The organism is Variovorax sp. JS1663 (assembly GCF_002157355.1).
In the GTDB taxonomy this organism is placed as follows: Bacteria; Pseudomonadota; Gammaproteobacteria; order Burkholderiales; family Burkholderiaceae_C; genus Variovorax.
Map to the genome: position 1 here is coordinate 1 of NZ_LYMK01000007.1, position 56506 is coordinate 56506.

At 68.9% G+C, this 56506-nt stretch carries 51 protein-coding genes (1 of these 51 cut by a window edge); 27 read left to right on the forward strand and 24 right to left on the reverse strand.

Annotation, left to right across the window (positions count from 1 at the left end; all coding sequences use genetic code 11):
- On the reverse strand, positions 1-1771 hold a 1771-nt coding region (locus tag A8M77_RS08090; protein WP_337590012.1), incomplete at its 3' end, for an AAA family ATPase.
- A 124-nt stretch (positions 1772-1895) separates the two neighbouring features.
- Here A8M77_RS08090 and A8M77_RS08095 point away from each other — a divergent pair.
- The gene (locus A8M77_RS08095) at positions 1896-2912 is read left to right on the forward strand and encodes a Bug family tripartite tricarboxylate transporter substrate binding protein (protein ID WP_086921193.1); all 1017 of its coding nucleotides are present in this window, start codon (positions 1896-1898) and stop codon (positions 2910-2912) included.
- 16 nt (positions 2913-2928) lie between these two features.
- Here A8M77_RS08095 and A8M77_RS08100 read toward each other — a convergent pair whose 3' ends face one another.
- The 7 genes from A8M77_RS08100 to A8M77_RS08130 all read right to left on the reverse strand — a co-directional run bounded on the left by A8M77_RS08100 (position 2929) and on the right by A8M77_RS08130 (position 11597).
- Entirely contained in the window at positions 2929-3456 is a 528-nt protein-coding gene (locus tag A8M77_RS08100; protein WP_143694562.1) for a LuxR family transcriptional regulator, read from the reverse strand.
- A gap of 73 nt (positions 3457-3529) precedes the next feature.
- Positions 3530-5092: a phospholipase D family protein gene (locus A8M77_RS08105; protein WP_086921049.1), complete on the reverse strand. Its 1563-nt coding sequence runs from the start codon at positions 5090-5092 to the stop codon at positions 3530-3532.
- Between the two features lie 31 nt (positions 5093-5123).
- On the reverse strand, positions 5124-5768 hold the full coding sequence (locus A8M77_RS08110; protein WP_086921050.1) for a CDP-alcohol phosphatidyltransferase family protein: 645 nt from the start codon (positions 5766-5768) through the stop codon (positions 5124-5126).
- Between the two features lie 87 nt (positions 5769-5855).
- The gene (locus A8M77_RS08115) at positions 5856-6608 is read right to left on the reverse strand and encodes a glutamine amidotransferase (protein WP_086921051.1); all 753 of its coding nucleotides are present in this window, start codon (positions 6606-6608) and stop codon (positions 5856-5858) included.
- A gap of 7 nt (positions 6609-6615) precedes the next feature.
- On the reverse strand, positions 6616-8055 hold the full coding sequence (locus A8M77_RS08120; protein WP_192871564.1) for a GTPase/DUF3482 domain-containing protein: 1440 nt from the start codon (positions 8053-8055) through the stop codon (positions 6616-6618).
- Complete coding sequence (locus A8M77_RS08125) at positions 8052-9431, reverse strand: DUF2868 domain-containing protein (protein WP_238136750.1); 1380 nt, start codon at positions 9429-9431, stop codon at positions 8052-8054. The genes A8M77_RS08120 and A8M77_RS08125 overlap by 4 nt, the downstream gene beginning before the upstream one ends.
- A gap of 291 nt (positions 9432-9722) precedes the next feature.
- A complete protein-coding gene (locus tag A8M77_RS08130; protein ID WP_086921053.1) occupies positions 9723-11597 on the reverse strand; it encodes an ABC transporter ATP-binding protein in 1875 nt (624 codons plus the stop codon).
- 119 nt (positions 11598-11716) lie between these two features.
- On the opposite strand from A8M77_RS08130, the gene A8M77_RS08135 reads away from it, so the two are divergent.
- Together A8M77_RS08135 and A8M77_RS08140 are read left to right on the forward strand one after the other, a co-directional pair.
- Complete coding sequence (locus A8M77_RS08135) at positions 11717-12550, forward strand: DODA-type extradiol aromatic ring-opening family dioxygenase (protein WP_192871566.1); 834 nt, start codon at positions 11717-11719, stop codon at positions 12548-12550.
- Between the two features lie 19 nt (positions 12551-12569).
- Positions 12570-13454 (forward strand): alpha/beta fold hydrolase, encoded by an 885-nt coding sequence (locus A8M77_RS08140; RefSeq protein ID WP_238136751.1) that lies wholly within the window; start codon positions 12570-12572, stop codon positions 13452-13454.
- A gap of 119 nt (positions 13455-13573) precedes the next feature.
- On the opposite strand, the gene A8M77_RS08145 is transcribed toward A8M77_RS08140, so the two are convergent.
- The 4 genes from A8M77_RS08145 to A8M77_RS08160 form a co-directional block, all read right to left on the reverse strand.
- Positions 13574-14401, reverse strand: coding sequence for an aldo/keto reductase (locus A8M77_RS08145; protein WP_086921196.1), 828 nt, complete (start codon positions 14399-14401; stop codon positions 13574-13576).
- Positions 14402-14467: 66 nt separating this feature from the next.
- Complete coding sequence (locus A8M77_RS08150) at positions 14468-15367, reverse strand: transglutaminase family protein (protein ID WP_086921055.1); 900 nt, start codon at positions 15365-15367, stop codon at positions 14468-14470.
- 45 nt (positions 15368-15412) lie between these two features.
- A complete protein-coding gene (gene mnmC / locus A8M77_RS08155) occupies positions 15413-17290 on the reverse strand; it encodes an FAD-dependent 5-carboxymethylaminomethyl-2-thiouridine(34) oxidoreductase MnmC (protein ID WP_086921056.1) in 1878 nt (625 codons plus the stop codon).
- Between the two features lie 18 nt (positions 17291-17308).
- The gene (locus A8M77_RS08160) at positions 17309-17581 is read right to left on the reverse strand and encodes an oxidative damage protection protein (RefSeq protein ID WP_076997871.1); all 273 of its coding nucleotides are present in this window, start codon (positions 17579-17581) and stop codon (positions 17309-17311) included.
- Between the two features lie 135 nt (positions 17582-17716).
- Here A8M77_RS08160 and A8M77_RS08165 point away from each other — a divergent pair, with 135 nt between their 5' ends.
- The 9 genes from A8M77_RS08165 to A8M77_RS08205 all read left to right on the forward strand — a co-directional run bounded on the left by A8M77_RS08165 (position 17717) and on the right by A8M77_RS08205 (position 25207).
- The gene (locus A8M77_RS08165; protein WP_086921197.1) at positions 17717-18739 is read left to right on the forward strand and encodes a sulfate ABC transporter substrate-binding protein; all 1023 of its coding nucleotides are present in this window, start codon (positions 17717-17719) and stop codon (positions 18737-18739) included.
- Between the two features lie 174 nt (positions 18740-18913).
- Entirely contained in the window at positions 18914-19939 is a 1026-nt protein-coding gene (locus tag A8M77_RS08170; protein WP_086921057.1) for a sulfonate ABC transporter substrate-binding protein, read from the forward strand.
- A gap of 24 nt (positions 19940-19963) precedes the next feature.
- A complete protein-coding gene (locus A8M77_RS08175) occupies positions 19964-20440 on the forward strand; it encodes a hypothetical protein (RefSeq protein ID WP_086921058.1) in 477 nt (158 codons plus the stop codon).
- Positions 20441-20453: 13 nt separating this feature from the next.
- Positions 20454-21623: an FMNH2-dependent alkanesulfonate monooxygenase gene (gene ssuD / locus A8M77_RS08180; RefSeq protein WP_086921059.1), complete on the forward strand. Its 1170-nt coding sequence runs from the start codon at positions 20454-20456 to the stop codon at positions 21621-21623.
- A 28-nt stretch (positions 21624-21651) separates the two neighbouring features.
- Entirely contained in the window at positions 21652-22485 is an 834-nt protein-coding gene (gene ssuC / locus A8M77_RS08185) for an aliphatic sulfonate ABC transporter permease SsuC (protein ID WP_086921060.1), read from the forward strand.
- A gap of 14 nt (positions 22486-22499) precedes the next feature.
- Positions 22500-23336, forward strand: a complete 837-nt coding sequence (locus tag A8M77_RS08190) for an ATP-binding cassette domain-containing protein (RefSeq protein WP_086921061.1) — start codon at positions 22500-22502, stop codon at positions 23334-23336.
- Between the two features lie 43 nt (positions 23337-23379).
- Positions 23380-23595 (forward strand): TOBE domain-containing protein, encoded by a 216-nt coding sequence (locus A8M77_RS08195; RefSeq protein WP_007829250.1) that lies wholly within the window; start codon positions 23380-23382, stop codon positions 23593-23595.
- Between the two features lie 68 nt (positions 23596-23663).
- A complete protein-coding gene (gene epsC, locus A8M77_RS08200; RefSeq protein ID WP_086921062.1) occupies positions 23664-24569 on the forward strand; it encodes a serine O-acetyltransferase EpsC in 906 nt (301 codons plus the stop codon).
- Positions 24570-24655: 86 nt separating this feature from the next.
- Complete coding sequence (locus A8M77_RS08205) at positions 24656-25207, forward strand: NADPH-dependent FMN reductase (protein ID WP_086921063.1); 552 nt, start codon at positions 24656-24658, stop codon at positions 25205-25207.
- A 44-nt stretch (positions 25208-25251) separates the two neighbouring features.
- Here A8M77_RS08205 and A8M77_RS08210 read toward each other — a convergent pair whose 3' ends face one another.
- Positions 25252-25899, reverse strand: coding sequence for an FMN-dependent NADH-azoreductase (locus A8M77_RS08210; protein WP_086921198.1), 648 nt, complete (start codon positions 25897-25899; stop codon positions 25252-25254).
- 134 nt (positions 25900-26033) lie between these two features.
- Here A8M77_RS08210 and A8M77_RS08215 point away from each other — a divergent pair, with 134 nt between their 5' ends.
- The 8 genes from A8M77_RS08215 (at position 26034) to A8M77_RS08250 (ending at position 32725) form a co-directional block, all read left to right on the forward strand.
- Positions 26034-26948: a LysR family transcriptional regulator gene (locus A8M77_RS08215; RefSeq protein ID WP_086921064.1), complete on the forward strand. Its 915-nt coding sequence runs from the start codon at positions 26034-26036 to the stop codon at positions 26946-26948.
- A gap of 118 nt (positions 26949-27066) precedes the next feature.
- Positions 27067-27708 carry a peroxiredoxin gene (locus A8M77_RS08220; protein WP_086921065.1) on the forward strand — a complete coding sequence of 214 codons (642 nt, stop codon included), beginning with the start codon at positions 27067-27069 and terminating at the stop codon, positions 27706-27708.
- Positions 27709-27722: 14 nt separating this feature from the next.
- Complete coding sequence (locus tag A8M77_RS08225) at positions 27723-28301, forward strand: RBBP9/YdeN family alpha/beta hydrolase (protein ID WP_086921066.1); 579 nt, start codon at positions 27723-27725, stop codon at positions 28299-28301.
- Positions 28298-29299: a sulfate ABC transporter substrate-binding protein gene (locus A8M77_RS08230; RefSeq protein ID WP_086921067.1), complete on the forward strand. Its 1002-nt coding sequence runs from the start codon at positions 28298-28300 to the stop codon at positions 29297-29299. Before A8M77_RS08225 ends, A8M77_RS08230 begins: the two co-directional genes overlap by 4 nt.
- A gap of 3 nt (positions 29300-29302) precedes the next feature.
- Positions 29303-30193, forward strand: coding sequence for a sulfate ABC transporter permease subunit CysT (gene cysT, locus A8M77_RS08235; protein WP_086921068.1), 891 nt, complete (start codon positions 29303-29305; stop codon positions 30191-30193).
- Complete coding sequence (cysW, locus tag A8M77_RS08240) at positions 30193-31089, forward strand: sulfate ABC transporter permease subunit CysW (RefSeq protein ID WP_086921069.1); 897 nt, start codon at positions 30193-30195, stop codon at positions 31087-31089. The genes cysT and cysW overlap by 1 nt, the downstream gene beginning before the upstream one ends.
- A gap of 12 nt (positions 31090-31101) precedes the next feature.
- The gene (locus A8M77_RS08245) at positions 31102-32187 is read left to right on the forward strand and encodes a sulfate/molybdate ABC transporter ATP-binding protein (protein WP_086921070.1); all 1086 of its coding nucleotides are present in this window, start codon (positions 31102-31104) and stop codon (positions 32185-32187) included.
- A gap of 1 nt (position 32188) precedes the next feature.
- A complete protein-coding gene (locus tag A8M77_RS08250; protein WP_086921071.1) occupies positions 32189-32725 on the forward strand; it encodes a disulfide bond formation protein B in 537 nt (178 codons plus the stop codon).
- Here A8M77_RS08250 and A8M77_RS08255 read toward each other — a convergent pair.
- The gene (locus tag A8M77_RS08255; protein WP_086921072.1) at positions 32695-33387 is read right to left on the reverse strand and encodes a mobilization protein; all 693 of its coding nucleotides are present in this window, start codon (positions 33385-33387) and stop codon (positions 32695-32697) included. The genes A8M77_RS08250 and A8M77_RS08255 overlap by 31 nt on opposite strands.
- Positions 33388-33465: 78 nt before the next feature.
- The gene (locus A8M77_RS08260) at positions 33466-34215 is read right to left on the reverse strand and encodes a hypothetical protein (protein ID WP_086921073.1); all 750 of its coding nucleotides are present in this window, start codon (positions 34213-34215) and stop codon (positions 33466-33468) included.
- A 111-nt stretch (positions 34216-34326) separates the two neighbouring features.
- Between A8M77_RS08260 and smc the strand changes: the two genes are divergently transcribed.
- The 5 genes from smc (at position 34327) to def (ending at position 42294) form a co-directional block, all read left to right on the forward strand.
- Positions 34327-37842 carry a chromosome segregation protein SMC gene (gene smc, locus A8M77_RS08265; RefSeq protein ID WP_086921074.1) on the forward strand — a complete coding sequence of 1172 codons (3516 nt, stop codon included), beginning with the start codon at positions 34327-34329 and terminating at the stop codon, positions 37840-37842.
- A 9-nt stretch (positions 37843-37851) separates the two neighbouring features.
- Positions 37852-38952 (forward strand): cell division protein ZipA C-terminal FtsZ-binding domain-containing protein, encoded by a 1101-nt coding sequence (locus A8M77_RS08270; RefSeq protein WP_086921075.1) that lies wholly within the window; start codon positions 37852-37854, stop codon positions 38950-38952.
- Between the two features lie 134 nt (positions 38953-39086).
- Complete coding sequence (gene ligA, locus A8M77_RS08275; protein WP_086921076.1) at positions 39087-41174, forward strand: NAD-dependent DNA ligase LigA; 2088 nt, start codon at positions 39087-39089, stop codon at positions 41172-41174.
- Positions 41175-41294: 120 nt separating this feature from the next.
- Positions 41295-41717 (forward strand): hypothetical protein, encoded by a 423-nt coding sequence (locus A8M77_RS37205; protein ID WP_086921077.1) that lies wholly within the window; start codon positions 41295-41297, stop codon positions 41715-41717.
- A gap of 37 nt (positions 41718-41754) precedes the next feature.
- Positions 41755-42294 (forward strand): peptide deformylase, encoded by a 540-nt coding sequence (gene def, locus A8M77_RS08285; RefSeq protein ID WP_086921078.1) that lies wholly within the window; start codon positions 41755-41757, stop codon positions 42292-42294.
- A gap of 15 nt (positions 42295-42309) precedes the next feature.
- Here the strand turns inward: def and A8M77_RS08290 are convergent, their stop codons facing one another.
- The 3 genes from A8M77_RS08290 to map form a co-directional block, all read right to left on the reverse strand.
- Complete coding sequence (locus tag A8M77_RS08290) at positions 42310-42714, reverse strand: DoxX family protein (protein WP_086921079.1); 405 nt, start codon at positions 42712-42714, stop codon at positions 42310-42312.
- A gap of 178 nt (positions 42715-42892) precedes the next feature.
- Positions 42893-45481, reverse strand: a complete 2589-nt coding sequence (locus A8M77_RS08295) for a [protein-PII] uridylyltransferase (RefSeq protein WP_086921080.1) — start codon at positions 45479-45481, stop codon at positions 42893-42895.
- A gap of 29 nt (positions 45482-45510) precedes the next feature.
- Positions 45511-46335 (reverse strand): type I methionyl aminopeptidase, encoded by an 825-nt coding sequence (gene map, locus A8M77_RS08300; RefSeq protein ID WP_086921081.1) that lies wholly within the window; start codon positions 46333-46335, stop codon positions 45511-45513.
- Between the two features lie 120 nt (positions 46336-46455).
- On the opposite strand from map, the gene purL reads away from it, so the two are divergent.
- On the forward strand, positions 46456-50484 hold the full coding sequence (gene purL / locus A8M77_RS08305) for a phosphoribosylformylglycinamidine synthase (RefSeq protein WP_238136752.1): 4029 nt from the start codon (positions 46456-46458) through the stop codon (positions 50482-50484).
- 59 nt (positions 50485-50543) lie between these two features.
- On the opposite strand, the gene A8M77_RS08310 is transcribed toward purL, so the two are convergent.
- The 5 genes from A8M77_RS08310 to A8M77_RS08330 are packed head-to-tail and all read right to left on the reverse strand — an operon-like array spanning position 50544 to position 54071.
- A complete protein-coding gene (locus A8M77_RS08310) occupies positions 50544-51323 on the reverse strand; it encodes a peptidylprolyl isomerase (RefSeq protein WP_086921083.1) in 780 nt (259 codons plus the stop codon).
- A 48-nt stretch (positions 51324-51371) separates the two neighbouring features.
- Positions 51372-51635 (reverse strand): BolA family protein, encoded by a 264-nt coding sequence (locus A8M77_RS08315; protein WP_086921084.1) that lies wholly within the window; start codon positions 51633-51635, stop codon positions 51372-51374.
- The gene (locus A8M77_RS08320) at positions 51632-52171 is read right to left on the reverse strand and encodes a septation protein A (RefSeq protein WP_086921085.1); all 540 of its coding nucleotides are present in this window, start codon (positions 52169-52171) and stop codon (positions 51632-51634) included. Before A8M77_RS08320 ends, A8M77_RS08315 begins: the two co-directional genes overlap by 4 nt.
- Positions 52172-52173: 2 nt before the next feature.
- The gene (gene msrB, locus A8M77_RS08325; RefSeq protein ID WP_086921086.1) at positions 52174-52584 is read right to left on the reverse strand and encodes a peptide-methionine (R)-S-oxide reductase MsrB; all 411 of its coding nucleotides are present in this window, start codon (positions 52582-52584) and stop codon (positions 52174-52176) included.
- Entirely contained in the window at positions 52581-54071 is a 1491-nt protein-coding gene (locus A8M77_RS08330; protein WP_086921087.1) for a protein adenylyltransferase SelO, read from the reverse strand. The genes msrB and A8M77_RS08330 overlap by 4 nt, the downstream gene beginning before the upstream one ends.
- Before the next feature lie 164 nt (positions 54072-54235).
- On the opposite strand from A8M77_RS08330, the gene A8M77_RS08335 reads away from it, so the two are divergent.
- Positions 54236-55537, forward strand: a complete 1302-nt coding sequence (locus A8M77_RS08335) for a UDP-N-acetylglucosamine 1-carboxyvinyltransferase (protein WP_086921088.1) — start codon at positions 54236-54238, stop codon at positions 55535-55537.
- A 34-nt stretch (positions 55538-55571) separates the two neighbouring features.
- Here A8M77_RS08335 and A8M77_RS08340 read toward each other — a convergent pair whose 3' ends face one another.
- A protein-coding gene (locus tag A8M77_RS08340; RefSeq protein WP_192871567.1) for an AraC family transcriptional regulator crosses the window boundary here: on the reverse strand, positions 55572-56506 show its 3' portion. The gene runs 49 nt beyond the window's last position; the window shows 935 of its 984 coding nt (coding positions 50-984); the start codon falls outside the window, past its right edge; it ends in the stop codon at positions 55572-55574.

A 56506-nucleotide genomic window follows, 5' to 3' on the forward strand; every position in this document is an offset into this window, starting at 1 on the left:
CGGCGTCCCTGTCATCACAGATCACGTGATACAGGACCTTCGTTGACAACTGGCGAATGCGCAAGCCGGCGGGCTGGCCCAGCCAGCGGGCATCATCTTCGATCCTCTGAAACAGGGTCTCCAGATCGGCGAGCCTGCCCTGCCAGAGGAGCAACCAGGCCTCCATCAGGTTCGCATTGGCTTGCAGGGACCAGTGACCCTCGCTCAGGGTGGCCCTGGCGCCGTCGACCAGGCGCTGAATCTGTGTGCTCACCCCGGGGCGGCTGATGAACATGTTGACGTGGGGCATGCAGCGGAACCACAGTTCGGCATTACCTCCCTGCATGAGCAGATCGACGACCTTGGCAAGGTGCTTGCCGGGTCCGTCGACCGGGCCGTGGTAGCCCTCGTACCAGAAGTCGAGCAGTTCGCTGATCGTCTCGGTTTCGAGATCCATGGGCCGGGCTCGAACTGCCTGGCTCAAACGCCGGGCCTCTTCCCACTGATCACAGAAGCACATGGTCAGCGCCTGCATCGCCCGGGCGCGCTGCGCCTCGTCGTGTCGCCCGATGGCGTCGAAGCTGGCTGCGGCAGGCGCCATGGTGGAGCGAATCGCACTGTATTGGTAGTGCGGCCAGGCGCACAGGCCGCGGGCATAGGCCAGCCAGGGCGATCGGGCCTGGAGGTCGGCAGGAAACTGCTCGATCATGCGGATCACCTGGGCGCCTTCGTCGCAGGCCAGCATGTCCGGTGTCGCATCGGCCAGGTCCTGCTGGGCTTGGCGCAGGCGCTGCTCCAGGAAGTCGCGAAAGAGATCGTGCAGGCGCAGCGTCAGTTCCTCGCTTTCCAGCACCGAGGTGAACAGCCGGCGACGCTCGATGTGCTCCATCAACTGGGCCGCGCGCGGATTGCCGCTGATCTGTTCGCAGCGAGCCACCGTGAGCTCGGGCAGCAGGGAGCAGCGCAGGAGAAACTCCTGCAGTTCGTTCGGCAAATCTTCGAAGACTTCGCTGGCCAGGTATTCGAACAGGTGACGGCGGCTTTGCCAGGCATCTTTCGGCGCGGCCACGGCCGATCGCTTCGATGCTTCGAGGCTCAGGCAAAGGCCGGCGGCCCAGCCCTGGGTCCGGTCGAACAGGTGCTGTGCCTGCTCGGGGTCGTCCCGGCCGGTGGCGTGGCGCCACAGGTCCTGCACTTCCTTTCTGGAAAAGCCCAGGATCGTCTCGTCGAACTCGGCCACTTCGCGCCGGGCACGCCAGCGCCCCAGAGCCAGTGGCGGCTCCACGCGTGTTGCGATGACAAGGGTCCAGCGCTGCGGCAAGCCCTCGATCAGGTGCCCCAGGAACTCGAACATGCGGGCATCCGCAACCGTGTGCAGGTCATCCAGCACGATCACGCCGCCGGCCGGCGCGTCGGTGGCTTCGAGCGTAGCGGCCAATGCGGACGCCGCCTCGCGCAGCCTCCCGTGGGCCCCCAGTTCGAACAGGGCCTCGGGCGCCAGGCGCCACGGCGGATCCAGGGGTTCCAGCGCTTCGATCAGGTGGAAGAGGAGCCGTTGAAGATCGTCCTCTTCGTCCGCGGTCAGCCACGCGATGGCGCAGGCTGGCGGAAGTTGCTGCAACTGGCGCGACAGCGCAGCCGTCTTGCCGTAGCCAGCGGGCGCCACGAGAAGGACCAGGCGCCGGCTCGCCAGTGCGTTGCCCAGTTGCCGTTCGAGCTCGCCGCGTTCGATCAGCCCCCGGCGGAAGCGGGGCGTCTGGATCTTGGCTCTGGTGAGGGTGCCGGTTTGCATGCTCGAAATAGGACGAGGTCTACTGACTCCGGACTATAGTGATGCAAACGAAAGGTTGGATGATGGCGCCGTGGGCGGCAGCAGTCACTTGATCGCGCCGGCACCAGAGTACCCGCACGCGAGCATGAGATTTCCTTCCTTTGTCTCTCGCCGCACGGCCCTGGTCGTGGCTGCTGCCGGCTCGCTGCTGTTGCCCGCAAGTCCCGCCGGCTCGCAGGGCACCTGGCCGAACAAGCCTGTGCGCATCGTCGTTCCCTTCCCGGCTGGCGGCACCACCGACGTTCTTGCGCGCACGCTGGTGCCGGAATTGTCCAAGGCCTTCGGCAGGCCGTTCATCGTCGACAACCACACCGGCGCCGCCGGCAACGTAGGCACGGAAATCGTCGCCAGATCGCCCAACGATGGCTACACGCTGCTGATGGGCACCCTGGGCACGAACAGCATCAACCGCTCGCTCTACCGCAAGCTGTCCTACGATCCGATCAAGGACTTCACGCCGATCACGCTGGTGGCCGTGGTGCCGAATGTGGTGGTCATGAATGCCGAGAAGGCGAAGGCGCTCGACATCGACAGCGTGGCGGACTTGGTGAAGTACGCCAAGGCCCACCCCGGCAAGCTCAACATGGCCTCGGGGGGCAGCGGGACCTCGCACCACCTGACTGGCGAGCTGTTCAAGACCATGACGGGCAGCTTCATGACGCACATCCCGTATCGCGGAGCGGCGCCTGCGCTGATGGACGTGGTGGGCGGCAATGCCGACCTGATGTTCGACAACCTGCCCTCATCGATACAGCAGATCAGGGCCGGCAAGCTCAAGGCGCTGGCCGTGACCAGCGCGCAGCGATCGCCGGCTCTGTCCGACGTGCCGACGGTCGGGGAGGCCGGCGGCCCGGCGCTCAAGGGCTACGAGGCGAATTCTTGGTTCGGCCTGCTGGCGCCCGCCGGCACGCCGCCGGAGATCGTCAAGCGCATCCAGCAGGAGGTCGCCAAGGCGCTGGGCACCACGGCCATCAGGGAGAAGATGATGGCCCAGGGCGCCGTCCCGGGCGGCGGCACGCCGGCCGAGTTCGCCAAGCTGATCGACAGCGAACAGGTCAAGTGGGCGAAGGTAGTGAAGGCTTCGGGCGCGAGCGTGGACTAAGGGCCTGATAGCGGCCTCAGTGGGTCGCGTACGTGCGGTACCAACCGGCCGCCTGCATGCGCGAGGCCAGGTCGAGCCGATCGAGGATGCGTGCGACGCGGCGCTTGACGGTGTGTGGGCTCAGGTCCAGGGCCCGTGCGATCAGCTTGTTGCCGGCGCCACCAGCAGGACCAGGCGCGACGCCGGTCTGCATATTGAAGAGCGCGCCCTGGATATGCGAATAGGTGCCGATGCCGTAGTTGCCGATGCTGTACTTGCCGGGGTTGGCTCTCACCATCGCGACGAAGCTCTTCAGATCTCCAGCAGGCGAGTCCAGTGGCACGGCCAGCATGTTCAGACTGCGCGCGATCATCGTGACGGGCGCCAGGTCCTTCAACGGATCGTAGGGCAGCTTGTCCATGAGCGACGGCTGCAGTATCAATGACGTGATGCCGATGAGCACGGTATACCCGTCAGCCGGCGCCTTGACGACGAAAGCGTTGCCGATGGTGCCGCCCGCGCCAGGACGGTTCTCGACCAGTACGGTTTGCGGAACACGGAACAACCCCAATCTAGGCTTGGCCGCCCGAAGGCGCTCGCACTTTAGCCAAGGGTTAATTCAAAGGTTCTCAAGCTGGCTACAGCAGCCACTCGATCGGCAGCAACGACAGGAAGTCGACCCACAGGCGCCGCAACACGCCGGCGCCGGGCTCGGTGGCGAAGCGCGTCTCGCCCTGTGTGTCGCGCTCGATCCATTCCATGCGCCCGCCCGCGGGGGTCAGGCGCACCTCGTAGGCCTGGGTCGGCACCACCTTGTCGATCTCCTCGGCCAGGCGCCGTGCCAGCACGGGGCTGTCGATCACCACGCCCATCTCGGTGTTCAGCCGCACCGAGCGCGGGTCGAGGTTGAGCGAGCCGACGAAGATGCGGTCGCGGTCCACCGCGAAGGTCTTGGCATGCAGGCTCGCGGCGGAACTGCCGCCCGGATTTCTGTGCCGCTCCTCCGCCGGCCGCGGCGGCGGCGCGGCGCCGGGCTTGAGCTCGTAGAGCACCGCGCCGGCCTCGAGCAGTTCCTTCCGGTAGCGCGCGTAGCCGGCGTGGACCGCGCTCACATCGGTGGCGGCCAGCGAATTGGTCAGCACCCGCACTTTCACACCGCCGCGGGCCAGCGCTGCCAGGTCGCGCGTCCCGTCCTGGCCGGGCACGAAGTAGGGGGACACCAGGTCGAGTTCGCGGCGCGGGTCGCCCATGGCCTCCCTCAGGAGCGGGAACATGAGGCGCGTCTCCCCGTCGGAAGCCGGCTTCGCCTTCGAGGGCTGGTCGCTGACGATGCGCGCGTCGGCCCATTCGAAGCGCACCCGGTGCTCATTGACCTCGCGGATCAGCGGAGTCTGGCGCACGGCTTCCAGGTAGCGCTGCGTTTCGGGCAGTTGCTTCAGCTGGGCCCACTGTGCCTGCAGCGCGGCCGCGGCGCCTGGTGGCGGGCGGGGCAACAGGCTGGCGACGGGGTAGGCGGCCTCGCTGTTCCAGTACACGTCGAACTCGCGCGAGACCTCGCGCACCACCGGCCCGACCGCGGCCACGTCCAGATCCTGGAAGCCCAGCTGCGAGTTCGCGCCGTAGTACTCGTCGCCTACGTTGCGGCCGCCGACGATGGTGACCTGGTTGTCCGCGGTGAAGGACTTGTTGTGCATGCGGCGGTTGACGCGCGAGAAGTCGAACGCGAAGTCCCCCATGCGGAAGCCGCGGTTGGCGAAGGGGTTGAACAGCCGAACTTCGATGCGTGGGTGCGCGTCGAGCACCGCCAGCGCGCCGTCCAGGCCGGCAGTGTTGTTGTCGTCGACCAGGATGCGCACCCGCACGTCGCGCTCGGCGGCGTTCCAGGCGGCTTCGAACAGCAGTTGGCCGGTGGTGTCGTCGCGCCAGATGTAGTACTGCAGGTCGAGGCTGCGCTCGGCCGCCTGCGCCAGCGCGACCCGCGCGGCGAATGCTTCCTCGGCCTCGATCAGCGGCAGGATGCCGGAGCGGCCCGGATGGGCTGCCAGTTCGGGCGCCAGCTCGCGGCCGAGCTGCGTGTCGTCCGTGCTGGTGAAGGCGAAGGAGGGGGGGCGCTCGACAACCGCGGGCAGCACCGCGCAGCCCGAGAGCCACAGGCCCAGCGCAAGGGCGAGAAGAACGCGCAACCGGAGCAGTGATGGCATGGCCCGGGAGCGTACCCGAGCGCGAGCCTTCTCAGAGTTTCGGGATGCGCAGGGTCTTGCTGATCATCAGCGTGCCTGAAAGCGCGAACAGCAAGGTCAGCGGATGCAGGACCCAGGGCCCGAGCATCCATTCACCGCCCCAGACCGCATTGCCGATGCGGCCCTGCCAGGCGGCCCAGGCCAGCACGGCGACGAGCACGACGCTGGTGGGGATCGGCGTGCCTTCGAAGTACTTGACCTTGTCGCCGCCGGCCGAGAGCGACTCGGCCGTGACGTTGAAGCGCGCCAGCCGGCTCACGCCGCAGCAGACGAAGTAGACCAGGATCACGCAGTCCCAGCCGCCGTCGAGCCCAGCCGCGAAGCCGAGCGCGGCGGGGGCCACGCCGAAGGAAATCACGTCGGCCAGCGAGTCGAGCTCGCGCCCGAGCGCCGATTGGGTCTGCCGCCAGCGCGCGATGCGGCCGTCGAACACGTCGAACACGAAGGCGGCCGGCGCGAGTGCCGCGGCCCAGAGGAAGTGCGCGAGCGACTGGCTGGCGATGAAGGCCATCGAGAGGAACACGACGCCGACGCCGCAGGCCGCATTGCCCAGGGTGAACATGTCGGCCAGGTGGAAGCCGCGGATCATCGAGAAATGCTTGCGGGCCAGCGCAGCGACCGGGGCAGGGGTGGGCATGGTCGTTCTTCAGTGGATGGGATGTGGTGCACCTTAGCGCACCCACGGCACCGGCCGTGTAGTCGCAGACCGATGCCGCCCGTTGCTTCAGGCCGGCACTGCGGCGGCCTCGTGGAGCTCTGCGATCTCGGCGAAGCGCCGCAGCAGGCTCGCCGCCGCGGTGGTGGCCGCCACGCGACCGCGCAGCGCGGCCGGATCGAGGCCGCGAGTGCGCAGCTCCCCGGCCGTGCGGTCGATGTAGTCGCGCATCACCTCGTCGTCGAACTCGGGGTGGAACTGCAGGCCCCAGGCGCGCGGGCCCACGCGAAAGGCCTGGTGCGGCTCGAAGGCGTTGCCCGCCAGGCGCACCGCGCCCGGGGGCAGCCGCAGCGCACTCTGCCAGTGCACCACCTGCGCCTGGAAATGCGCTGGCAGGGCCTTCAGCAGCGGATCGTCCACCGCCTCGGCTGTCAACTCGACACCGACGGTGCCGATCTCCGGTCCGCCGGGATGGTCGCCGGCCTCGCCGCCGAGCGCGTGCGCGAGCAGTTGGTGGCCGAAACAGATGCCCAGCAGCGGCGTGCCGTGCGCGACCAGTTGCGCGAGCCAGGCGCCGGTGGCCTCGCTCCAGGCCTCGCGGTGCGAGACCATGGCATGCGAGCCGGTCACGATGGCGCCGGAAATCTGTTGCGGCGGCGGCAGGGTGTCGCCGCGGCGCGGGTCGAGCACCACGATGGGCAGGCCGATGGGGCCCAGCCCCTCGCTCACCCAGTGCTCGAAATCGCCGCGCGTCTCGCGCAGCGCGTTGAAGGTCTCGCCGGCCTTGATGATGGCGAGCGGACGGGGGCTTGAATCTTCCATGGCCCGATCATGCCGCAGGCCGGAAAGCCTCGATGGCCGCCGGCACCCGTTGCGCCACGCGCAGCACGAGCGCGCGGCGCTGCGGTGCCTCGCGCCAGCGCGCGCGGGCCTCGCGAGCCCCGGTTTCCCAATCCGGATGGCTGCGCGCCGGCTGGGCGGCGCGCACCAGCTCGGCCAGCGGGCGCCGTGCGGCGTCCAGGTCCTGCGCCGCGCCGCCGGCGGCGATGCGCTCGACCGCCGCGTGGCCGCGCAGTTCGAGGGCGCGCAGCAGCTTCAGCTGCCAGGCAGCGAGGACCAGCAGCACGCTGTCCTCGACGGTGAGCTCGCGCAGGTCGCGCAGCCGGTTGGCGAGCTTGCGGCCCAGCGGCCCGAAGCCCTGCGACAGCGCGCCACCGATGGCGCCCCCCAGGGCTGCGCCGGCGCCCAGGGAGAGCCCGGCCAGCGCGAGGTCGGCCACCACGCCGACGGCGGCGCCCACGGCCACGCCCTTGCCCAGCAGCACACCGGCGTCCTTCAACGCCTCGGGGTGGAAGAAGTCCATGGTCCAGCGGCCCTCCACCAGCGGCAGCGGCGCCTCGTCGGCATCGTTCTCGCGGAAGCCGTAGAGCGCCAGCAGGTCGGAGGCGCAGCGCTGGGCCTTGTCGAACACGGATTTCTGCAGCGCGGCGACCAGGCGCGTGCGGCTGCTCTCGATCTCGAACTCCACGGCCGACGCGGTGCGGCGCGTGGCCGCCGCATCGACCAGCAGTTCTGCGATGCGCTCGCCCGCGGCCTGGCGGCGGCGCGCGGACTCCTCGTCGAGGAAGGCGGCGATGCGGTCCAACTGCGCACGGCGCTCGCGCAGCAGCGTGGAGAGATCGCGGTAGAGCTCACGCTCGGCGCCGACGAAGGGCGCGGCGGCGTCGAATCGCACCACCACGTGCAGGCCGTAGGCGGAGAGCAGCTCTTTCCAGGCCCCCTCGCGGCCGCCGGCCTCGCCCAGGAAGTTCAGCACCGGCAGCAGCGGGCGGGCGCAGGCACCGAGCAGCTCGATCTCGGCGCGGAACTTGGGCAGCACCGGCTCGCGCGCGTCGATGACCAGAAAGGCGGCATCCACCTCGAGCAGGGCGCGCAGCACCTTGGCCTCCTGCTCGAACACGCCGTGCGCCTCGGGGCCGGCGAGGAAGCGGCGGATGCGCTCCGGCGGGGTGAGCTCGCCGCGCGCGTCGACGGCCGCGTCGATGTGCTCGCGCAGCGCGACGGCGTCTTCCAGGCCGGGCGTGTCGAGGAAGCGCACGGCGGCGCGGTCGTCCACCTGCAGCTCGATGGCTTCGACGTGGCGCGTGGTGCCGGGTTGATGCGACACCTCGCCGAAGTCGATCCGGCGCGTCAGCGTGCGCAGCAGCGAGGTCTTGCCGGCGTTGGTGTGGCCGACGACCGCGATGCGGATGGGGGTGGCGTCGTTCATGCCCATCCGCGCAGTGCGTTTGCGGCCTCGTCGCTGGCCTCGAAGCGGTCGAGGCCGGTCTCGGCCAGCCAGGCATGCCAGCGGTCGCGGGCCTCCTGCGATGCGCCGCTGCCGAGCAGCCACAACCGGCATTCGCTGCTGAGCGAGGCCAGCTCGCGGAGAAAGCGTTCCGTGCCGCGGTCCGGGCTCGTGGCAGCGTTGCAGCCCACCAGCAGCCGGCGCGGGCGAAGCTGCGCCAGCAGATCCAGCGCCTCGCGCCGTGCACCGGCGCTGCCGTCGACGCGCAGCGTCCGGGCGCCGGCCGCGTCAAGCGCCGCCGGCGGCCAGGGCAGTTCTTCGGGGAGCTCGAAGCCGATGGCCAGCAGCATGTCTCGGGTCTCGCCGGCAGCCGGGCCGGCCGGTGCACCGTGCCGGGGGCTGCCCGGGTCGGCATCGACGATCTGCCGCGGCGCCAGGGCCTCGAAGCGCGCAAGCAGGCGGCGGTGGTAGGGCTGCGAGAGCTCGGGGCCCAGCGCCTGACGGCGCACCTTCCAGACCAGCGCGCAGAGCAGCGCGAAGAACAGCCGAGGCAGCAGGCCATAGGCCACGATGCAGCCGGTGAGCCACAAGGCCCAGTCGCGCTGGCCGGCCGAGGCGACGCGTGGCGCGAGCACGGTCTGCGCGTCCGGCACCGGAAAACCCAGCCAGGCCGGCACGCGGCCGAGCAACTCGACCAGGCGCACGAAGAAGGCGGGATCGAGGATGGTGGTTTCCCAGCTCAGCGTGTAGCTGCGGAAGGCCAGCGCGAAGAGGAGGGCGGCCAGCACCACCGCGAAGGACAGCGACCAGATCGCATGGCTGGCGAAGCCGAGCACCCAGGGCAGCAGCCGGGCGCGCGCCAGCAGCTGCGTGGCCGCACCCAGCAGAAGAGGGGCCTGCCCGTGCCGCCCGCCGGCGACACGCGCCGTCAGCGCCAGCCACAGCCAGCCGAGGGAGAGGTTGAGCGAGCCCAGCGGCAGCACCACGCCGAGCAGCCACAGCAGCAGGGTCAGCAGATGCAGGCCCAGCAGGCCGGTCAGCGCGACCACCACGTTGATGCTGCGGCTCTCGCCCGCCACGTTGCCGGCCAGGCCCAGGCCGAGCAGGACGATCAGGGCCACCAGGGCCAGCAGGATCCAGGGAGAGGCGGCGCGGGCGCGGGCCCATTCATCCTGCAATCCGATGCGCTGCCCGAGCCGGCGGGCGCGCTCGAGGATGCGGCCGGCGCCGTCGCTTCGAAGCGCTATCGCTTCGCGCATCGCCTGTGCGTCGTCGAGCGGGCCGGTCTCCTCGACCTGCTGTACCGCCTCGGCGATCACCGCATCTTGGAATGAGAAATGGGGCGCTCCGGAATTCAACGGCTTCCTTCAACGGGAGCGCGAAATTATGCCCGGCAGGCCCGTGGCGCCGTCCCATGAAAAAGCGGGGCCACTGAGGGCCCCGCGATCCGGACGGGTGGTGTGGTCAGCGCAGGCCGAAGAACGAGAGCACGGCCACGACGACCACAACCAGACCGACGATGTAGATGATGGAATTCACGGTGCAAGCTCCTCTGCGATGTCCAGGCCTCCAGTGTGCCGGCCCGGCGGTCCCGGGTTGTAGTCGCCGGGCGCCGGGGGCTGTAGGACGCCCGGGCGAGCCGGGGCAAGTCAGGCGGCATGGGAGGCCGTGCTTTCCTCCTCCAGCTCGCCGCCATCGTCCTCGCCCAGGAAGCCGCCGCTCTGGTGCGCCCACAGGCGCGCATAGAGCCCGCCGCGGGCCAGCAGCGTGCGGTGGTCGCCCTGCTCGACGACGCGGCCCTGGTCCAGCACCACCAGCCGGTCCATGGCGGCGATGGTGGAGAGCCGGTGCGCGATCGCGATCACGGTCTTGCCTTCCATCAGCCGGTAGAGGCTGGCCTGGATCGCGGCCTCGACTTCCGAGTCGAGCGCACTGGTGGCCTCGTCCAGCAGCAGGATCGGCGCGTCCTTGAGCATCACGCGCGCGATGGCGATGCGCTGGCGCTGGCCGCCCGAGAGCTTGACGCCGCGCTCGCCCACGTGGGCCTCGTACCCGCGGCGGCCGTTCGGGTCGCCGAGCGATTCGACGAAGTCGTGGGCCTCGGCGCGCTCGGCGGCCGCGCGGATCTGCTCGGCGCTGGCCTCGGGCTTGCCGTAGGCAATGTTGTCGGCCACCGAGCGGTGCAGCAGGGAGGTGTCCTGCGTGACCATGCCGATGTGGGCGCGCAGCGAATCCTGTGTGACCTTGGCGATGTCCTGCCCGTCGACCAGGATGCGGCCGCTCTCCAGGTCATGGAAGCGCAGCAGCAGGTTGACCAGCGTGGACTTGCCCGCGCCCGAGCGGCCGACCAGGCCGATCTTCTCGCCGGGCGCAACGGTCAGCGTGAGGTCGTCGATCACGCGCCGGCCGCCGTCGGCATAGCGGAAGCTCGCATGCTCGAAGCGCACCTCGCCGCGGGGCACGGTAAGTGGGCCGGCGTGCGGCGCGTCGAGCACGGTGCGCGGGCGCGAGAGGGTCTTCATGCCGTCCTGCACGGTGCCGATGTTCTCGAAGAGGCTGGTCATCTCCCACATGATCCAGTGCGACATGCCCTGCAGCCGCAGCGCCATGGCGGTCGCAGCCGCGACGGCACCCACGCCCACCGCGCCCTGCGACCACAGCCACAGGCCCATGCCTGCCATGCCGGCGGTCAGGCCCATGCTCAGCGTGTGGTTGGTGATTTCGAAGGCGCTCACCAGGCGCATCTGGCCATAGCCGGTGGCCATGAAGTCCTGCATCGCCGCGCGGGCGAAACCGGCCTCGCGGTGGGCATGGGAGAACAGCTTGACGGTGGCGATGTTGGTGTAGGCGTCGGTAACGCGGCCGGTCATCAGCGCACGCGCGTCGGCCTGCGCCTTGCCGACTTTGCCCAGGCGCGGCACGAAGAAGAACAGGGTGCCGATGTAGAGCAGCAGCCAGACCACGAAGGGCAGCATCAGCTGGCGGTCGAGCACCGCGGCCAGCACGATCATGGTGGCGACGTAGACGCCCATGGCCACCAGCACGTCGGCCAGCACGAAGACGGTCTCGCGCACGGCCAGCGCGGTCTGCATCACCTTGGCAGTGATGCGGCCGGCGAACTCGTCCTGGTAGAAGGCCATGCTCTGGCCCAGCATCAGGCGGTGGAAATTCCAGCGCAGGCGCATCGGCAGGTTCACCGCCAGCGTCTGGTGCTTGACGATGGTCTGCAGCGCCACCACGGCGATGCTGGCGGCCAGGGCGATGCCCAGCCACGTCAGCGTGGTGCCGCGCTCTTCCCACAGCCGGGCCGGCGCCTGGTGGCCGAGCCAGTCGACCACACGCCCGAGCATGGCGAACAGCAGCGCCTCGAAGGCCGCCATGACGGCGGTGAACAGCGCCATCGTGAGGATCTTGCCGCGCAGGCCCTCGGTGCAGGCCCAGAGAAAGGCGAAGAAGCCTTGCGGCGGCAGGGTGGGTTCGGCGGAGGGATAGGGGTGGAGTAGTTTTTCGAAGTAACTGAACAAGGAGGGGTCTCCGGCAAGGGCGTCACTGTAGCTGTGGTGCATATGCTTATGCCTCGGAAGGGTTTGAGCGTGTGTCCCGTGCAGGGCGCGCCTGGCCAAAAATCCCTAGACTGCCGCTCATGAACACGCCGAACGCGCCAAGAACACTGCCCACTTATTTCATCTCCCACGGCGGCGGCCCCTGGCCGTGGATGCAGGAGGAGATGGGCCAGGCCTATGCCGGGCTCGCGGCCGCGCTGGCCGACATGCCGCGCCAGATCGGCCGCACGCCCGACGCCATCCTCATGGTCTCGGCGCACTGGGAAGCGCCGGCCTTCACCGTGATGGGCAACCCCAAGCCGCCCATGATCTACGACTACGGCGGCTTTCCCGAGCACACCTACCACGTGCGCTACGACGCACCCGGCTCGCCTGCGCTCGCGCGCCGCGTGCAGGGCCTGATCGAGACGGCGGGCCTGCCGGCCGCCTTCGATGCCGAGCGCGGTTTCGACCACGGCATGTTTTCGCCGATGGCCGTGATGTACCCGAAGGCCGAGGTGCCGACGGTCCAGCTGTCGCTGCGCCAGGGACTGGATCCCGCCGAGCATGTCGCGCTCGGCCGCGCGCTGGCGCCGCTGCGCGACGAGAACGTGCTGATCGTCGGCAGCGGCCTGAGCTACCACAACCTGCGCCATTTCGGACCGCAGGCGCGCGACGTGTCCAAGGCCTTCGACGACTGGTTGGGCGACACAGTCGATGCGCCATCGGCACAGCGTGTCGAGCGCCTGCTGGCGTGGTCGCAGGCCCCCGCCGCGCGCATCGCGCATCCGCGCGAGGAACACCTGATCCCGCTGATGGTCGCCATCGGCGCGGCCGGGGAGGAAAGGGGCGTGCGCGTCTACCACGAAGACGCGTTCAGGGGCGGCGTCTCGGTGTCCAGCTACCGCTTCGGCGCGGCTGCCGGCGATGCCTGATGCGCTGCACAATGGGCCGGTGACCGACGCATCCTCTCTTTTCGACCCCGCGGCCGATGCGAATGCGCAGCGGCTGATCGCGCGCCTCGACGCGCTGTCCACCCATCACGACGCCGTGCACGACGGCCGGCGCGTGCGCTGGCGGCGCTTCGGCCAGGCCAGTGACCAGCGGCCGCCGCTGGTGCTGCTGCACGGCGGCCACGGCAGCTGGATGCACTGGCTGCGCAACATCGAGGCGCTGAGCGCCGCGCGCACGCTGTGGCTGCCCGACATGCCGGGTTTCCACGACTCCGACGAGCCGATGCCGGCAGCCGCCGGCCAATCGCTGCTGGAGCCGGCGCTCGATGCGCTCGTCGGATCGCTGGCCGGCCTGGTCGGTGCGCAGACCCCGATCGACCTGGCGGGCTTTTCCTTCGGCGGACTGGTCGCTTCGAAGTTCGCGCTACGGCGCGGCCACGTGCGGCGGCTGGCCCTGCTGGGCAGCGCGGGCCACGGCACCAAGCGCCGCATGAGCGTGCAGATGATCAACTGGCGCGAGGCGCGGGACCGGCTGGAGGAGCGCTCGGCGCTGCTGCACAACCTGCGCGCGCTGATGCTGCACGAGCCGGCCGCCATCGATGCGCTGGCCTTCACGATCCACGACCTGTCCTGCCACGGCACGCGCTTCCGCAGCAAGGAGATCTCGATGGCGGGCGGGCTGCAGGCCGCGCTCGATGCCTTCGCCGGCCCGGTGCTGCTGCTGTGGGGCGAGCATGACGTGACGGCCGATGCGCGGCCGCTGGTGGCGCAGCTGGCCGCCGGGCGGGGGCAGCGGGAGGGCGCCGTGATCGACGGCGCCGGCCACTGGGTGCAGTACGAGCGGGCGGTGGAGGTGAACGCGCTCCTGCTGCGCTTCTTCGCCTAGGAATACGTTCTCCCCCAGGCTCCCCGCTTCGTGTGGTCCGCCAACCCCCTCTCCGGGGGCAACACCAGCGGCCCGGCAAAGCCGGTTCCGCGGTGTTCGCTGGCTGGGCGGCTCCGAACTCAAAGATCGATGGTGCGTATGTGCTGCGCCCAGAACGCGGCATCCGGAAAGCCGCCGGCGGCAGCCGCCATGTTGTCCGCCATGTGTTCCGGCCGGCTGGTGCCGGGGATGGTGCAGGTCACGGCCGGATGGCTCAGCACGAACTTCAGCAGCAGCTGCGGCCAGCTGGTACAGCCGATGTCCCCGGCCCAGGCGGGCACGGGCAGGCGGGACAGCCGGCGCAGCAGTCCGCCACCGCCCAGGGGCATGTTGACGATCACCGCCAGCCCGCGTTCGGCGGCCAGCGGCAGCAGGCGCTCCTCGGCCTGGCGCGCGTTGATCGAATAGTTGATCTGCAGGAAGTCCAGCGGCTCGGCCGCGAGCACCGCCTCCACCTCGGCATAGGCCGAGGCGGTGTAGTGCGTGATGCCGATGTAGCGCACGCGGCCCTGCGCCTTCCAATCGCGCAGGGTGGGCAGGTGGGTGCGCCAGTCGACCAGGTTGTGCACCTGCATCAGGTCGATGCAGGACGTGCGCAGGCGCTGGGACGACTGTTCCATCTGCGCGATGCCGGCCTCGCGGCCGGAGGTCCAGACCTTGGTGGCGAGGAAGGCCTGCTTGCGCTGCTCGCCCGCGGCCAGCAGCTCGCCGACCACGGCCTCGGCGCGGCCGTACATCGGGGAGCTGTCGATCAGCCGGCCGCCGGCGGCGAACAGTGCATCGAGCACGCCGGGCAGGCGCCGGCGCTCGGGGGTGCCGGGACTGGCGTCGAAGCCGAGCCAGGTACCGCAGCCGATCAAGGGCAGGGTTTCGCCGGTGGAGGGAATGGGGCGGGTGGGGATTGGCAGGTCCACGCGCAATTTATCCCATAAACGGAACGGGGAGGGGTGGACCCGGGCGCTTCTCCTCTGGCTTCAAGACGTAACGCGGCGCACCACCACCGTCGCTTCCAGCCCCTCGTAGGCTTCGGCCTCTCCGAACCAGCTGCCGCTGATGGGCGCGACCAGCGACGGGTCGCGCGCCACGCCGACCCGGATCAGCCGGCCGCTGCCCATGGTCAGGTTGTTGGTCGGATCGAAGGCGACCCAGCCAGCGCCGGGCAGGTAGGCATGCAGCCAGGCATGCGTGCTGCCCGCTCCGACCACCGCCTCGCCCGTCGCGCCGTCGCCGGCGTCCAGCGCTGCGTCGTACAGGTAGCCCGAGACGAAGCGCGTCGCCACGCCGAGGCGGCGCGAGGCTTCCATCATCAGCAGCGCATAGTCGCGGCAGCTGCCGCTGCCCAGCTCCAGCGTTTCCAGCGGGGTCTGGGTGCCTTCCTCGTCGCGCGCGGCATAGCGCAGGCTCTGGCCGATGTGCGCGTTCATGCGCGTGAGCACGTCCAGCGTGCCGTTGGGCTGATCGGTATGGAGAAACTGGTGGGCCCAGCGGATCAGCGTGCCTTCCGGGTCGTCGTGGTACGGGCGCAGGTAGTGCTCGAGGTCCAGGCGGTCCTGTACCGAATAGGCGAAAGGCAGGAATTCGGCCGCGGGCTCGAGGGTGAGCAGGTCGGGCGGTTCGGCGACGTGCTCGATGGTGAAGGAGCAGATGATGCGCAGTTCGGTCGCCTCGCCCACGGGCTGCACCAGCGCGATGGAGTTGGAGTAGGGGTCCTGGATCATCCGCACATGGGCCTCGGGGCTGATCTGCAGATCGGTCGCGAGCACGCGCAGGTCGTGGCTGTCGCGCGGCCTGAACATCACGCGGTGCAGGCCGAAGCGCACCGGCACCTTGTAGCGATAGACCGTCGTGTGGGTGATGTCGTAGCGGATGGGCATGGGCGGATTGTCCCGCTTCGGGATGACGTCTGGAGGACGCCGCGCTCAGGTGCCGGAGGGCACCGGATGCGTGCGCAAGCCATGGACGCGCTGCGTGTCGAGCGCCCGCGCCAGCGCGGCCGACAGGGGCCAGGGCTCGCCATGCCATCGCGCGGCCAGCAGCTCGGCGCACATGGCGGCGAAGCTGAGCCCGCGGGAGCCCATCGCGGTGCAGAGCCAGGGGCCCTGCGGCGCTTCCGGGTCGCGCGGGCCGACCAGCGGGCGGCGATCCGCGGAGGCGCAGCGCACGCCGGCCCAGGCCTGCGCATCGCCGCGCTCGAACAGTGCGTCGAGCGCCTGGGCGGCAGCGGGATGCAGGCGCTCGAGGCGATCACGGTTCGCAACAACGTCCTCGGCCAGCAGCACCGGCTGGTCGCGCTCGCGATCGAAGGTGGCGCCGGTGAGCCAGAGCGGCCCGCCATCGTCGGGCACATGGGCGATCAGGTGGCCGTCGCCGTTGATGGGCATGCGGGGAAGTGCCATGCCCGCGTCCATGCGGCCCCAGGCGAGTTGCCCGCGCACCCCTTGCAGCGGTGCCATCGGTGCGAGCTCGCGGCTTTGGTGGCCGGCCGCGATCACGACCCGATCGGCCTCGGCCAGGACCGCGCCATCGGCATCGCGCAGCACCCAGAAGGCGCCGGCGGCATCGATCCGCGCCACGCGGCAGTGCGTGCGCAACTGGATGCCGGGCTGGTCCAGCCAGGCTTCTATCAACCGCGCGGGCCGCACCCAGCCGGCGCGCGCGTGCCAGATCCCATGGGCCTCCGGCGGCAGGCCGGCCTCGCGCAGCTGGACCGGTGACGCATGCCAGGATTCGTTCGGCCCCTCTTCATGCCATCCCTCGGGCAGGCGGGTGCGGTCGCCGTTGCGGCGCTCGAGCACGCCGCCGGCCTGCCAGTCACGGCTTTCGGCGAGCAGGGCGCGCGCCTGCTCCCAGGTGGCCCGCCCGCCCGCGCGGGTCAGGCGCGAGAGCAGGGCGTCATCGGGCGAGACGTGCGGCGCGAGCACGCCGGCCGGCAGTCCCGAGGCGCCGGCCGCGGGATGCGGGCCGGCCTCCAGCACCCGCACGTCCCAGCCACGCCGCGCCAGGCTGGCCGCGACGGCGGCACCGGCCAGGCCGGCGCCGACCACCGCGCAGCGGCCGGGTGCCGGCGCGGCGCCCGGCGCCGCCCCGGCCTGCCGAAGCGGCCACGCCGGGTCGAACACGCCCTGCAGGCAATCGCGCTTGGGCGGCAGGCCGGGCGCCTTGCGCAGCTGGAAGCCGCAGGCGGCGAGCGCGTCGCGCACCGGCCGGGCCACGCTCCAGGTCGACAGCCGCGTGCCGCGCCGCGCGAAACGCGCGACGGTCTTGAGCGTCTCGGCCGACCACATCTGCGGATTGCGCTCAGGGCTGAAGCCGTCCAGGAAGAGGCTGTCCGCGTCGAAGCGGTGCAAGGCGCGCAGCATGGCCTGAACGTCGCCGATGCAGAGGGTCAGCAGCACCCGGCCGCCGTCGAGCACCAGGCGATGGATGCCTGGGAGCAGGCCCCACCACTGCGCGGCCAGTTCCCCGGCCAGGGGCGCGAGTTCAGGGTGCGCGGCAGCGGCGCGCAGCAGGTCGTCGCGCGCGACCGGGTAGGCCTCGATCGATACGAAATGCAGCAGCCGCGGCCGCTGCGGATCGGCCCGCCAGGCCTGCCAGGCTGTCAGAAAGGAAAGGCCCAGCCCGAACCCTGTTTCGAGAATCCGCCATTGCGGCTGGCCGGCCCAGGCCTCGGGCAGGCCGCAGCCCGCGAGGAAGACATGCCGGGCCTGGGCCACGGCACCGCTCTGGGAGTGATAGATGTCGCCGAAGCGCGCGCTGTGCGGCACGCCGTCGGCATGCCAGTCGACCGGCTCGGCCATGGGACGAGCAGGCGCAAATCAGTTCGCGGGCGGAACGTAACCTTGCGCGACGTCGGCGCCTTCGCCGAAGAAATGCTTTTCCATCTGGCGGGCCAGGTACTGGCGGGCGCGCGCATCGGCCAGGTTCAGCCGGTTCTCGTTGACCAGCATGGTCTGCTGCTTGAGCCAGGCCGCCCAGGCCTCCTTGCTGACGTTTTCCCAGATGCGTTTGCCGAGTTCGCCGGGGTAGGGCGGGAAATCGAGCCCCTCGGCCTCTTTGCCGAGCTTGATGCACTGGACCATGCGTGCCATTTGGATTGCCTCTGCGGGGTGGGGGTTGCTTAGTTGATTTAGCTATTTGGAACTGAGAACTCGGTCGTTCCCCTTTCCTTATGCGCTATTCAGAATTCGAAGCTTCACTGTTATGCCTTCTTGAAGCACAAGACCATGAGCTACCGTCGCGACTTTATCAAGCTTTCCCTGGGTGCCGCCGCCGCGGCCGGTATCGCCATGACGGCCCTGCCGTCGTTCGCCCAGGGCGTGACGCTGCTCAACGTGTCCTATGACCCGACCCGCGAGCTCTACGTCGACTACAACAAGGCCTTCGCTGCCTACTGGAAGGGCAAGACCGGCCAGGAAGTGACGATCAAGCAGTCGCACGGCGGCTCGGGCAAGCAGGCACGCTCCATCATCGACGGCATCGAGGCCGACGTGGCCACGCTGGCGCTGGCCGGCGACACCGATGCGCTGGTCTCCCACGGCAACCTGGTCAAGGTGGATTGGCAGAAGCGCCTGCCGCACAACTCGGCGCCCTACACCTCGACCATCGTGTTCCTGGTGAAGAAGGGCAATCCCAAGCAGCTCAAGGACTGGGACGACCTGGCCAAGCCCGGCGTGCAGGTGATCACGCCCAACCCCAAGACCTCCGGTGGCGCGCGCTGGAATTACCTGGCCGCCTGGGAATTCGGCAAGCGCAAGTACGGCGGCGACGCCCAGGCCAAGGACTTCGTGGCCAAGCTCTACAAGAACGTACCGGTGCTCGACACGGGTGCGCGCGGCTCCACCATCACCTTCGTGCAGCGCGGCGTGGGCGACGTGCTGCTGGCCTGGGAGAACGAGGCCTTCCTCGCGCTGAAGGAATTCGGCCCCGAGAAGTTCGAGATCGTCGTGCCCTCCGTCAGCATCCTGGCCGAGCCCACCGTGACGGTGGTCGACAAGGTGGTGGACAAGAAGGGCACGCGCGCCGTGGCCGAGGAATACCTGAAGTACCTGTACTCCGACGAGGGCCAGGACATCGCCGGCCGCAACTACTACCGCCCGACCTCCGACAAGGCGAAGGCGAAGTACGAGAAGCAGTTCCCCAAGCTCACGCTGTTCACCATCGACCAGGCTTTCGGCGGCTGGGCCAAGGCGGACAAGGCGCACTTCGCGGACGGCGGCTCCTTCGACCAGATCTACTCCCCGAAGTGAGCTCGCCCCAGGCTGCACCCACCAACGGCTTCGAGCCGGCGCCGTTGTCGCGCGTGCGATGTAGCGTCTGAAGGCCGGGCCTCGCGGCCGGCCGTCTTCTCCCCATCCCCCTTTTCCCTTGTCTTTCGCCGCAGCCCTGCGGCGCGGGACGACTTGCGCCCGAAAGCGATCGCCATGCATCCTGTCCATACCGAAGACAACCCGTTCGACGCGCCGCGGCGCCCCTGGTGGCGTGCGCTGCGCGACCTCGCGATCAGCGTCGCCGTGATCGGCGCCATCGCGCTCATCGCCGGCTTTCTCGGCGCGACTTCCGCCCATGCGCAGGGCCGCAGCGAGCTGCGCATCGGCTACCAGAAGTCGGCCAGCCTCTTCGTGCTGCAGAAGGCGCAGGGCACGCTGGAGAAGCGGCTCGCACCCCTGGGCTTCGGCGTGAAATGGGTCGAGTTCCCGGCCGGGCCGCAGCTGCTCGAAGGACTGAACGTGGGCGCGGTCGACGTGGGCTACGTCGGCGAGGCCCCGCCCATCTTCGCGCAGGCCGCCGGCGCGAAGTTCGTCTACATCGGCCATGACCCGGCAGCGCCGGCCGCCGAGGCGATCCTGGTGCGCAAGGATTCACCGATCCGCTCGGTGGCCGAACTCAAAGGCAAGAAGGTGGCGCTCAACAAGGGCAGCAACGTGCACTACCTGCTGGTCAAGCAACTGGAGAAGCATGGTCTCCAGTTCGCTGACGTCCAGCCGATCTATCTCGCGCCGGCCGATGGCCGCGCCGCCTTCGAGAGCGGAAACGTCGACGCGTGGGTGATCTGGGATCCGTTCCAGGCGGCCACCGAGAAAGCGACCGGTGCGCGCGTGCTGGCTGACGGACGCGGCACGGCCGTCAACAACTACCAGTTCTACCTGGGCGAGCGCGGCTTCGTCGCGAAGAACCCGAAGGTGGTGCAGGCGCTGTTCGACGACTCGGTCGAGCGCGGCATCTGGCTCAAGAAGAACCTGCACGACGCGGCCGAGCTGATCGCGCCCCTGCAGGGCCTGCCGGTGGACGTGGTGGAGCAGAGCCTGCGCCGCTACGAGTTCAACGTGAAGCCGATCACCCCGGCGGTCGCGGCCGATCAGCAGAAGATCGCCGACACCTTCTTCCAGCTCAAGCTCATTCCGAAGGCCATCAAGGTCCAGGAAGCCGTCGTGCTCGCGCAGCCCTGAACGGCGCCCATCGAGGACACCCCCATGCCGACCCTGCATTCATCGACGCGCCGCGCCCTGGTCCGCGGCGCCGCGGCGGCGATCGCGCTGCCATCGCTCACCGCCTTCGCCCAGGCGCCGGCGCGCCAGCTGCGCATCGGCCACCAGAAGGGCTACCTGAGCCTGCTCAAGGGCCGCGGCACGCTGGAGAAGCGCCTGGCGCCCCTGAACGTCTCGCTCAAATGGACCGAGTTCACGGCCGGGCCGGTGCAGCTCGAGGCGCTCAACGTCGGCTCGATCGGCGCCGCGCACAGGGACGCGCTCGCCGGCGAGCTGGCCCAGTTGTGGGGCCTGCCCAAGCCGGTGGTCGACATCTCGATCGGTCGCACACGCTTCGGCACCGGGCCGGTCACGCGGGCCATCCTGGCGGAGCAGCAGAAGATCGCCGACACCTTCTTCTCGCTGGGCCTGATTCCGAAACAGATCAAGGTGCTCGAAGCCGCGGCACCCGGCATTGCCTGAGGCGAATCACACCATGCAAGTCTTCTGGTTTCTTCCCACCCACGGCGACAGCCGCTACCTCGGCAGCAGCGAGGGCGCGCGCCCGGTCGACCTGGCCTACCTGCAACAGGTCGCCGGCGCGGCCGACCAGCTCGGCTACGAAGGCGTTCTGATCCCCACCGGCCGCTCCTGCGAGGACCCGTGGGTCGTGGCCTCGAGCCTGATCGGCGTGACGCGCCGCCTGCGCTTCCTGGTCGCGGTGCGGCCCGGCCTGCACCAGCCCAGCCTGGCCGCGCGCATGGCGGCGACCTTCGACCGTCTCTCCGGCGGGCGCGTGCTGGTGAACCTCGTGACCGGCGGCGACCAGGCCGAGCTCGAGGGCGACGGCGTGTACCTCGACCATGCCGCGCGCTACGAGCAGTCGGCCGAGTTCATCCGCATCTGGCGCGAGATCATCGCGCGCAGCCATGAAGGGGAGGCCTTCGATTTCGAAGGGAAGCACCTGAGCGTGAAGGGCGCCAGGCTGCTCTATCCGCCGACGCAGAAGCCGTATCCTCCGGTGTGGTTCGGCGGCTCTTCCGCGGCGGCGCATGAGCTCGCGGCCGAGCAGGTCGACACGTATCTGACCTGGGGCGAGCCGCCCGCCGACGTGGCGAAGAAAGTGGCCGACGTGCGCGAGCGTGCTGCACGGAAAGGCCGCACGGTGAGCTTCGGCATCCGCCTGCACGTGATCGTGCGCGAGACCGAGGACGCGGCGTGGAAGGCCGCGGAAGACCTGATCAGCCGTCTGGACGACGAGACCGTGGTCCGCGCCCAGGCGGCCTTCGCGCGCATGGATTCGGAAGGCCAGCGCCGCATGGCCGCGCTGCATGGCCGTGGCGCCAAGCGCAGCCGGGCGGACCTGGAGATCGCGCCCAACCTCTGGGCCGGCGTGGGCCTGGTGCGCGGCGGCGCAGGCACGGCGCTGGTGGGCGATCCGAAGACGGTCGCGGCGCGCATCGAGGAATACGCGGCGCTCGGACTGGACAACTTCATCCTCTCCGGCTACCCGCACCTGGAGGAGGCTTACCGCTTCGCCGAGCTGGTGTTCCCGCTGCTGCCGCGCAAGCAGCACGCGACGCTGCCGGGCGGCTCGCTCACCGGGCCCTTCGGCGAGGTGGTCGCCAATCTCGATGCGCCTTCGCGCCTTCTTTCCCAGAGCTGATGCGCCGATCGATGCAAAGGAACTCCCGATGACCGAACAAGTGCAATCCTTGCCGGCCGAGGCGCCTTCTCTCGGCCCGGTCCGGGCCTTCGGCCTGAACGTCGCCCGGCGGCTGGTTCCCTGGCTCGTGCCCGTGGGCCTGATCGTGGTCTGGCAGATCGCCTCCTCGCTGGGCTGGCTGTCCACCCGCGTGCTGCCGGCACCCATCGACGTGGTCAAGGCCGCCTGGACGCTCACCGCTTCCGGCGAACTGTGGACCCACGTGAAGGTGAGCGCGGGCCGTGCGCTGCTGGGCCTGGGCATCGGCGGCGGGCTCGGCCTGGTGCTGGGCCTGCTGACGGGCTCGGTGCGCTTCTTCGAGACCCTGCTCGATTCCACCATCCAGATGGTGCGCAACATCCCGGCGCTGGCGCTGATCCCGCTGGTGATCCTCTGGTTCGGCATCGACGAGTCGGCCAAGCTGTTCCTGATCTCGGTGTCGGTGTTCTTCCCGATCTATCTCAATACCTTCCACGGCATCCGCAACGTGGACCCGCAGCTCATCGAGATGGGCCGCACCTACGGGCTGTCGCGCTGGCAGCTCTACAGGGAGGTGATCCTGCCCGGCGCGCTGTCCTCCATCCTGGTGGGCCTGCGCTTCTCGCTGGGCCTGATGTGGGTGATCCTGATCGTGGCCGAGACCATCTCGGCACAGGCCGGCATCGGCTACCTCACGATGAACGCGCGCGAGTTCCTGCAGACCGACATCGTGCTGGTGGGCATCCTGCTGTACGCGCTGCTGGGCAAGCTGGCCGACGTGTTCGCCCGCGCGCTCGAACGCTGGTGGCTGCGCTGGCATCCCGGCTACCAATCGGCCGGCTGAGCCGGGGAGAAACCATGAGCACGATTCTCGATTCCCGGCCCGTCGCCGACACGCACATCCCCCAGGGCGTGAAGCTGGAGGCGCGCGGCCTTCACAAGCGCTACGGCGCGCGCGAGGTGCTGCGCAACACACAGCTGACGATCGAGCCCGGCCAGTTCATCGCCATCGTGGGCCGCAGCGGCTGCGGCAAGAGCACGCTGCTGCGCCTGATCGCCGGGCTCGAGGAGGCTTCGGCGGGCGCCCTCTACACCGACGGCAAGCCCGTCGCCGGGCTGCACGACGACACGCGGATCATGTTCCAGGAGGCGCGCCTGCTGCCCTGGCGCCGCGTGCTCGACAACGTCACGCTGGGCCTGCCGGCGGAAGCCCGTCCGCGCGGCGAGGAGGTGCTGGCCCAGGTGGGCCTGGCCGATCGCAGGAACGAATGGCCTGCGCGCCTGTCCGGCGGGCAGCGCCAGCGCGTCTCGCTGGCGCGGGCCCTGGTGCACCACCCGCGCCTGCTGCTGCTCGACGAACCGCTGGGCGCGCTGGATGCGCTGACGCGCATCGAGATGCACCGGCTGATCGAGAACCTCTGGCAGCGCCATCGCTTCACGGCACTCCTGGTCACGCACGACGTGCAGGAGGCGGTGGCCTTGGCCGACCGCGTGATCCTGATCGAGGACGGCCGCATTGCACTGGACGAGCGCATCACGCTGGCGCGGCCGCGTTCGCAGGGTGACCCGGCCTTCGCCGCGATCGAGAAGCGCATCCTCGACCGCGTGCTGCAGAAGCCCGCCGGCGACGCCGAGCCCATCGACGATCCGTCCTGGCTGGCCCGACCGGCGCACGAGCTGCGCTGGGCCGTCTGATCCCCTTTTGTCTGTCACCCATCCCAACCCGAAGGAGTCTTGCATGTCCATCCAAGCCATCAACGTCCGCAACCAGTTCAAGGGCAAGGTCCGCGAGATCATCCGCGGCGACGTCGTCTCCGAGGTCGACGTCGAGACCGCCTGGGGCATCGTGACCTCGGTCATCACCACGCGCTCGGTCGACGAGCTGCAGCTGAAGGTGGGCTCCGACGTCGTGGCACTGGTCAAGTCCACCGAGGTGTCGATCGCCAAGCTCTGAGGGCCTAATCCCTCCGGCCACGCCGGGCGCCTGTTGACGTGACAATGGGCGCCCAGAAGGAGAGAACCATGGCCGGATTCGAAGTGGGCGAGATCGTCGCGGCGCTGCGGGGGGCGCGCGAGGAATGGCGCGATGCCCAGCGGCGATCACGCGAGCCGGGCAGCCGCGAGTTTCCATCGCGCGAGGCACTGGCCGCGATCGTGGAGTCGCTCAAGGGCGCCTTGTTCCCGATGCGCCTCGGGCCGCCCGAGCTGCGGCAGGAGAGCGAGGATTTCTACGTGGGCCACACGCTGGATTCGGCGCTGCAGTCGCTGCTCACGCAGGCGCGGCTGGAGCTGCGCTACAGCGCGCGCCACCAACCGCGCGACCCGGCCGAGATCGACGCCGAGGCCACGCAGGCCATCCGCGCCTTCGCCGCCGCGCTGCCGACCATCCGCCGCCTGCTCGATGGCGACGTGCTCGCCGCCTACCAGGGCGACCCGGCCGCGCGCAGCGTCGACGAGGTGCTGCTGTGCTATCCCGGCATCCTGGCGATGATCCATCACCGCCTGGCGCACCAGCTCTACGACCATGGCCTGCCGCTGCTGGCGCGCATCGTGGCCGAGCTCGCGCATGCGCAGACCGGCATCGACATCCATCCCGGCGCACGGATCGACGCCGGCTTCTTCATCGACCACGGCACCGGTGTCGTGATCGGCGAGACCACCGTGATCGGCAAGCGCGTGCGGCTCTACCAGGCCGTGACGCTGGGCGCCAAGCGCTTCCCGACCGATCCCGACGGCAAATTGCAGAAGGGCCTGCCGCGGCATCCGATCGTGGAGGACGACGTGGTGATCTACGCGGGCGCGACCATCCTCGGCCGTGTGACGCTGGGCAAGGGCGCGGTCATCGGCGGCAACACCTGGATCACCGACGACGTGCCGGCCGGCGCCAACATCACCCAGGCCATGCTGCAGAAGGCCGGGTGCGATTGAGCGATTGAACTTTTCCAGAAAAGGTCAAAGCCGCTTCGCATAATCGGCCGGGCCTTTTCATCCATCCCTCATCCAAGGAGTTTTGCATGGCCCAGACCCGCATCGCCGTCATCGTCGGCAGCCTGCGCAAGGATTCGTTCAACCGCAAGCTCGCGCTCGCGATCGCCCACCTCGCGCCCTCGGACTTCACCTTCGAGCACCTGCGCATCGACGATCTGCCGCTCTACAACCAGGATGAAGACGGCAACCAGGCGCCTGCGGTCAAGCGCCTGAAGTCGGAGATCGCGGCGGCGCAGGGCCTGCTGTTCGTGACGCCGGAATACAACCGCTCGATGCCCGGTGTGCTCAAGAACGCGATCGACAACGCCTCGCGGCCGTATGGGCAGAGCGCGTGGGCCGGCAAGCCGGCGGGCGTGATCGGCATTTCTGTCGGCGCCATCGGCACGGCGCTGGCGCAGCAGCACCTGCGCAACGTGCTGGCCTACCTGGACGTGCCCACCATGGGCCAGCCCGAAGCCTTCATCCAGAACAAGGAAGGCCTCTTCGACGACAAGGGCCACATCGCCGAAGACAGCAAGAAATTCCTGCAGGGCTGGGTGGACCGCTACGTCGCCTGGGTCAAGCGCCACGGCGCCTGATCCCGTAGAAGGGGAGAAGGGGCGCGCTGCGCCCCCCACTGCCGTCAGGCCACCAGCGCAGCACGTTCCTGGTTCGCGGCAACGCCTGCCGCGGCCAGGATGTCGGCTCGTGCGGCGCTCAGCGCAGCAGCGCGGGGTTCGTCGCCCATCGCCACGCCCTCGGCACGGACGAAGCGCACGTCAGTGATGCCGAAGAAGCCGAACACCACCTTCAGGTAGCTCTCCTGGTGCTCCAGGGCCTGGCCGCCTTCGCTGGTCGAGTAGACGCCGCCGCGGGTGGAGACCACGATCACCGTCTTGCCGCCGGCCAGGCCGACCGGGCCCTTGTCGGTGTACTTGAAGGTGCGGCCGACCTGCGCCAGGCGGTCGATCCAGGCCTTCAGCTGCGTCGGCACGCTGAAGTTGTAGAGCGGGGCGCCGACGACGATCACGTCCGACGCCAGGAACTGGCTCACCAGCCGCTCCGAGACGGCGTTCTCGCGAACCTGCGCTTCGGTGGGGTTGGGTTGCGCGGCGCCCTTGATGGCGAGCGCGTCGACATTGAAGTGGTTGGGGGCGTCCACGGCCAGGTCGAGGTAGTCGACCGTCGTGTTCGGATGGCTTCGGCCCCATTCGGCCACCACTTCCGCGGTGAGCTGGCGGGAAACGGAGTGGGTGCCCAGGACGCTGGAATCGACGTGCAGCAGTTTCATGATCAATCGCTCTCTTTCGATGGTTGCGCCGGCACGGGATCGGTCGGCATGGGGGATAGTCTATTTTTGAGTCGACTGATTGATAAGTCGGCGAAATTGACACAGTTCGTCCTGTTGGTAGGACAATCCAGGCCATGCAAGACCTCAACGACATGGTTTTCTTCGCCGAGGTGGCCGAGCACGGCGGCTTCGCCGCCGCAGGCAGGGCGCTGGGCATCCCCAAATCGCGACTGTCGCGCCGGGTCGCCGACCTGGAGGCGCGCCTGGGCGTGCAACTGCTGCAGCGCAGTACCCGCCAGCTGTCCCTGACGCCGGCCGGGGAGCTCTACCTGCGCCACAGCCTGGCGATGCGCGATGCCGCCGAAGCGGCCGCCGAAGCCATCGCCCAGGTGCAGACCGAGCCGCGCGGCCTGGTGCGCATCAGCTGTCCGATCACGCTGGCGCAGAGCGGCATGGGCGTGCTGGTGTCCCAGTTCATGCTGCGCTACCCCGCGGTGCAGATCGAGATGCGCATCCTGAACCGGGCCGTGGACCCGATCGAGGAGGGCATCGACCTGGCCCTGCGGGTGCGGCCCGTGATCGAGGACAGCACCACCCTGGTGGCCAAGCAGTTGGCCATCGCCCGGGGCGTGCTGGTGGCCAGCCCCGAGCTGCTGCGGCGGCAGGGCCCGGTGGTCGCGGTGGACGGGCTCGGACGTCTGGATACCGTCGCCCAGACGGCCGCCGACGGGCGGGTCAGTTGGCAGCTGGAGGGCCCCAACGGCGCCACCCACACCATGCAGCACAGGCCGCGCTACCTGGCCGACGACCTGCTGACCCTGAAGGCCGCCGTGGTGGAGGGCGTCGGCGCCAGCATCCTGCCCGACTACATGTGCAAGGAGGACCTCGCAGCGGGCCGGCTGGTCGAGGTGCTGCCGGGCTGGGGGCCGGCGCCCGGCATCCTGCACGCCGTGTTCCCCTCGCGCCGGGCGCTGGTGCCGGCGATCCGCCGCCTGATCGATTACCTGGCCGAGCACAGCGAGGCGGGAGGTTTCAGGTTGACGGTCTGAGCGCGTTCCTTATTCGCTATATGCCATATTCAAACAAGTAGATATTCGTTTGGCTTTGAAGCGATGCTCCGGAGAATCGGCGCTCCCTTCATTCCCCCCAAGAAGAAAGCGAGCGACCATGGCAACCCTGCGCCTCGGCGACACGGCCCCGAATTTCACCCAGGACTCGAGCGAAGGCCCCATCGACTTTTATCAGTGGGCCGGTGATGCCTGGGTCGTGCTGTTCTCCCACCCGGCCGATTTCACGCCGGTGTGCACCACCGAGCTGGGCAAGACGGCGGCGCTGTCGGGCGAGTTCGCCCGGCGCGGCGTCAAGCCGATCGCGATCAGCGTCGATCCCGCGGACAAGCACAGGGAGTGGATCGGCGACATCAACGAGACGCAGAACACCACCGTCAACTTCCCGATCCTGGCCGACGCGGACCGCAAGGTTGCCGACCTCTACGACCTGATCCACCCGAACGCCTCGGCCACCGCCACGGTGCGCAGCGTGTTCATCATCGATCCGAAGAAGGTGATCCGCACCACCATCACCTACCCGGCGAGCACGGGCCGCAACTTCGACGAGATCCTGCGCGTGATCGACTCGCTGCAACTCACCGACAGCCACAAGGTGGCGACCCCGGCGAACTGGCGCGACGGCGACGACGTCGTGATCCTCCCCAGCCTGCAGGACCCGGCCGAGATCGCCCAGCGCTTTCCCAAGGGCTACCAGGCCGTGCGGCCGTACCTGCGCCTGACGCCGCAGCCCAACCGCTGAGCTGGAGCCGCTGCGTGAGCCACCCGAACATCATCATCGTCCCCGGCTGGCGCGACTCCGGCCCGGGCCACTGGCAGAGCCTGTGGGCCGAGCGCATGCAGGGCGCCGTGCGGGTGGTGCAGGACGACTGGATCACGCCCAAGCGCGAGGCCTGGGTGGCGGCGCTCGAGAAGCTGGTGCTCGAAAGCCCGCGGCCGGTGGTGATCGCCGCCCACAGTCTGGGCTGCATTGCGACCGTGCACTTGTCCGAGGCGGCCGCGAGCCGCATCCGCGGGGCGCTGCTGGTCGCGCCGGCCGACCCGGAACGGCGCGCCGTGCTCAGCGACTTCGCGCCCGTTCCCTATGCCAAGCTGCCGTACCGCAGCATCCTGGTGGCCAGCAGCAACGACCCCTATTGCCCGGTGCGCCTGGCCGGCGCCTATGCCCGCGCCTGGGGCAGCGAATTCGTTCGCATGCAGAATGCCGGCCATATCAACATCGATTCGGGGCATGGTGACTGGCCGCTTGGCCTGGCGCTGCTCCAATCGTTGACGGACGAGCCCGCGACGCCGATGGCCGCCCGACCCAAATTCGAACCACTGGCAACCCTATGACTTCCAGAACCATCAAGACGATCCTCGGCACGCTCGCACTGGCGGCCGCTGGCGCTGCCTCGGCCCAGACCTTGCTCAACGTCTCCTACGACGTCGCGCGCGAGTTCTACAAGGACTACAACGCCGCCTTCGTCGCGAACTACAAGAAGACGACGGGCAAGGACGTCAAGGTCGACCAGTCCCACGCCGGCTCCAGCGCGCAGGCCCGGGCCGTCGCCGATGGGCTGGAGGCCGACGTGGTGACCATGAACACCAGCACCGACGTCGACTTCCTGGCCAACGCAGGCGTGGTCGCCAAGGACTGGTCCAAGCGCTTCCCGCAGAACGCGGCGCCCACCACCTCGACCATGCTGTTCCTCACGCGCAACGGCAACCCCAAGGGCATCAAGGACTGGGACGACCTGGTCAAGCCCGGCGTCCAGGTGGTGATCGTCAATCCCAAGACCGGCGGCAACGGCCGCTACGCGTACCTCGCTGCCTGGGGCTACGTGAAGAAGAAGGGCGGCAGCGACACCCAGGCCGCCGAATTCGTGGGCAAGCTGTTCAAGAACGTCCCGGTGCTGGCCCGCGGCGGCCGCGACGCGACCACCGCGTTCCTGCAGCGCAACATCGGCGACGTGCTGATCACCTTCGAGTCGGAGGTGGTGTCCATCGACCGCGAATTCGGCGCCGGCAAGGTCGATGCGGTCTACCCCTCGATCAGCATCCTGGCCGAGAACCCGGTGGCCGTGGTCGAGCGCACGGTGGCCAAGAAGGGCACCGGCGAGCTGGCCAAGGCCTACCTCGACTACCTCTACTCCGACGAGGCGCAGGAGATCGCCGCCAAGCATGCGCTGCGTCCGCGTTCCGAGGCGGTGCTCAAGAAGCACGCCGCGACCTTCAAGCCCCTGCAGCTCTTCACGGTGCAGGAACTCTTCGGCAGCCTCGGCGATGCACAGAAGGTGCACTTCAACGACGGCGGCCAGTTCGACAAGCTGTACACGCCCGGCGCGAAGTAGACGATGAGCGGCGCTCTTTCCTCGGCGCTGCCGTCCGCGGCAGCGCCGTCTTCGCATGCGGGGCGCCCAGGCGTCTCGCGCCGCGTGCTGCCGGGCTTTCACCTGACGCTCGGCTTCTCGCTGTTCTATCTCTGCCTGATCGTGCTGATCCCGCTGTCGGCGCTGGTCTTCAAGACCTCGGCGCTGAGCTGGGAGCAGTTCTGGAACGCGGTGACCGCGCCGCGGGTGATGGCCTCCTACCGCCTGACCTTCGGCGCCTCGCTGATCGCGGCCCTGGTCAACCTCGTGTTCGGCCTGCTCGTGGCCTGGGTGCTGGTGCGCTACAAGTTCCCTGGCAAGCGCATCGTCGACGCGCTGGTCGACCTGCCGTTCGCCCTGCCCACCGCCGTCGCCGGCATCTCGCTCACCGCGCTGCTCGCCGGCAACGGCTGGATCGGCCAGTACCTGGAGCCCATGGGCATCAAGCTGGCCTTCACGCCGGCCGGCGTGGTGATCGCGCTGATCTTCATCGGGCTGCCTTTCGTGGTGCGCACGGTGCAGCCGGTGCTCGAGGACGCCGAGAAGGAGCTGGAAGAGGCCGCCACCAGCCTGGGCGCCACGCGGCTGCAGACCTTCACCAGGGTGATCCTGCCTTCCATCACGCCGGCACTGCTGACCGGCTTCGCCATGGCCTTCGCCCGCGCGATCGGCGAGTACGGCTCGGTGATCTTCATCGCCGGCAACATGCCGATGATCTCGGAGATCACGCCGCTCATCATCATCGGCAAGCTGGAGCAGTACGACTTCGCCGGCGCCACGGCGGTCGCGCTGGTGATGCTGGTGATCTCCTTCGCGCTGCTGCTGGTCATCAACGCGCTGCAGGCATGGCAGCGCCGCCAGGCGGGAGGTACCTGATGAGCACCCGCACCATCCGCCGGGCCAAGGCCGGCACCACCGAATCGGCCTGGGTGCGCTTCACCCTGATCGGCCTGGCGCTGGCCTTCATGTTCCTCTTCCTCGTGCTGCCGCTCGCCGCGGTGGCGACCGAGGCGCTGCGCAAGGGCCTCGCCGCCTACCTCGACGCGCTGAAGGAGCCGGATGCCTGGAGCGCGATCCGCCTGACGCTGATCACCGCGGCGATCACGGTTCCGCTGAACCTGGTCTTCGGCATCGCGGCCGCGTGGGCCATCGCCAAGTTCGAGTTCCGTGGCAAGGCCTTGCTGACCACCCTGGTCGATCTGCCCTTTGCGGTCTCGCCCGTGGTGGCCGGCCTGATCTACGTGCTGGTCTTCGGCGCCCAAGGCTGGTTCGGGCCCTGGCTCGCCGCGCACGACATCAAGATCATCTTCGCCGTGCCCGGCATCGTGCTGGCCACCGTGTTCGTGACCTTTCCCTTCATCGCGCGCGAGCTGATTCCGCTGATGCAGGCCCAGGGCACGGAAGAGGAACAGGCCGCCATCGTGCTCGGCGCGACCGGCTGGCAGACCTTCTGGCGCGTGACCTTGCCCAACATCAAGTGGGGCCTGCTCTACGGGGTGATCCTGTGCAACGCGCGCGCCATGGGCGAGTTCGGCGCGGTGTCGGTGGTTTCGGGCCACATCCGCGGCCAGACCAACACCATGCCGCTGCACGTCGAAGTGCTCTACAACGAATACCAGTCGGTGGCGGCCTTCGCGGTGGCCTCGCTGCTGGCCATCCTGGCCCTGGTCACGCTGGTGATCAAGTCGGTCATCGAATGGCGCCACGAACGCGAAATGAAGGCACTGGCCGACTTGCCGCCGGAGCGGCCGATGTCGGCCGCGCAGGCCTGAGGAACACACATCATGAGCATCGAGATCCGCAACATCAGCAAGCAGTTCGGCGACTTCCACGCACTGCGCGACGTCAGCCTGCACGTCGACTCGGGCGAGCTCGTCGCGCTGCTGGGTCCCTCCGGCTGTGGCAAGACCACGCTGCTGCGCATCATCGCCGGCCTGGAGACAGCCGACGGCGGCAGCATCCTCTTCGCCGGCGAGGACACCACTGAAGTGCACGTGCGCGAGCGCCAGGTCGGCTTCGTGTTCCAGCACTACGCGCTGTTCCGCCACATGACGGTGTTCGAGAACGTCGCCTTCGGCCTGCGCGTCAAGCCGCGCGGCCTGCGGCCGAGCGAGGCCCAGATCAAGGCCAAGGTGCACGACCTGCTCAAGCTGGTGCAACTCGACTGGCTGGCCGACCGCTACCCGGCCCAGCTCTCCGGCGGGCAGCGCCAGCGCATCGCGCTGGCCCGTGCACTGGCGGTGGAGCCCAAGGTCCTGCTGCTCGACGAACCCTTCGGCGCGCTGGACGCCAAGGTCCGCAAGGAACTGCGCCGCTGGCTGCGCCGGCTGCACGACGAACTGCACGTCACCAGCATCTTCGTCACCCACGACCAGGAGGAGGCGCTGGAAGTCGCCGACCGCGTGGTGCTGATGAACGGCGGCCGCATCGAGCAGGTCGGCTCCCCACAGGACGTGTGGGACCATCCCGCCAGCCCCTTCGTGTACGGCTTCCTCGGCGACGTGAACCTGTTCCATGGCCGCGCGCACGAGGGCGAGGTGCACGTGGAAGGCTTCCGCATCGATTCGCCCGAGCACCGCGATCTGCGCAACGGCAAGGCCCTGGCCTACGTGCGCCCGCACGACCTGGACGTGGCCCGCTACCAACAGGGCGCCAGCGGCATCGTCGCCACCCTGGCCCGGGCCATCGTGGTCGGACCGATTGCGCGATTGGAACTCGAACCGGTGGAATCGAATCCAGACAATCCTGGTTCCGGAGCCATCATCGAAGCGCAACTCCCTGCGCAACAGTTCCGGGACCTCGGGCTGCGCGAGGGCGAGACGGTGGTCGCCACCCCGCGACGGGCCCGCGTCTTCGTAGAGGGGCATTGATTTGTTCGACTGGTATTTCGGAGCGCCGCGCCGTGCGCTCGCGCTGATCTGCGCCGCCTGCGTGGCGATGCTGGCCTTCGGGCTCTACCTGCAGCACGTGGTGGGCCTCGAGCCGTGCCCGATGTGCATCGTGCAGCGCTATGCGCTGGTCCTGGTGGCGGTATTCACCGGCCTGGCGGCGCTCGGCCGCAGCCGCGGGCTGCAGCTCACGGGCGCGACGCTGGCGCTGGTGATGGCGGTGGCCGGTGCGTACACCGCGGCGCGCCAGAGCTGGCTGCAGTGGTATCCGCCCGAGGTCGTGTCCTGCGGGCGTGACCTCTACGGGATGATCGAGACCTTCCCGCTGAAGCGCGCGCTGCCCATGATTTTCCGCGGCGGCGGCGACTGCACGCAGATCGACTGGACCTTCCTGGGGCTGTCGATCGCGAACTGGTCCTTCATTGCCTTCGTGGTCTTCAGCCTGCTGTTGCTCGGTCTGCTGTTCCGGCGCAGCGGCGGCGGCCGCGCTCAGAGCGGCAGCGTGTCGAAGGCCGCGTAGGACGTTGCCAGCCAGCTCTTGACGCGCTGGCGCTCCAGCAGCCCCAGCGCGTTCGGCCCTTCGCGGTCGTTGACCGCCTTCCAGAAACTGGTGTTGCGCGCATCGATCTTGCGCATGCTGGCATCGTGCAGGCGGGGCAGGGCGATCACGCGCGCCCCGTGGGCCGTGGCCTTGCTCAGCGACTGCGAGCCGAGCAGCAGGGCGAAGTCGTTGCCCCGCCCGTAGTTCTGCACCACGATGTAGTTCGGCCGGTTGCCGAAGGTGTCGACCAGCGTGCCGAGCAGGTCGCTGGAATCCTTGCCGTCGTCCAGCACGTGCCAGAAATTGACCGTCACGCCCAGCCCAGCGAAGACGTCGAACAGTTCGGAATCCTTGATCCAGCGCGCCAGCGGCGCCAGCGTCTGCGCCGCCAGGTCCACGATCACGCTTTGCTGCGGATGCGTCTCGAAGCCGTTGACCACCGTGTCCAGCCCCTCGTAGCTGTCCACCACCACCGGGGAGGCGAAGCCTTCGTAGAAACGGGTGAAGGAACTGTGCGACCTGTCCGTGTCGAAGCCCACGAAGGGCTTGCTGTGGTCGATGAAGTACTGCGCCAAGACCCGTGCCGTGACCGATTTGCCGACACCGCCCTTTTCGCCGCCGATGAAGTTGAGGGAGCTCATGAGGTTCCTGGGGAAGGTTGGGAGGGGGAAAGCGACAGGCATTCTAGGGGCCAGTCCGCGGCCGTCCAGGCAAGGGCTCTAGCGCTGAACCATCGAAAAGAAGGGGCCGAGGTTCCCCAGCAGCCAGTTCTGGCTGAAATCCAGCGCGGCGCGCCGGTACTTCTCGTCGGCCTGCGCCGCCATGAGGTCCAGCCGCGCCACCACCTTGGAGAGCTCGCGGTCGACCACCAGGTTGCGGCCGCGATCGCTGATCTCGGTGGCCAGCAGCAGCGGCTGGCCATCGGGGCCGGTCCTCGAGCTGATGAGCCACAGCGAGATCTCGACGTTGCGCGCTGCGCGGTAGCTGTTCTCCGCGTTGACGCCGTCGAGCATGGTCTGCTCCCACGTGCCGCCGTTGGCCTGCTTGAGCAGCGTGGCCCACCCCACCACCAGCGCTGCGACGCGGTCGCCCTCGTAGGGTTGAGGCTGGGTCTCGAAGGCGAGCCGGATGGCCTCGATGCCGGTGGCGCCGCGCAATGAGGGCAGCGGGTTGTCCTGCGTGATCGCGTCCCAGGTGCGCCGGGTCGCGTCTTCGGGGCTCGCGGCCCATTTGCGCCATTCCCGCGGGTTGCGCCGATACAGCGAGAGCTGCACGCGCCGTATCGACTGCAGGTTGTCGCGCAACGCGAGATTGGCGATCCGGTTGGCGCCGCTCTGCAGCCATTCGTTGTTGCCGTAGGGCTCGGCACGATCGGTGCTGCTGCAGCCCGCGAAGCCCATCGCGGCAGCCATGCCGGCCAGGAGCAGGACGCGCCGCGCGAGAGGGGAAGACCGGGGGGAATCGCTCATGGGCCGCACGTTATCATCCCGGCCTCGGGTGACAGCCGGCCATGGGGGTTCTGGCCGGCGAATATTTCCTTACAAATCAACACCTTGGCACCAACCTAGGCCAGACCAGTCGTGCGTCTCAACTCCATCAAGCTCTCCGGCTTCAAGTCCTTCGCGGAACCCACCAACTTCCTGCTGCCCGGTCAACTCGTGGGCGTCGTCGGCCCCAACGGCTGCGGCAAGTCGAACATCATGGATGCGGTGCGCTGGGTGCTGGGCGAATCGCGTGCCTCCGAGCTGCGCGGCGAGTCCATGCAGGACGTGATCTTCAACGGCACGACCACCCGCAAGCAGGCCAGTCGCTCGAGCGTGGAACTGGTGTTCGACAACGCCGACCACCGTGCCGGCGGCCAGTGGTCGCAGTTCACGGAGATCGCGGTCAAGCGCGTGCTCACGCGCGACGGCAACTCCAGCTACTTCATCAACAACCAGCCGGTACGCCGGCGCGACGTGCAGGACGTGTTCCTGGGCACCGGCCTCGGCCCGCGCGCCTACGCCATCATCGGGCAGGGCACGATCAGCCGGATCATCGAATCCAAGCCCGAGGAGCTGCGCCTCTTTCTCGAGGAGGCGGCCGGCGTTTCCAAGTACAAGGAGCGCCGCCGCGAGACCGAGAACCGCCTCGGCGACACGCGCGAGAACCTCACGCGGGTCGAGGACATCCTGCGCGAACTGGGCAGCAACCTCGAACGCCTGGAGAAGCAGGCCGAGGTAGCCACGCGCTACAACACGTTGCAGGCCGACGCCACCCGCAAGCAACACCAGCTATGGTTCCTCAAGCGAGGCGAAAGCGAGGGTGACCAGGCCAAGGTGAAGGCCGACGGCGAGAAGGCGATCAACGACCTGGAATCGCGCACGGCCGACCTTCGGCACGTGGAGTCCGAACTCGAGACGGTGCGTCAGGCGCACTACGCCGCCGGGGACCAGGTCAACCAGGCACAGGGCCGGCTCTACGAGGCCAGCGCCGAGGTCGGGCGGCTGGAGGGCGAGATCCGCTTCGTGGTCGAAGGCCGGCAGCGGGTCGAGCAGCGCCTGGTACAGCTGGGCGAGCAGACCAGCCAGTGGAACACGCGCCGCAAGGATGCCGAGGCCGAGATCGAGACCCTGGCCGGCCAGGGCGTCGATGCCGAGGAGCAGGCCGAGCTGCTGGCCGCCCAGCTCGAGGAGCACGATGCGCGCATGCCCGCCCTCGAGGAGGCGCAGCAGCGCGCGCAGGACGAGGCCAACGCCCAGCGCGCCAGCGTGACGCAGGTGCAGCAGCAGATCCAGGTGCTGGCGGCCGACCAGCGCAACATCGACGACCAGGTGCGCCAGCTCACGCAGCGCGCCGAGCGTCTGCGCGGCGACCAGAACGCGCTGGCGGCGCCCGACGAGGCGCGGCTGCGCGACATGCAGGAACAGCTCGATGCGGCCCAGGAGGCGGCCAGCGAAGCCGATGCGCGCCTGCACGAGCTGCAGGAGTCGGTGCCGCAACTCGACGAGGACCGCCGCGGCAAGCAGCAGGCGGTGAACACCGAGGGTGCGCGCCAGGCCGAGCTCTCGGCCCGCCTGGAGGCGCTCAAGGCGCTGCAGGAGAAGGTCAAGACCGACGGCAAGCTCGCGCCCTGGCTGGCCAAGCATGGTCTCGAGAGCCTGCAGGGCCTGTGGAGCCGCATCCACATCGAGCAGGGCTGGGAGAACGCGCTCGAGGCCGCGCTGCGCGAGCGCATGGGCGCGCTGGAGGTCAGTCGGCTGGACATGGTCCGCGCCTTCGGCAGCGATGCGCCGCCGGCCAAGCTGGCCTTCTACAGCCCGCCGAGCGCCGCAGTGCCCCAGGCGCCGGGCGCGCTGCCGCGGCTGGCGGACCTGCTGCGCCTCGGCGATGCGGGGCAGCAGGCCCTGCTGGCCGACTGGCTGCACGGCTGCTACACGGCGCCGACGCTGGAAGAAGCCCTGGGCCAGCGCGACCGGCTTCAACCGGGCGAGGCCATCTACGTCAAGAGCGGCCATGCGGTCACGGCGCACAGCGTGAGCTTCTATGCCCAGGATTCCGAGCAGGCCGGCCTGCTGGCCCGCCAGCAGGAAATGGAAAACCTGGAGCGCCAGCTGCGCGCCCAGACGCTGATCAACGAAGAGGCGCGCACCGCGCTGGCGCGTGCCGAAGCTGCATACGGCGATGCGGCGCAGCGCCTGGTCACGGCCCGGCGCGAGGCGGCCGACACGCAGTCGCGCGCACACGAGCTGCAGGTCGAGACGCTGCGCCTCACCCAGTTGGCGGAGCAGACCCGTGCGCGGAGCGAGCAACTGTCGGCCGACCTCGGCGAGGTCGAGGCGCAGTTGGAAGAGCTTCAGGAAAAACGCGTCGCCGCCGAGGCTCGCTTCGAGGAACTGGACATGCAACTGGCCGACAGCCAGGAGCGGCATGCCCAGCTCGACGAGCGCGTGATCGAAGCCGCCCGTGCGCTGGCCGCCAGCCGCGAGCAGCACCGCAGCCTGGAGCGACAGGCGCAGGAGGCGGTCTTCGCGCAGCGCACGCTGGAGGCGCGCCGCGCCGAGCTCAACCGCGCCATCGAGACGGCGGCCCAGCAGGTCGCTGCGCTCGCCGACGAGGACGAGCGTGCGCGCGCCGAGCTCGGCCGCCTGTCCGATGCCGCCGCGCAGGCCGGGCTGCAGGATGCACTGTCTCTCAAGCTCGAGCGCGAGACCGCGCTGGGCAGTGCACGCAGCCAGTACGACGACCTCACGCTCAAGCTGCGCGCGAGCGACGAACGCCGCCTGCAACTGGAGCGCGAGCTCGACCCGCTGCGTCAGCGCATCACCGAACTGCAGCTCAAGGAGCAGGCCGCGCGCCTGGGCTTCGAGCAGTACCAGCAGCTGCTGGCCGACGCGCAGGCCGACCTGGAAGCCGTCGCCCGTTCGATCGAGGAGGACAAGGTGCGGCTGACCGGGCTGCAGTCCGAGATCGACCGTCTCAACCGCGAGGTGGCCTCGCTCGGCGCCGTCAACCTTGCGGCGCTGGACGAACTGGCGACGGCGCGCGAGCGCAAGACCTTCCTCGATGCCCAGTCGGCCGACCTCAACGAGGCCATCAACACGCTGGAAGACGCGATCCGCAAGATCGACGCCGAGACGCGGGAGCTGCTCGGCGGCACCTTCAAGATCGTCAACGAGCATTTCAGCCGCATGTTCCCGGAGCTCTTCGGCGGCGGCAATGCCAGGCTGATGATGACCGGCGACGAGATCCTCGACTCCGGCGTGCAGGTGATGGCGCAACCGCCCGGCAAGAAGAACCAGACCATCCATCTGCTGTCGGGCGGCGAGAAGGCGCTCACCGCGATCGCGCTGGTGTTCGCCATCTTCCAGCTCAACCCCGCGCCCTTCTGCCTGCTGGACGAGGTGGACGCGCCGCTGGACGACGCCAACACCGAACGTTATGCCAAACTCGTGACTGCCATGAGCCGCGAAACCCAGTTCCTCTTCATCAGCCACAACAAGATCGCGATGGAGATGGCCGAGCAGCTGATCGGCGTGACCATGCAGGAGCAGGGCGTCTCGCGCATCGTGGCCGTGGACATGGAGTCCGCCGTCTCCATGGCCGAAGCTGCATAGACAGCGGCGATGAGCAGCCTCACCGTTGCCCTTGCCATCGTCGGTGGCCTGGTGCTTGCCGCCGTCGTCGGCTACAACGCCTGGATGTCGCGCCGCAACGCACCGCGGCAACCCGATGCGCCGGACAGCGACGACCCGCCGCTGACCGCGCCAGCGCCGCTGAGCCGCGAGGAGGAGCCGGTGCTGCACGCGCCGGCGCAGCCGGGCACCGCCGCGGACCGCCACGAGCCGTTGTTCGACCCCGCGCTGCCGGCGCCCAGTGCGCTGCCGGTCCCGACCGCGGAACGGCGCGGCGGCCTCGATCCGCTGATCGACGTGATCGCGCCCATCACGCTGGACAGCCGGGTGTCCGGCGACGCAGCGATCGCGGCCATGCCTGCCACCCGCCGCGCCGGCAGCAAGCCGGTGGCCATTGAAGGCCTCAACGAACTCAGCGGCGAGTGGGAGCCGGCGGCGCCCGGCCAGCGCTACGGCGCCTTCCAGGCCGGCGTGCAGCTGGCCAACCGCACCGGCGCGCTCAACGAGATCGAGTACTCCGAATTCGTGGTGAAGGCGCAGGCTTTCGCCGATGCGGTCAACGGCGCGCCCGAGTTCCCCGAGATGCTGGACGAAGTGGGGCGGGCGCGCGAACTCGACCAGTTCGCCAGCGCGCACGATGCCCAACTCGGATTCGTGCTGCGGGCGCTGCATGCGGCCTGGAGTCCCGGGTATGTGCAGCAGAACGCCGCCCGGCTGGGCTTCGTGGCCGGCATCATCCCCGGCCGCATGGTGTTGCCGGCCGGCGAGGTCGGCCTGCCGCCAATCCTCGGCCTGTCCTTCGACACCCAGGCGGCACTGGCAGACGATCCGGCGCAGTCCGCCATCCGCGAGCTCACCCTGAGCCTGGACGTGCCCCAGGTCGACCGCGCCGAGCGGCCCTTTCCGCGCATGCGCGAGATCGCCGCGGCCCTGGCGCGCGAGATGGACGGCGTGGTCACCGACGGCGACGGCCAGCTCCTGCGCGAGGAGACCATGGACGCGATCGGGGCCGATCTCGAGCAGCTCTACGACACGCTGGATTCGCGCGAGCTGTCGGCGGGTTCGCCGCTGGCTCGGCGCCTGTTCAGCTGAATGGACGCTCGCCCCCAGGCTTGCCCACTTCGTGTGGCCTCCACCCCCCTCACCGGGGGCAACACCAGCGGCCCGGCAAAGCCGGTTCCGCGGTGTTCCTCGAAAAGAGAGAATCCGTCAACTCCTTAAAACCTATGATCACGCGAGAAGAAGCGGCTCGCGAAGCCGCCGCACTGGGCGAGCAGCTGCGCCGCCATGCCCACCTCTACTACGTGCTCGACGCCCCCGAGCTGCCCGATGCCGAATACGACCGGCTGTTCCAGCGCCTGCAGGCCCTGGAGGCCGAGCACCCCGAGCTCCGCACGCCCGACTCGCCCACGCAACGCGTTGGCGGCAAGCCGCTCGATGGCTTCGCCAAGGTGCGACACAAGGTGCCCATGCTCTCCATCCGTACCGAGACCGACATCACGGCCGGCGGCGCCAGCGCCTTCGACGCGCGCGTGCGGCGCGAGCTCGGCCTGGCCGAGGACGGACCGCAGGTCGAGTACGTGTGCGAGCTCAAGTTCGACGGCCTGGCACTCAACCTGCGTTACGAGCAGGGTGTGCTCGTGCAGGCCGCCACGCGCGGAGACGGCGAGATCGGCGAGGAGGTGACGCAGAACATCCGCACCGTGCAGCAGATCCCGCTGCGCCTGCACGGCGAGGGCAAGACCGTCCCGCCGGTGGTGGAGGTGCGCGGCGAGGTCTACATGCGGCGCGACGACTTCGAGGCGCTCAACGAGCGCCAGCGCCAGAAGATCGCTGCCGGCCAGAAGAATGAGAAGGTGTTCGTCAATCCGCGCAACGCCGCGGCGGGCGCGGTGCGCCAGCTCGATCCGGCGATTGCCGCCGACCGGCCGCTCAGCTTCTTCGCCTACGGACTCGGCGAGGTCACGCCGCCGGACCAGGGCGGCCCCGTGCATGCCACGCAGTTCGACTGGCTGCAGCAGTTCCATGCCTGGGGTTTCCCGATCGGCACGCTGACCCAGCGCGCGCGCGGCGCGATCGAGCTGATCGCCTTCCACGAGACCATCGCGAAACAGCGTGACGCGCTGCCCTACGACATCGACGGCGTGGTCTACAAGGTCGACAGCCTGGAACTGCAGCGCCAGCTCGGTTTCGTCTCGCGCGAACCGCGCTGGGCGGTGGCCCACAAGTATCCGGCGCAGGAACAGCTGACCGAGGTGCTCGGCATCGAGGTGCAGGTGGGGCGCACCGGCAAGCTCACGCCGGTGGCGAAGCTGGCGCCGGTGTTCGTCGGCGGCGTGACCGTGACCAACGCCACTTTGCACAACGAGGACGAAGCCCGGCGCAAGGACGTGCGCGTGGGCGACACCGTGATCGTGCGGCGCGCCGGCGACGTGATCCCCGAGGTAGTGGGTGTGGTGCCCGAAAGTGCGGCCAAGCCGGCCGACCAGCGCGGTCCGGTGTTCACCATGCCGCGCAAGTGCCCGGTCTGCGGCTCCGATGCGGTGCGCGAGGAAGGCGAGGTCGACTACCGCTGCACTGGAGGGCTCTTCTGCGGCGCGCAGCGCAAGGAGGCCATGCTGCATTTCGCGCAGCGGCGCGCGCTCGACATCGAGGGCCTGGGGGACAAGCTGGTCGAGCAACTGGTGGACGGCCAGCTCATCCGCACGCTGCCCGACCTCTACAAGCTGGGCCTCACCACGCTGGCCGGCCTGGACCGCATGGCCGAAAAATCGGCGAAGAATCTCGTCGATGCCTTGGAGGCCTCGAAGAAGACGACCCTGCCGCGCTTCCTGTTCGGGCTGGGCATTCGGCATGTCGGCGAAAGCACCGCCAAGGACCTGGCCAAGCACTTCGGCAAGCTCGACGCGATCATGGATGCGAGCGAGGAACAACTGCTGGAGGTCAACGACGTCGGCCCGGTGGTCGCCAGGAGCCTGCGCACCTTCTTCGACCAGGAGCACAACCGGGAGGTGGTCGAGCAATTGCGCGCCTGCGGCCTGACCTGGGAGGAAGGCGAACCCGCCGCGCGCGTGCCCAAGCCGCTGGCGGGCAAGACCTTCGTCATCACCGGCACTCTTCCTACGCTCAGCCGGGACGAAGCCAAGGACAAACTGGAAGCGGCGGGTGCCAAGGTGGCCGGCTCGGTCAGCAAGAAGACCGACTACGTGGTCGCAGGCGCAGAGGCCGGAAGCAAGCTCGACAAGGCTCGCGAGTTGGGGGTGGCCGTGATCGATGAGGCACAGATGCTCTCGATTCTCGACAATGGCCTTTGAGGTGGCCCGGCTTTACCGCCCCTTTACCCGCCGTTACGCAGCTTCATGCGATAGAAGTCAACAGGGCCTGCAATAGAGCGTTGAATCATTGAACCAGGCAATGCCGACCAGGAGTCCATCATGATCAAGTTTCGTCGTCTTTGGGGAATCTCCGCCGTGCTCGGTGGCGCGGCCCTGCTGGGCGGCTGCGTGGCCTATCCGGCAGGCTCCTACGGCTACTCGGACCCCTACTACGTGGATCAGAACCCGGTCGTCGTCCAGCCCAACGTGTACATCGACGGCAGTTACTACTCGCGGCCGCGCTATCCCGCTCCGTACTACTACGGCCGCCCCGGCTATTACCCGCACCCGGGCTATCCGCGACCGGGTTGGGGTGGCGGGCGGCCGACTGCGGTGGTGCCGCCGGCGCCGCCGCCGCGCGGCATGGGGCCGACCACCGGTGGCGTGGCAGGGACGATCGTGCCAGTTCCGCCGGGCCGCAGCCGGCAGGAAATCAACCGCATGATGACCTCGCCCGACTCGCGCGGCCAGACGCCGCCCTGAGAGCGAAAGCGCCGGCGGCCATGGCGATAATGGCCGCATGACGGTACGCGAGATCCTGAAGATGGGCGACCCCCGGCTGCTGCGCATCGCGCAGCCGGTCGCCGCATTCGACACCGACGCGCTGCACCTGCTGGTGCGCGACATGTTCGAGACGATGCACGCGGTGAACGGTGCCGGGCTCGCCGCGCCGCAGATCGGGGTCGACCAGCAGCTGGTGATCTTCGGCACCGACACGGTGAACCCGCGCTATCCCGATGCACCGATCGTGCCGCGCACGGTGCTGATCAATCCGGTCATCACGCCGATCGGCGACGAGGAAGAGGAAGGCTGGGAGGGCTGCCTGTCGGTACCCGGACTGCGCGGCGTGGTGCCGCGCTTCGCCCATATTCGCTATACCGGCTTCGATCCCTATGGGGATCCCATCGACCGGACGGTGAGCGGTTTTCACGCCCGGGTCGTGCAGCACGAGGTGGATCACCTGCTGGGCAAGCTCTACCCCATGCGGGTGCGCGATTTCTCCCGGTTCGGCTACACCGAGATCCTGTTTCCGGGCCTCGATGCAGCCGAGGACGACTGAGCGCCGATCGGCAGATCAGTTGTACTTGCCGCCGCTGCCGCCCACGCTGAAGCGGCCGGCACCCATGAAGGCCACGGCCAGCGCGCTGAACAGGTACATGCCCTGGAGTTCAAGCTCCCAGCCGCCTTGCTTGTTGATCATGCCGAGTTGCTTCATGTGGATCAGCCAGATCGCCACCAACATGTTGATGACCACGATCCACGCCGCGGGGCGCGTGTAGAGGCCGATGATCAGCAGCACCGGTGCGACGATCTCGCCGACGTACACCAGATAGGCGAGGGCGCCGGGGATCCCGTGCGAGGCGAGCATGTTGGACACGAAGCCAACGCCGCCGGTGATCTTGGCGATGCCGTGCATCAGGATCAGGATGCCCAGGGCCACGCGCAGGACGAGCTTGCCGGTATCGTCGGAACGGATCATGTGAAAGCCTTTCTGTTTGTAAAAAAAACAGGGGCGATTGTGTTCGATTCCGCGCGAGGTCGACGGACAGCCCCTGCAGAAAATCAGAAAGGCCGGATGTCGAGTTCGGCGTAGCCTGTCGCCGGGTCGAGGGTGCGCTCGAAACGCCAGGGCGGCAGCCGCGCAACCGGCGTCGGCCTCAGGCGGCCAGAGCCTCGAGCAGCTCGGTCTCGATGGTCGCCTGCGTGCGCTGCCGCTGAAGCTCGGGACCGCTGATCAGGAAAGTGTCTTCCACCCGCTCGCCCAGGGTTGTGACCTTGGCCAATTGCAGGTTCAGGTGGTGGCGTGCCAGCACCCGCGCCACCGAATAGAGCAGGCCCGCGCGGTCGCTGGCCGAGATGTTGAGCAGCCAGCTTTGCGCCTTCTCGTCGGGCAGGAGGCTGACCCGCGGCTTGATCGGAAAGCTGCGCACCCGGCGAGAGACCCTGCCCTTGCTGGGCGAGGGCAGGGGGCCGGCCTCGTCCAGCGTCTTGGCCAGCCCGCTCTCGACCATGTTGATCAGGTCGCGGTAGTGCTCGGGAATGAAGGTGGCGACCACCTGGAAGGTGTCGAGGGCGTAGCCGTTGGTGGCGGTATGGACCTTGGCGTCGAGGATGCTGAAAGAGGACTGGTCGAAATAGCCGCAGATACGCGCGAACAGGTCGGGCTGGTCGGGTGTGTAGACCACCACCTGCAGGCCTTCGCCCACGGGCGAGAGCCGCGCCCGCACGACGGCTGGCGTGTGCGGGTCGATGGGCACGTTGCGCGGCGGCACGTGGCGTGACAGCTGCTTGGTGTGCCAGGCGATCTCGGATGCGTCGTGGCGCATGAAGTAGCCCACGTCCAGCGTCTCCCACAAGGCCTTGTGGGCCTCGAAGGGCTGTGCGTGCAGCGCGAGCTGCACCAGGGCCTCGCGCTTGCGCGCCTCGACCTCGGCGCCGGGATCGGGCATGCGTCCGCCCAGGGCGCGCAGGGTGTAGCGGTACAGGTCTTCGAGCAGCTTGCCCTTCCAGGCATTCCACACGCGCGGCGAGGTGCCCCGGATATCGGCGACGGTCAGCAGGTACAGCGCCGTCAGGTAGCGCTCGTTGCCCACGCGCCTGGCGAAAGTGGCGATCACCTCGGGGTCGCTCAGGTCCTGCTTCTGCGCGACCTGGCTCATCACCAGGTGCCCGGCCACCAGGAACTCGATCAGCTTCGTGTCCTCGCGCGGGATCTCGTGCTGGCGGCAGAAGCGCCGCACGTCGCGCGCGCCCAGCTCGGAGTGGTCGCCGCCACGGCCCTTGGCGATGTCGTGGAACAGGGCCGCGACGTAAAGGATCCACGGCTTGTCCCAGCCGCCGGCGAGCTGGGAGCAGAAGGGGTACTCGTGCGCATGCTCGACGATGAAGAAGCGCCGAACGTTGCGCAGCACCATCAGGATGTGCTGGTCGACCGTGTAGACGTGGAACAGGTCGTGCTGCATCTGCCCAACGATGCTGCGGAAGACGCGCAGGTAGCGGCCCAGCACCGAGGTCTGGTTCATTAGCCGGAAGGCATGCGTGATGCCGCGCGGCTCCAGCAGGATGCGCATGAAGGTCGCATGGTTCACGCGGTCGTTGCGGAACTTGCTGTCCATCACGTGGCGCGCGTTGTAGAGCGCGCGCAGCGTGCGTGCCGACAGGCCGTTGACGCCGATGGTCTTCTGGAAGAGCAGGAAGGTCTCCAGGATCGCATGCGGATCCCGGATATACAGATCGTCGCTCGCCACCTCAATCAGCCCGCCCTTCTCGAAGAAGCGGTCGTTGATGCGCGTCGCCTGTTCCTCCTGCGGGTAGAGGCGCTCGGAGATGTTGAGCATCAGGATCTGGTTGAGCTGCGTCACCGCCTTGGCCGCCCAGTAGTAGCGGCGCATCAGCGCCTCGCTGGCCTTGCGCTGCGATTCGCTCACGTAGCCGAAGGTGGCGGCCACCGCAACCTGCATGTCGAACACCAGCCGGTCCTCGCGGCGGTTGGCGATCACGTGCAGGCGTGCGCGGATCAGGCCCAGCAGCGCCTCGTTGCGCTTGATCTGCTGCACCTCGAAGGCGGTGGCCAGGCCGTTCTTGGCCAGGTCGTCCCAGCGCCGACCGAAGCCCGCGGCCTTGGCCACCCAGAGAATGGTCTGCAGGTCGCGCAGGCCGCCGGGCGACTCCTTGCAGTTCGGCTCCAGCGCATAGGGCGTGTTCTCGAACTTCTGGTGCCGATGCCGCATCTCCTGCGACTTGGCGGCGAAGAAAGCCTGTGGGTCGATGGCGGCGCAGAAACTCTTGCGGAAGGCCGTGTAGAGCTTCTTGTCGCCCGCAATCAGGCGGGATTCGAGCAGCGAGGTCTGGACGGTGACGTCCTTGGCGGCCTCGGCCAGGCATTCGTCCACCGTGCGCACGCTGGAGCCGATCTCCAGGCCCGCATCCCAGCAGTGGCCGATGAAGGCCTCGATGCGCGCCGGATCGATCTCTTGTGCATGGTCCGGCGGCAGCAGCAGCAGCACGTCCACGTCGGAATAGGGAAAGAGCTCGCCGCGGCCGAAGCCCCCGACCGCCACCAGCGCCAGCCGGTTGCCGAAGCCCGCTTCCGCCCACAGCGCATTGAGCGCTTCGTCGGCCAGGGCCGCGAGCCGCCGCAGCACCGAGTGCACGCTGCGGGTGGGCGCGCGTGCGCTGCGCGCTTCGTCGTACAGCGCCAACTTGTGGGTGCGGTAGGCATCACGCAACGACGGAAGGTCCACCATGGCAGCCTCTCGAAGGCCGGCGAGCGGCCTCAAGCCGAAGCGCTGGCGAACGCGGGCGGCGGCGGGCTGCCGGCCGAGAGCGTGAGCACTTCGTAGCCGGTCTCGGTCACCAGCACCGTGTGCTCCCATTGCGCCGACAGCGAGTGGTCGCGCGTGACGATGGTCCAGCCGTCGTACTGGCCACCCTTGGCGTCTTCCTTGATGTCGCGCTTCCCGGCGTTGATCATCGGCTCGATCGTGAAGGTCATGCCGGGCTTGAGCTCGTCCAGCGTGCCGGGCTTGCCGTAGTGCAGCACCTGCGGCTCCTCGTGGAAGCCGCGGCCGATGCCGTGGCCGCAGAACTCGCGCACCACCGAGAAGCCGTTGCTCTCCGCGAAGCGCTGGATGGCGAAGCCGATGTCGCCCAGGTGCGCGCCCGGCTTCACCTTGACGATGCCGTGCCACATGGCCTCGTAGGTGAGGGCACAGAGGCGCTTGGCGGCGATCGAGGCGTCGCCCACGACGAACATGCGGCTGGTGTCGCCATGCCAGCCGTCCTTGATGACCGTGACGTCGAGGTTGACGATGTCGCCCTTCTTCAGCGGCTTGTCGTTCGGGATGCCGTGGCACACCACGTGGTTGACCGAGGTGCAGATGGACTTGGGGTAGGGCACGCTGGAGGCGCCCATGTAGTTGAGGGGGGCGGGGATGCCGCCCTGGACCTGGGTGATGTAGTCGTGGGCGAGTTTGTCGATCTCGTTGGTGGTCACGCCGGGTTTCACGTGCGGGGTCAGGTAGTCCAGCACTTCCGAGGCCAGGCGGCACGCGGTGCGCATGCCGGCCACGCCCTCGGCGTCTTTGTAGGTGATGCTCATAGGGCCCGAATTATCCCATCGGCCCCGCTAAAATGCCCGGTTCACGCGGTTGGCCCCAGTCAGCGGCCACCGCCTCATCTGATCTGGATTCCCAACACGGCCCGCAGGCCGATTCCGACCGTGACGTTGCCCCTGAATGCGCCTTCCCATCCCGTCGCCCCGGTGGTGACCTTCTTCGAGGGCGGCAGCGCGCTCAGCGGCTTCCGGGCCCGCCAGCTGCTGCCCCGGCTGCAGGCCATCGAGCCGCGCATCGAGGGCATCGCGGCCCGCTTCGTCCATCTGGTCGCGACCGACCACGTGCCGGAAGGCGCCGAGCGCGAGCGCTTCGCCGCGCTGCTGGGCTATGGGGAGCCCTTCGAGGCGCCGGCCAAGGCCGCGCCCGCGCTGGTCGTCACGCCGCGCCTGGGCACCGTCTCGCCCTGGGCTTCCAAGGCCACCGACATCGCGCACAACTGCGGCCTGGCGCTGCGCCGGGTCGAGCGCATCACCCAGTACCACTTGGTCCTCAAGGCGCCGCTGCTCGGCAAGGCGCCGGTGCTCGACGGCGATCGGCTGGCGGCGGTGGCCGCGCTGCTGCACGACCGCATGACCGAATCGGTGCTGCCTGGCGTCGAGCAGGCCGCGGCCCTGTTCGCTGAGCTGCCGGCCCAGCCGATGGCCCACGTGGACGTGCAGGGCGGCGGGCGCGCCGCGCTGGTGGAGGCGAATACGCAATTCGGCCTGGCGCTGGCCGAGGACGAGATCGACTACCTGGTCGATGCCTTCACCCGGCTCGGCCGCAATCCCAGCGACGTCGAGCTCATGATGTTCGCCCAGGCCAACAGCGAGCACTGCCGCCACAAGATTTTCAACGCCGACTTCGTGATCGACGGCGAGCAGCAGCCGCAGAGCCTGTTCTCGATGATCCGGCACACCGAGCGGCAGAACCCGCAGCACACGGTGGTGGCCTACGCCGACAACGCCTCGATCATGGAGGGCTCGCGGATCGAGCGCTTCGTGCCCGGCGCCGACGCCAACCGCTACGAGAAGCGCGAGGCGCTCGGCCACGTGCTGATGAAGGTCGAGACCCACAATCACCCGACGGCGATCTCGCCCTTCCCGGGCGCTTCCACCGGTGCCGGCGGCGAGATCCGCGACGAGGGTGCCACCGGGCGCGGCTCCCGGCCCAAAGCCGGCCTGACCGGCTTCACCGTGTCGAAGCTCTGGCCGGAGGCCGGCAGCTACGGCAAGCCCGCGCACATCGCCAGCCCGCTGCAGATCATGACCGAGGGCCCGCTGGGCGGCGCCGCCTTCAACAACGAGTTCGGCCGGCCCAACCTGCTGGGCTACTTCCGGGAGTACGAGCAGGCGGTCGAAAGCGACCGCGACACGCTGCAGCGCGGCTACCACAAGCCGATCATGATCGCGGGCGGCCTGGGCACCATCGATGCCGGGCAGACGAAGAAGATCCAATTCCCCGCGGGGGCGCTGCTCATCCAGCTGGGCGGCCCCGGCATGCGCATCGGCATGGGCGGCAGCGCGGCCAGCTCGATGGCCACCGGCGCCAATGCGGCCGAGCTGGATTTCGACTCGGTGCAGCGCGGCAACCCCGAGATCGAACGGCGCGCCCAGGAGGTCATCAACCATTGCTGGCAGCAGGGCGAGGCCAATCCGATCCTGGCCATCCACGACGTGGGCGCCGGAGGCCTGAGCAACGCCTTCCCGGAGCTCACCAACGATGCCGGCCGCGGCGCCCGCTTCGACCTGCGCGCCGTGCCGCTGGAGGAGTCGGGCCTGGCGCCCAAGGAAATCTGGTGCAACGAAAGCCAGGAGCGCTACGTGCTGGCGATCGCCCCGGAGTCCCTCGCACAGTTCAAGGCCTTCTGCGAGCGCGAGCGCTGCCCCTTCGCGGTGGTCGGCGTGGCCACTGATACGCGGCAACTGCTCGTGGCCGACGAAGGCGCCGACGCGCAGCCGGTCGACATGCCCATGGACGTGCTGCTGGGCAAGCCGCCCAAGATGCTGCGCGACGTGCAGTCGATCCGCCGCAGCTTCAAGCCCCTGGACCTCACCGGCGTGGACCTGCAGAAGGCTGCCATCGATGTGCTGTCGCACCCGACCGTCGCCTCCAAGCGCTTCCTGGTGACCATCGGCGATCGCACCGTCGGCGGCCTCAGCCACCGCGATCAGATGGTTGGCCCCTGGCAGGTGCCGGTAGCCGACTGCGCCGTGACCCTGGCCGACTACCAGGGCTTCGCGGGCGAGGCCATGAGCATGGGCGAGCGCACGCCGCTGGCGGCGCTGGATGCCCCGGCCTCGGGCCGCATGGCGGTGGCGGAGGCCATCACCAACCTGCTGGCCGCGCCCATCGAGCTGTCGCGCGTCAAGCTCTCGGCCAACTGGATGGCCGCCTGCGGCGAGCCCGGCGAGGACGCCGCGCTCTACGAGACGGTCAAGGCCGTGGGCCTGGAGCTCTGCCCGGCGCTCGGCATCTCCATCCCGGTCGGAAAGGATTCCCTGTCCATGCGCACCCAATGGCGCGAGGGCGAGGCACAGAAGAAGGTCAGTTCGCCGGTCAGCCTGATCGTCAGCGCCTTCGCCACCCTGGCCGACGTGCGGGGCACGCTCACGCCGCAGCTCGATGCGACGGAGGCGGACACCACGCTGGTCCTGATCGACCTGGGCCGCGGAAAGCAGCGCATGGCCGGCAGCATCCTGGCCCAGACGCTGGGGCAATCGGGCGACCAGGTGCCCGACCTCGACGACGCGCAGGACCTGGTCAAGCTGGTGGCCGCCGTCAACGCGCTGCGCGCCGAGGGCAGGATCCTCGCGATGCACGACCGCAGCGACGGCGGCCTGTTCGCCACCGCCTGCGAGATGGCCTTCGCCGGTCACGTGGGCATCGCCCTCAACGTCGACCTGCTGGTGACGGAGGGCGACGGCATCAGCGACAGCCGGGCCGAGTACGGCGACGCCAAGAACTGGGCCGGCCAGGTCAGCGCCCGGCGCGAGGAGCTCACCCTCAAGGCGCTCTTCAACGAGGAGCTCGGCCTGCTGCTGCAGGTGCGCACGGCCGAGCGCAACGAGGTCATGCAGACCCTGCGCGCGCACGGCCTCAGCACCCACAGCCATTTCGTCGGCAAGACCCGCCCCGACGCGTCCGCCATCGACGCAGGCAAAGGCAAGGTGGAAGTCTGGCGCGATGCCAAGGCGGTGTTCAGCGCGAGTCTCCAGGACCTGCACCAGGTCTGGGACGCGGTCAGCTGGAAGATCTGCCGCGAGCGCGACAACCCCGACTGCGCCGACGCCGAGCACGCTGCCGCCGGCGATCCGCAGGACCCTGGCGCGCAGGTGCTGCCGGCGCCCGGCATCGAGGAGAACGTGGCCGCGCCCTTCCTGAACCTGGCGCGCCCCCGGGTGGCGATCCTGCGCGAGCAGGGCGTCAACTCGCACGTGGAGATGGCCTATGCCTTCCACGAGGCCGGCTTCGAATCCTTCGACGTTCACATGACCGACCTGCAGACGGGCAGGGCGAGCCTGGCCGACTTCAAGGGCGTGGTGGCCTGCGGCGGCTTCAGCTACGGCGACACCCTGGGCGCCGGCATCGGGTGGGCGCGCAGCATCACCTTCAACCCGCGCCTGGCCGAGCAGTTCAAGGCCTTCTTCGGCCGCGCCGACACCTTCGGGCTGGGCGTGTGCAACGGCTGCCAGATGTTCGCTGAACTGGCCGACATCATCCCCGGCGCCGAGGCCTGGCCGCGCTTCACGACCAACCAGAGCGAGCGCTTCGAGGCCCGCCTGTCCATGGTCGAGGTGCTCGATTCGCCCAGCCTCTTCTTCGCCGGCATGGCGGGCAGCCGCCTGCCCATCGCGGTGGCGCACGGCGAGGGCTATGCCAACTTCAAGCACAGAGGCGATCCCTCCAAGGCCATCGCGGCCATGCGCTTCGTCGACAACCAGGGTCAGCCGACCGAGCGCTATCCCTTCAATCCGAACGGCAGCGCCGGCGGCCTGACGGCAGTGACCACCGCTGACGGCCGCTTCACCGCGCTGATGCCGCACCCGGAGCGCGTGTTCCGCAACATCCAGATGAGCTGGACTTCGGGCGACAAGAGCGCCTTCAGCCCCTGGATGCGCATCTGGCGCAATGCGCGCAAGTGGGTGGGCTGAGCCCATGAAAAAAGCGGCCCGCGGGCCGCTTTTTTCTGGTCTCGGAGGAGAGAGCAGACTTACTCGACCTTCGCCTTCGCCCGCAGCTCTTCCTGGTATTTCTGCAACTTCTGCTGCTGCAGCTGCTGCACGATCTGCGGCTTGACCTCTTCCAGCTTCGGCAGCTGCGCCTGGCGGATGTCGTCGACGCGGATGATGTGGTAGCCGAACTGCGACTTGACCGGCGCGGCCGTGGTCTCGCCCTTCTTGAGCTTGATCATGGCTTCCGAGAATTCGGGCACGAAGCTGGCGGGCGCGGCCCAGTCCAGGTCGCCGCCGTTGGCGCCGGAGCCTGGGTCCTTGCTCTGCTTCTTGGCGAGGTCCTCGAACTTGGCGCCCTTCTTCAGGTCGGCCAGGATCTTCTGGGCCTGGTCTTCCTTCTCGACCAGGATGTGGCGGGCCTTGTACTCCTTGCCGCCGTTGGCCGCGACGAACTTGTCGTACTCGGCCTGGGCATCGGCGTCGGAGACCGCGTTGGTCTTGCGGTAGTTGTCGAAGAGCTGGCGGATCAGGATGGCCTGGCGCGCGAGCTCGAGCTGGTTCTTGTAGTCCTCGGTGGCGTCCAGCCCCTGCTTCTGAGCTTCCTGCATGAAGATCTCGCGGGCGACCACTTCCTCGCGCAGCTGGCCCTGCATCTCGGGCGTCACCGGACGGCCGGCGGCCGCCAATTGCTGGGCCAGCACGTCCATGCGCGCCTTCGGCACCGGCTTGCCGTTGACGATGGCCGCGTTCTGCGCGAAGGCGGGGAGGGCAGCAAGAAGGGCGGCGGCTGCTGCGGCCTGCAGGAGGTGTTTCTTCATAGGGGGAGGGTACTTTCTACCGCCGGAAGAGGCGGGAAACAAAGCGCTTCAAAGCGTCTCGATGGCGATGGCGTGAAGGCCCTGTGCGATGAAAAGTTGCAGCGCATCATACACAAGCCGATGGCGCGCCACCCGGGTCTTCCCTTCGAACAGCGGGGAGGCGATGCGCACTCGGAAATGGGTGCCGTAGCCCTCGGCGTTGGCGCCTGCATGGCCGGCATGCGCCGCGCTCTCGTCGATCACTTCGAGCGTGGTCGGCGACAGCGTCGCGCGCAGACGCGCCTCCAGGTCCGTGGTGGTAGGCAAGGTCATGCGACAGGCTTGTCCGACTTGAGATGCGGCGAGATGTATATGCCCTGCGCCACCAGGAACACGATCGGGAACACGTAGCCCCAGAGCTTGAAGTTCACCCAGTCCTCGGTGCTGAAGTACGCCGCCACATAGCCGTTGATGGCGGCCATGAACACGCAGTAGGCGATCCACGCGACATTGAGGCGGCCCCAGATCTGTGCCGGCAGCTCCAGCTGCGCGCCCAGCAGCATCTTGAGGAAGTTCTTCTTGAAGCCCCAGAGCGCCACCGCCAGCGCCAGCGCCATGGCGCCGTAAAGCACGGTCGGCTTCCACTTGATGAAGCGGTCGTCGTGCAGCAGCAGCGTCAGCGAGCCGAAGAGCAGGATCAGCACCAGAGTCGCCTTCTGCATCGGCGCCAGCCGGCGATCGTTGAACCAGACGATGCCCATCTGCAGCACGGTCGCCGCCATCAGCACGCCGGTGGCGGTGTAGATGTCGTAGAGCTTGAAGGCGCCGAAGAACAGCAGGATCGGAAAGAAGTCGAGCAGCAACTTCATGTTCAGCGTTTCTGGAAGTCCAGGGATGCGGAGTTCATGCAGTAGCGCAGGCCAGTCTCGGTCGGGCCGTCGGGGAACACGTGCCCCAGGTGTGCGCCGCAGTTGGCGCAGACGTTCTCGGTGCGCACCATGCCATGCGAGCGGTCCACCACGTTGCGGATGGCGCCGGGCACGGCCTCTCGCGAGAAGCTGGGCCAGCCGCAGCCGGCATCGAACTTGGTGGCCGACTCGAACAGCTTGGCGCCACAACTGATGCAGTGGTAGGTGCCGTCCTCCCAATGGGCCTCGTACTTGCCGGTGTAGGGGCGCTCGGTGGCGGCGTGGCGCGTGATCTCGAAGGCGCCGGGCTCGGCACCCTTCTCGGCCAGGATCGCCTTCCATTCGGCATCGGTTTTCTGGATGGGAGCGGTCATGATGAGCAGCTGATTTCGATGGTGGAAGCCCAGTCGGGCGGGAAGCCGGCATAGGCCTCGTGGCCGGCATGGTCTTCAAATGGGGATTCGAGCAGCTTCAGCAAGGTGGCCACGCCGGAGAAGTCCTTGCGCTGCGCCGCTTCGATCGCCTGCTGGCCCAGGTGGTTCCGGAGCACGAATTTCGGATTGGCCTGGCGCATGGATTGTGCCGCCTGTGCCGCCGGCACCCGTGCGTGGCGCTCCGCGAAGGCCGAGAGCCAGGTGTCAATGCCAGTGCGGTCGAGGAACAGGTCGCGCACGGCATGGGGGTCGCCGCCCGCTTTGTGGTCGGCGAGGCGCCGCCAGAAGATCGTGTAGTCCACCTTCTCCTGCGCCAGCAGCTTGAGCACGCCTTCGACCAGCGCGCGGTCGTCCGGCGCGGACGCGGGCAGGCCCAGCTTGGCTCGCATGCGGGCTTCGTACGCGTCCGGGAACACCGTCTTGTACGACTGCAGGGCGGCCACCGCCACCTCCTGGACGCCGATCAGCGGCAGCAGCGCCTGGGCCAGGCAGAACAGGTTCCAGTAGGCGACGTTGGGCTGCTGGTTGTAGGCGTAGCGTCCGCCGGTGTCGCTGTGGTTGCAGATGTGGCGCGGATCGAAGCCGTCGAGGAACTGGAAGGGGCCGTAGTCGATGGTGAGCCCGAGGATGCTCATGTTGTCGGTGTTCATCACGCCGTGGCAGAAGCCGACCGACTGCCACTGCGCCATGAGCGCCGCCGTGCGCTCGCTCACCGCCTCGAGGAAGGCCGCGTACGCATTGCCGCCGAAGTGCTCGAAGCGCGCGTCATGGCGGCAGGCCGGGTAGAAGCGGTCGATCACGAAGTCGGCCAGGGCGCGCAGTTCGTCCACCCGGTTGGCGGCGGCGAAATGCTCGAAGTGGCCGAAGCGCACGAAGCTGGGTGCGGCGCGGGTTACCACGGCGGCGGTCTCGATCTCCTCGCGCACCACCGGCGCGTCGGAGCCGGTCACGCACAGGGCGCGGGTGGTCGGGATGCCGAGCGCATGCACCGCCTCGCTGCAGAGGAACTCGCGGATGCTGGAGCGCAGCACCGCGCGGCCGTCGCCCATGCGCGAGTAGGGCGTGCGCCCGGCGCCCTTGAGCTGCAGCTCCCAGCCGGTATCGATCTCGCCCAGCAGGATGGCGCGGCCGTCGCCCAGCTGGCCGGCCCAGACGCCGAACTGGTGGCCGCTGTAGACGGTGGCCAGGGGCGAGGTGCCGGCGATCTGCACGTTGCCGGTCAGCCCGGCGAGCGCCTCGTCGGTGCGCCAGTCCGGGGGCAGGCCCAGCGCGCGCGCCAGCGGGTCGCTGTGGCCCACCCAGTAGGGGGCGGGCAGCGGGGTGGGGCGCAGGGAGGTGAAGAATGCCGGCCCCAGTTCGGAGAATCCAGGCACCCAGCGCAGGCCCAGGTGCGCCTGGACCGTGTCTTCTTCTGCAAGCAAACTCATGGGCGGATTGTCCGGCAGAGCGTGTAACCCGGGGCGCGCGGGGCCAAAAAGAAACGGCGTGCACGTTTCTGTTTCGATTTGTCGAACGCGCCGTTCCCGGCCTGCGAGCCTGTAGAGTGCGACCCTCGCGCTCCGCTCGTCCCATCCCAGTATTTTCTCCCCCCATGTCCAGTCTCATCGTCCACGGCGGTACCCCGCTGCGCGGCCGCATCACCCCGTCGGCCAACAAGAACGCGGTCCTGCCCGTGCTGTGCGCCACCCTGCTGACCCGCGAGCCGCTGCGCCTGCACGGCGTGCCCGACATCACCGACGTGCGCAAGATCCTCGAGATCTTCCAGGCCCTGGGCAGCGAGGTGCGGCTGGACCACGAGACCGGTACGCTGGACCTGCACCACCGCCACACCGTCTTCGACGCCGCGCGACACCGCCTGCCGGAGGAGATGCGCTCCTCGATCATGCTGGTGCCGCCGCTGCTCGCGCGCTTCGGCGTGGCGCGGCTGGAGGACAACGTCAAGGGCTGCACCCTGGGTGTGCGGGAGATCGACCCGCACGTCGAGGTGCTGCGCCATTTCGGCGGCAGCGTCGAGCGTACCGAAGGCTCGCTCCTGGTCCGCCTGAAAGAGGGCCTGCGCCCGGTCGACCACTGGCTGGACTACGCCTCGGTCACCACCACCGAGAACTTCGTGCTCTGCGCCGCGGCGGCGCCGGGCACCTCCACGCTGACCAACGCGGCCTCCGAGCCGCACGTGCAGGAGTTCTGCCGCTTCATGACGCTGATGGGCGTGCGCATCGAGGGCATCGGGACCTCCAGGCTCACGGTGCACGGCGGTACGGCGCTCCAGGGCGGCGAGTTCCGCTTCGACGAGGATTTCCACGAGATCGCCACCTTCCTGGCGCTGGGCGCCATCACCGGCGGCGACGTGCTGGTGCGCAACAGCGCGCCCGAGCAGTTCCCGCTGATCGACCGCACCTTCGCGAAGTTCGGCGTGCAGATCGTGCACAGCGACGGCTGGTCGCAGGCCCGCCGCAGCGGGCCACTCAGGGTGCAGGCGCCCTTCACCAGCAACGTGCTGACCAAGGTCGAGGCCGCGCCCTGGCCCTACGTGCCGGTGGACCTGTTGCCGATCTTCATCGCCCTGGGCGTGCGGGCGGAAGGCAACGCGATGTTCTGGAACAAGGTCTACGACGGCGCGCTGGGCTGGACCGGCGAGCTGTCGAAGTTCGGCGCCCACGTGTTCTCGTCCGACCCGCACCGGCTCATCACCTTCGGCGGCGGGCCGCTCGCGCCGGCGGTGGTCGAGAGCCCCTACATCATCCGGGTGGCGATCGCGCTCTTCATGGTCGCGGCCAGCATCGAGGGTCGTTCGGAGATCCGCAACGCGGCGCCGATCCGGCGTGCCCATCCGCGCTTCGTGGAGAACCTGCGCAGCCTCGGCGTGCGGGTGGAGTGGACGCAGGAAGAATAGGACGATAGGACGATAGGACGACCGGACCGGGCCCTCAGTTCAGCAGCAGCGCGCCCTCATCGCCGCCCAGCCGCGCCCGGTACTGCGCCGGCGGCAGCCCGAACCAGCGCTTGCAGGCACGGAAGAAGTTGCTGACGTCGACGAAGCCCAGCAGGTCGGCGACGTCCTGCAGCGTATGCCGCGGCTCCGCCAGGTACTGCTGGGCCAGCTCGCGCCGGGTGCCGTCGAGCAGGGCCTGAAAGGACGCCGACTCCTCCTGCAGACGCCGCTGCAGCGTGCGCTCGGCCAGCCCCAGGCCGGCCGCCACGTCCTGCCGGCGCGGTTCGCCCTGCTGAAGCCGGCGCGCGATCTCGGCGCAGACCTGGCGGCTGACCGAGATCTGGCCGAGCTGCGCGAGCTGGTCTTCCAGCAGCCGCGTGTGCATCGCCGCCAGCGTCTCGTGGTGGGTCGGGATGCGCAGGCTCATGTCGGCATCCGCCAGCAGGATTCGGTTGGCCTGTGCGTTGAAGCGGATCCCGCAACCGAAGGCCTCCCGATGCAGCCGTTCGTCGACCGGCGCGGGATGGACGAACTCCACCCCCAGCGGCCGCAGCTCGCGCCGGGTCAGCCACTGGCAGAGGGTGAAGATGGTCAGCATGGCGTACTCGACGCGCTGCCGCGGGATCGGCAGCCGGCCGCCGACGTGCTCCAGCGCCACCCAGTGGCCGCGCGGGTCCGGGCTGACCGAGAAGGTGGTGGCGTTGGAGATCACCGGTATGTAGCGCGTCAGGCTGGAGAGGCCGCTGCGCAGGTCCGGGCTGCAGCTCAGCGCGTGGCCGACCGTGCCCAGCTTGCTGCAGGTCGCGGCCAGCGAGCGGCTCAGGCCCAGCGTCGGCCGGCCGGCGCGTGCCACGGCGAGTTGCCACAGCTGCGTGACCTCGTCGATGTCGAAGCGCGCGTCCTGCCGCTGCAGCGATGCGGGATCGAAAC

What these genes read in the sequence shown, in the direction of transcription:
- ssuC (WP_086921060.1), top strand. Translation starts at nt 21,652, where the DNA reads ATGACCGAACAAGTGCAATCCTTGCCGGCCGAGGCGCCTTCTCTCGGC.
- A8M77_RS08330 (WP_086921087.1), bottom strand. Translation starts at nt 54,071, where the DNA reads ATGAGTTTGCTTGCAGAAGAAGACACGGTCCAGGCGCACCTGGGCCTG.
- A8M77_RS08115 (WP_086921051.1), bottom strand. Translation starts at nt 6,608, where the DNA reads ATGGAAGATTCAAGCCCCCGTCCGCTCGCCATCATCAAGGCCGGCGAG.
- A8M77_RS08110 (WP_086921050.1), bottom strand. Translation starts at nt 5,768, where the DNA reads ATGCCCACCCCTGCCCCGGTCGCTGCGCTGGCCCGCAAGCATTTCTCG.
- A8M77_RS08260 (WP_086921073.1), bottom strand. Translation starts at nt 34,215, where the DNA reads ATGAGCGATTCCCCCCGGTCTTCCCCTCTCGCGCGGCGCGTCCTGCTC.
- A8M77_RS08190 (WP_086921061.1), top strand. Translation starts at nt 22,500, where the DNA reads ATGAGCACGATTCTCGATTCCCGGCCCGTCGCCGACACGCACATCCCC.
- A8M77_RS08310 (WP_086921083.1), bottom strand. Translation starts at nt 51,323, where the DNA reads ATGAAGAAACACCTCCTGCAGGCCGCAGCAGCCGCCGCCCTTCTTGCT.
- A8M77_RS08175 (WP_086921058.1), top strand. Translation starts at nt 19,964, where the DNA reads ATGCCGACCCTGCATTCATCGACGCGCCGCGCCCTGGTCCGCGGCGCC.
- ssuD (WP_086921059.1), top strand. Translation starts at nt 20,454, where the DNA reads ATGCAAGTCTTCTGGTTTCTTCCCACCCACGGCGACAGCCGCTACCTC.
- msrB (WP_086921086.1), bottom strand. Translation starts at nt 52,584, where the DNA reads ATGACCGCTCCCATCCAGAAAACCGATGCCGAATGGAAGGCGATCCTG.
- cysW (WP_086921069.1), top strand. Translation starts at nt 30,193, where the DNA reads ATGAGCACCCGCACCATCCGCCGGGCCAAGGCCGGCACCACCGAATCG.
- def (WP_086921078.1), top strand. Translation starts at nt 41,755, where the DNA reads ATGACGGTACGCGAGATCCTGAAGATGGGCGACCCCCGGCTGCTGCGC.
- A8M77_RS08290 (WP_086921079.1), bottom strand. Translation starts at nt 42,714, where the DNA reads ATGATCCGTTCCGACGATACCGGCAAGCTCGTCCTGCGCGTGGCCCTG.
- A8M77_RS08170 (WP_086921057.1), top strand. Translation starts at nt 18,914, where the DNA reads ATGCATCCTGTCCATACCGAAGACAACCCGTTCGACGCGCCGCGGCGC.
- A8M77_RS08335 (WP_086921088.1), top strand. Translation starts at nt 54,236, where the DNA reads ATGTCCAGTCTCATCGTCCACGGCGGTACCCCGCTGCGCGGCCGCATC.
- epsC (WP_086921062.1), top strand. Translation starts at nt 23,664, where the DNA reads ATGGCCGGATTCGAAGTGGGCGAGATCGTCGCGGCGCTGCGGGGGGCG.
- A8M77_RS08320 (WP_086921085.1), bottom strand. Translation starts at nt 52,171, where the DNA reads ATGAAGTTGCTGCTCGACTTCTTTCCGATCCTGCTGTTCTTCGGCGCC.
- A8M77_RS08135 (WP_192871566.1), top strand. Translation starts at nt 11,717, where the DNA reads ATGAACACGCCGAACGCGCCAAGAACACTGCCCACTTATTTCATCTCC.
- A8M77_RS08165 (WP_086921197.1), top strand. Translation starts at nt 17,717, where the DNA reads ATGAGCTACCGTCGCGACTTTATCAAGCTTTCCCTGGGTGCCGCCGCC.
- A8M77_RS08195 (WP_007829250.1), top strand. Translation starts at nt 23,380, where the DNA reads ATGTCCATCCAAGCCATCAACGTCCGCAACCAGTTCAAGGGCAAGGTC.
- A8M77_RS08205 (WP_086921063.1), top strand. Translation starts at nt 24,656, where the DNA reads ATGGCCCAGACCCGCATCGCCGTCATCGTCGGCAGCCTGCGCAAGGAT.
- ligA (WP_086921076.1), top strand. Translation starts at nt 39,087, where the DNA reads ATGATCACGCGAGAAGAAGCGGCTCGCGAAGCCGCCGCACTGGGCGAG.
- A8M77_RS08095 (WP_086921193.1), top strand. Translation starts at nt 1,896, where the DNA reads ATGAGATTTCCTTCCTTTGTCTCTCGCCGCACGGCCCTGGTCGTGGCT.
- A8M77_RS08220 (WP_086921065.1), top strand. Translation starts at nt 27,067, where the DNA reads ATGGCAACCCTGCGCCTCGGCGACACGGCCCCGAATTTCACCCAGGAC.
- mnmC (WP_086921056.1), bottom strand. Translation starts at nt 17,290, where the DNA reads ATGGCCGAGCCGGTCGACTGGCATGCCGACGGCGTGCCGCACAGCGCG.
- A8M77_RS08160 (WP_076997871.1), bottom strand. Translation starts at nt 17,581, where the DNA reads ATGGCACGCATGGTCCAGTGCATCAAGCTCGGCAAAGAGGCCGAGGGG.
- A8M77_RS08120 (WP_192871564.1), bottom strand. Translation starts at nt 8,055, where the DNA reads ATGAACGACGCCACCCCCATCCGCATCGCGGTCGTCGGCCACACCAAC.
- map (WP_086921081.1), bottom strand. Translation starts at nt 46,335, where the DNA reads ATGAGCATCACCTACAAAGACGCCGAGGGCGTGGCCGGCATGCGCACC.
- cysT (WP_086921068.1), top strand. Translation starts at nt 29,303, where the DNA reads ATGAGCGGCGCTCTTTCCTCGGCGCTGCCGTCCGCGGCAGCGCCGTCT.
- A8M77_RS08255 (WP_086921072.1), bottom strand. Translation starts at nt 33,387, where the DNA reads ATGAGCTCCCTCAACTTCATCGGCGGCGAAAAGGGCGGTGTCGGCAAA.
- A8M77_RS08215 (WP_086921064.1), top strand. Translation starts at nt 26,034, where the DNA reads ATGCAAGACCTCAACGACATGGTTTTCTTCGCCGAGGTGGCCGAGCAC.
- A8M77_RS08105 (WP_086921049.1), bottom strand. Translation starts at nt 5,092, where the DNA reads ATGCCATCACTGCTCCGGTTGCGCGTTCTTCTCGCCCTTGCGCTGGGC.
- A8M77_RS08245 (WP_086921070.1), top strand. Translation starts at nt 31,102, where the DNA reads ATGAGCATCGAGATCCGCAACATCAGCAAGCAGTTCGGCGACTTCCAC.
- A8M77_RS08210 (WP_086921198.1), bottom strand. Translation starts at nt 25,899, where the DNA reads ATGAAACTGCTGCACGTCGATTCCAGCGTCCTGGGCACCCACTCCGTT.
- A8M77_RS08270 (WP_086921075.1), top strand. Translation starts at nt 37,852, where the DNA reads ATGAGCAGCCTCACCGTTGCCCTTGCCATCGTCGGTGGCCTGGTGCTT.
- A8M77_RS08230 (WP_086921067.1), top strand. Translation starts at nt 28,298, where the DNA reads ATGACTTCCAGAACCATCAAGACGATCCTCGGCACGCTCGCACTGGCG.
- A8M77_RS08295 (WP_086921080.1), bottom strand. Translation starts at nt 45,481, where the DNA reads ATGGTGGACCTTCCGTCGTTGCGTGATGCCTACCGCACCCACAAGTTG.
- A8M77_RS37205 (WP_086921077.1), top strand. Translation starts at nt 41,295, where the DNA reads ATGATCAAGTTTCGTCGTCTTTGGGGAATCTCCGCCGTGCTCGGTGGC.
- A8M77_RS08315 (WP_086921084.1), bottom strand. Translation starts at nt 51,635, where the DNA reads ATGACCTTGCCTACCACCACGGACCTGGAGGCGCGTCTGCGCGCGACG.
- A8M77_RS08150 (WP_086921055.1), bottom strand. Translation starts at nt 15,367, where the DNA reads ATGCCCATCCGCTACGACATCACCCACACGACGGTCTATCGCTACAAG.